At 67.3% G+C, this 57,671-nt stretch carries 43 protein-coding genes (2 of these 43 running past the window's edge); 8 read left to right on the plus strand and 35 right to left on the minus strand.

Going from position 1 to position 57,671, the window contains the following annotated elements; genetic code table 11:
* From ABZ824_RS31765 to ABZ824_RS31790, 6 genes are all read right to left on the minus strand, one after another.
* Nucleotides 1-316, minus strand: the 5' portion of a protein-coding gene (locus tag ABZ824_RS31765; protein ID WP_356967593.1) for an acyl-CoA dehydrogenase family protein. It extends 881 nt beyond the left edge of the window; the window shows 316 of its 1,197 coding nt (coding positions 1-316); it begins with the start codon at nucleotides 314-316; its stop codon lies beyond the left edge, outside the window.
* A 287-nt stretch (nucleotides 317-603) separates the two neighbouring features.
* Nucleotides 604-1,509, minus strand: coding sequence for a LysR substrate-binding domain-containing protein (locus ABZ824_RS31770; RefSeq protein WP_356967595.1), 906 nt, complete (start codon nucleotides 1,507-1,509; stop codon nucleotides 604-606).
* Nucleotides 1,510-1,603: 94 nt separating this feature from the next.
* Nucleotides 1,604-3,253, minus strand: coding sequence for an ABC transporter ATP-binding protein (locus ABZ824_RS31775; RefSeq protein WP_356967597.1), 1,650 nt, complete (start codon nucleotides 3,251-3,253; stop codon nucleotides 1,604-1,606).
* Nucleotides 3,253-4,104, minus strand: a complete 852-nt coding sequence (locus ABZ824_RS31780) for an ABC transporter permease (RefSeq protein ID WP_356967599.1) — start codon at nucleotides 4,102-4,104, stop codon at nucleotides 3,253-3,255. Before ABZ824_RS31780 ends, ABZ824_RS31775 begins: the two co-directional genes overlap by 1 nt.
* Entirely contained in the window at nucleotides 4,101-5,105 is a 1,005-nt protein-coding gene (locus tag ABZ824_RS31785; RefSeq protein ID WP_356967601.1) for an ABC transporter permease, read from the minus strand. The genes ABZ824_RS31780 and ABZ824_RS31785 overlap by 4 nt, the downstream gene beginning before the upstream one ends.
* Before the next feature lie 3 nt (nucleotides 5,106-5,108).
* A complete protein-coding gene (locus tag ABZ824_RS31790; protein WP_356967603.1) occupies nucleotides 5,109-6,761 on the minus strand; it encodes an ABC transporter substrate-binding protein in 1,653 nt (550 codons plus the stop codon).
* Between the two features lie 532 nt (nucleotides 6,762-7,293).
* Between ABZ824_RS31790 and ABZ824_RS31795 the strand changes: the two genes are divergently transcribed.
* Nucleotides 7,294-8,649 carry an MFS transporter gene (locus tag ABZ824_RS31795; RefSeq protein ID WP_356967606.1) on the plus strand — a complete coding sequence of 452 codons (1,356 nt, stop codon included), beginning with the start codon at nucleotides 7,294-7,296 and terminating at the stop codon, nucleotides 8,647-8,649.
* A 154-nt stretch (nucleotides 8,650-8,803) separates the two neighbouring features.
* Nucleotides 8,804-9,346, plus strand: a complete 543-nt coding sequence (locus ABZ824_RS31800) for a CSLREA domain-containing protein (RefSeq protein WP_356967681.1) — start codon at nucleotides 8,804-8,806, stop codon at nucleotides 9,344-9,346.
* Here ABZ824_RS31800 and ABZ824_RS31805 read toward each other — a convergent pair.
* The 11 genes from ABZ824_RS31805 to ABZ824_RS31855 all read right to left on the minus strand — a co-directional run bounded on the left by ABZ824_RS31805 (nucleotide 9,317) and on the right by ABZ824_RS31855 (nucleotide 19,624).
* Nucleotides 9,317-9,976, minus strand: coding sequence for a TetR/AcrR family transcriptional regulator (locus ABZ824_RS31805; RefSeq protein WP_356967607.1), 660 nt, complete (start codon nucleotides 9,974-9,976; stop codon nucleotides 9,317-9,319). The two genes, ABZ824_RS31800 and ABZ824_RS31805, sit on opposite strands and share 30 nt — an antisense overlap.
* Before the next feature lie 144 nt (nucleotides 9,977-10,120).
* Nucleotides 10,121-11,650 (minus strand): long-chain fatty acid--CoA ligase, encoded by a 1,530-nt coding sequence (locus ABZ824_RS31810; RefSeq protein ID WP_356967609.1) that lies wholly within the window; start codon nucleotides 11,648-11,650, stop codon nucleotides 10,121-10,123.
* A 64-nt stretch (nucleotides 11,651-11,714) separates the two neighbouring features.
* Nucleotides 11,715-12,050, minus strand: a complete 336-nt coding sequence (locus ABZ824_RS31815; RefSeq protein ID WP_356967611.1) for a hypothetical protein — start codon at nucleotides 12,048-12,050, stop codon at nucleotides 11,715-11,717.
* Between the two features lie 50 nt (nucleotides 12,051-12,100).
* Complete coding sequence (locus tag ABZ824_RS31820; RefSeq protein WP_356967613.1) at nucleotides 12,101-12,811, minus strand: hypothetical protein; 711 nt, start codon at nucleotides 12,809-12,811, stop codon at nucleotides 12,101-12,103.
* A gap of 133 nt (nucleotides 12,812-12,944) precedes the next feature.
* Nucleotides 12,945-13,868 (minus strand): alpha/beta hydrolase, encoded by a 924-nt coding sequence (locus ABZ824_RS31825; RefSeq protein WP_356967615.1) that lies wholly within the window; start codon nucleotides 13,866-13,868, stop codon nucleotides 12,945-12,947.
* A gap of 35 nt (nucleotides 13,869-13,903) precedes the next feature.
* A complete protein-coding gene (locus ABZ824_RS31830) occupies nucleotides 13,904-14,788 on the minus strand; it encodes a hypothetical protein (protein WP_356967617.1) in 885 nt (294 codons plus the stop codon).
* Between the two features lie 605 nt (nucleotides 14,789-15,393).
* Complete coding sequence (locus tag ABZ824_RS31835; protein WP_355074393.1) at nucleotides 15,394-16,083, minus strand: TetR/AcrR family transcriptional regulator; 690 nt, start codon at nucleotides 16,081-16,083, stop codon at nucleotides 15,394-15,396.
* 222 nt (nucleotides 16,084-16,305) lie between these two features.
* The gene (locus tag ABZ824_RS31840) at nucleotides 16,306-17,307 is read right to left on the minus strand and encodes a phosphotransferase family protein (RefSeq protein WP_356967682.1); all 1,002 of its coding nucleotides are present in this window, start codon (nucleotides 17,305-17,307) and stop codon (nucleotides 16,306-16,308) included.
* Between the two features lie 34 nt (nucleotides 17,308-17,341).
* Nucleotides 17,342-17,479 (minus strand): hypothetical protein, encoded by a 138-nt coding sequence (locus ABZ824_RS31845; RefSeq protein ID WP_356967619.1) that lies wholly within the window; start codon nucleotides 17,477-17,479, stop codon nucleotides 17,342-17,344.
* An 11-nt stretch (nucleotides 17,480-17,490) separates the two neighbouring features.
* A complete protein-coding gene (locus ABZ824_RS31850) occupies nucleotides 17,491-18,717 on the minus strand; it encodes an acyl-CoA dehydrogenase family protein (protein WP_356967620.1) in 1,227 nt (408 codons plus the stop codon).
* A 91-nt stretch (nucleotides 18,718-18,808) separates the two neighbouring features.
* Entirely contained in the window at nucleotides 18,809-19,624 is an 816-nt protein-coding gene (locus ABZ824_RS31855) for an SDR family oxidoreductase (protein WP_356967621.1), read from the minus strand.
* A gap of 362 nt (nucleotides 19,625-19,986) precedes the next feature.
* On the opposite strand from ABZ824_RS31855, the gene ABZ824_RS31860 reads away from it, so the two are divergent.
* On the plus strand, nucleotides 19,987-20,151 hold the full coding sequence (locus ABZ824_RS31860) for an IS3 family transposase (RefSeq protein WP_356967623.1): 165 nt from the start codon (nucleotides 19,987-19,989) through the stop codon (nucleotides 20,149-20,151).
* 76 nt (nucleotides 20,152-20,227) lie between these two features.
* Here ABZ824_RS31860 and eccA read toward each other — a convergent pair whose 3' ends face one another.
* On the minus strand, nucleotides 20,228-22,048 hold the full coding sequence (gene eccA / locus ABZ824_RS31865) for a type VII secretion AAA-ATPase EccA (RefSeq protein ID WP_356967624.1): 1,821 nt from the start codon (nucleotides 22,046-22,048) through the stop codon (nucleotides 20,228-20,230).
* 226 nt (nucleotides 22,049-22,274) lie between these two features.
* Here eccA and eccD point away from each other — a divergent pair, with 226 nt between their 5' ends.
* Genes eccD through ABZ824_RS31885 form a run of 4 tightly spaced genes read left to right on the plus strand, consistent with a single transcriptional unit; the run spans nucleotide 22,275 to nucleotide 29,487 of the window.
* A complete protein-coding gene (gene eccD / locus ABZ824_RS31870; RefSeq protein ID WP_356967626.1) occupies nucleotides 22,275-23,732 on the plus strand; it encodes a type VII secretion integral membrane protein EccD in 1,458 nt (485 codons plus the stop codon).
* A 58-nt stretch (nucleotides 23,733-23,790) separates the two neighbouring features.
* Complete coding sequence (gene mycP, locus ABZ824_RS31875; RefSeq protein WP_356967684.1) at nucleotides 23,791-25,122, plus strand: type VII secretion-associated serine protease mycosin; 1,332 nt, start codon at nucleotides 23,791-23,793, stop codon at nucleotides 25,120-25,122.
* 11 nt (nucleotides 25,123-25,133) lie between these two features.
* A complete protein-coding gene (gene eccCa / locus ABZ824_RS31880; RefSeq protein WP_356967628.1) occupies nucleotides 25,134-29,168 on the plus strand; it encodes a type VII secretion protein EccCa in 4,035 nt (1,344 codons plus the stop codon).
* Nucleotides 29,169-29,193: 25 nt separating this feature from the next.
* Nucleotides 29,194-29,487 (plus strand): hypothetical protein, encoded by a 294-nt coding sequence (locus ABZ824_RS31885; protein ID WP_356967630.1) that lies wholly within the window; start codon nucleotides 29,194-29,196, stop codon nucleotides 29,485-29,487.
* Nucleotides 29,488-29,532: 45 nt separating this feature from the next.
* On the opposite strand, the gene ABZ824_RS31890 is transcribed toward ABZ824_RS31885, so the two are convergent.
* The 11 genes from ABZ824_RS31890 to eccB all read right to left on the minus strand — a co-directional run bounded on the left by ABZ824_RS31890 (nucleotide 29,533) and on the right by eccB (nucleotide 52,294).
* Nucleotides 29,533-30,063: a type VII secretion system-associated protein gene (locus tag ABZ824_RS31890; RefSeq protein ID WP_356967632.1), complete on the minus strand. Its 531-nt coding sequence runs from the start codon at nucleotides 30,061-30,063 to the stop codon at nucleotides 29,533-29,535.
* Between the two features lie 17 nt (nucleotides 30,064-30,080).
* Nucleotides 30,081-42,812: a C2 family cysteine protease gene (locus tag ABZ824_RS31895; RefSeq protein WP_356967633.1), complete on the minus strand. Its 12,732-nt coding sequence runs from the start codon at nucleotides 42,810-42,812 to the stop codon at nucleotides 30,081-30,083.
* Complete coding sequence (locus tag ABZ824_RS31900; RefSeq protein ID WP_356967635.1) at nucleotides 42,812-44,350, minus strand: hypothetical protein; 1,539 nt, start codon at nucleotides 44,348-44,350, stop codon at nucleotides 42,812-42,814. The genes ABZ824_RS31895 and ABZ824_RS31900 overlap by 1 nt, the downstream gene beginning before the upstream one ends.
* Nucleotides 44,351-44,421: 71 nt before the next feature.
* Nucleotides 44,422-45,822 (minus strand): HAMP domain-containing sensor histidine kinase, encoded by a 1,401-nt coding sequence (locus ABZ824_RS31905; protein WP_356967637.1) that lies wholly within the window; start codon nucleotides 45,820-45,822, stop codon nucleotides 44,422-44,424.
* Between the two features lie 9 nt (nucleotides 45,823-45,831).
* Nucleotides 45,832-46,491 carry a response regulator transcription factor gene (locus ABZ824_RS31910; protein WP_356967639.1) on the minus strand — a complete coding sequence of 220 codons (660 nt, stop codon included), beginning with the start codon at nucleotides 46,489-46,491 and terminating at the stop codon, nucleotides 45,832-45,834.
* Nucleotides 46,492-46,638: 147 nt separating this feature from the next.
* Entirely contained in the window at nucleotides 46,639-46,929 is a 291-nt protein-coding gene (locus ABZ824_RS31915) for a hypothetical protein (protein ID WP_356967641.1), read from the minus strand.
* A 185-nt stretch (nucleotides 46,930-47,114) separates the two neighbouring features.
* Entirely contained in the window at nucleotides 47,115-48,731 is a 1,617-nt protein-coding gene (locus ABZ824_RS31920) for an MFS transporter (protein WP_356967643.1), read from the minus strand.
* Between the two features lie 102 nt (nucleotides 48,732-48,833).
* The gene (locus ABZ824_RS31925) at nucleotides 48,834-49,190 is read right to left on the minus strand and encodes a YbaB/EbfC family nucleoid-associated protein (protein WP_356967645.1); all 357 of its coding nucleotides are present in this window, start codon (nucleotides 49,188-49,190) and stop codon (nucleotides 48,834-48,836) included.
* Between the two features lie 43 nt (nucleotides 49,191-49,233).
* Complete coding sequence (locus ABZ824_RS31930; protein WP_356967647.1) at nucleotides 49,234-49,641, minus strand: YbaB/EbfC family DNA-binding protein; 408 nt, start codon at nucleotides 49,639-49,641, stop codon at nucleotides 49,234-49,236.
* 53 nt (nucleotides 49,642-49,694) lie between these two features.
* On the minus strand, nucleotides 49,695-50,735 hold the full coding sequence (locus ABZ824_RS31935) for a hypothetical protein (RefSeq protein WP_356967648.1): 1,041 nt from the start codon (nucleotides 50,733-50,735) through the stop codon (nucleotides 49,695-49,697).
* 152 nt (nucleotides 50,736-50,887) lie between these two features.
* Nucleotides 50,888-52,294, minus strand: a complete 1,407-nt coding sequence (gene eccB / locus ABZ824_RS31940) for a type VII secretion protein EccB (RefSeq protein WP_356967650.1) — start codon at nucleotides 52,292-52,294, stop codon at nucleotides 50,888-50,890.
* 137 nt (nucleotides 52,295-52,431) lie between these two features.
* Between eccB and eccE the strand changes: the two genes are divergently transcribed.
* Nucleotides 52,432-54,180, plus strand: a complete 1,749-nt coding sequence (gene eccE, locus ABZ824_RS31945; RefSeq protein WP_356967686.1) for a type VII secretion protein EccE — start codon at nucleotides 52,432-52,434, stop codon at nucleotides 54,178-54,180.
* 57 nt (nucleotides 54,181-54,237) lie between these two features.
* Here the strand turns inward: eccE and ABZ824_RS31950 are convergent, their stop codons facing one another.
* The 6 genes from ABZ824_RS31950 to ABZ824_RS31975 all read right to left on the minus strand — a co-directional run.
* Nucleotides 54,238-54,531 (minus strand): hypothetical protein, encoded by a 294-nt coding sequence (locus tag ABZ824_RS31950; RefSeq protein ID WP_356967652.1) that lies wholly within the window; start codon nucleotides 54,529-54,531, stop codon nucleotides 54,238-54,240.
* Between the two features lie 42 nt (nucleotides 54,532-54,573).
* Complete coding sequence (locus ABZ824_RS31955) at nucleotides 54,574-54,891, minus strand: WXG100 family type VII secretion target (protein WP_356967654.1); 318 nt, start codon at nucleotides 54,889-54,891, stop codon at nucleotides 54,574-54,576.
* Between the two features lie 78 nt (nucleotides 54,892-54,969).
* Nucleotides 54,970-55,752 (minus strand): ESX secretion-associated protein EspG, encoded by a 783-nt coding sequence (locus ABZ824_RS31960; protein WP_356967656.1) that lies wholly within the window; start codon nucleotides 55,750-55,752, stop codon nucleotides 54,970-54,972.
* Nucleotides 55,749-56,753 (minus strand): PPE domain-containing protein, encoded by a 1,005-nt coding sequence (locus ABZ824_RS31965; protein WP_356967658.1) that lies wholly within the window; start codon nucleotides 56,751-56,753, stop codon nucleotides 55,749-55,751. The genes ABZ824_RS31960 and ABZ824_RS31965 overlap by 4 nt, the downstream gene beginning before the upstream one ends.
* 36 nt (nucleotides 56,754-56,789) lie before the next feature.
* Nucleotides 56,790-57,095 carry a PE domain-containing protein gene (locus tag ABZ824_RS31970; RefSeq protein WP_356967660.1) on the minus strand — a complete coding sequence of 102 codons (306 nt, stop codon included), beginning with the start codon at nucleotides 57,093-57,095 and terminating at the stop codon, nucleotides 56,790-56,792.
* A 13-nt stretch (nucleotides 57,096-57,108) separates the two neighbouring features.
* Nucleotides 57,109-57,671, minus strand: partial view of a hypothetical protein gene (locus ABZ824_RS31975; protein ID WP_356967662.1) — the end only. The gene runs 778 nt beyond the window's last position; 563 of the gene's 1,341 nt are visible here — the last part of the coding sequence; the start codon falls outside the window, past its right edge; its stop codon occupies nucleotides 57,109-57,111.

Consider the following 57,671-nt stretch of genomic DNA (forward strand, 5'->3'; position numbering starts at 1 on the left):
TGTCCGGGTGGAGCATGCCGAGGTGGTTCGTGAAGTTCCACTGCAGGATCAGGCCGACGGAGGGGTCGGCGGCGCCCACCCGCTCGATGAGTTCCACCGCTTCGGCGATGCCCGCGCCGCGCCCGCCGTAGGCGACCGGGACGGTCAAGGCGGGCGCGCCGATGGCGTGCAGCGCCTCGAACGCCGCGAACGGGAAGGTCCCGGCCCGGTCGTGTTCCTCGGCGCGCGCGGCGATCGTGGCCAGCACGCCGGTCAGCGCGTGCTCGTCCAGGCCGGTCGGCGTGGTATCGGCGGTCGTTGACAATGTTTCGGTCATGACGCGCTCGCGGCGCGCGGTGGCACACAATTCATGATTTCTCGGCAAACTCGTTCGCAAGGCGTGGCCGCAAGGGCCAGGAATGGAATACGGTGACGGAATTCCGGCGTCACCGGCAACAGCGGAACGGCATTGAACGTTTTGTGCCCCAACGTGTTTCATACTTTGCCACGGGGACTCCTTTCGTTCGTGCCGCCTGCGATCCCAGTATCGGAAGCGCGAAACCGGCGAACAAGACAGTCGTCCTACGAGAATTGTTTAGTTTTTCTCGACGGTCCGGACGCGGTTCACGACGCCAATCGCTGCGGGCTGGCGAGGGTGCGCAGGGCGCGGATGGCGGCCGCGACCGCGGGACGTTCCAGCGACGCCTGCCGGTAGGTGACCCCGATCTGCCGTGTCCCGTTGGCCACCGTGCAGGCGATCAGGTGGCGGTGCTCGTCGTCGACCGACATCTCCGGCACGATCGTGACGCCCAGCCCGTACTCGACCATCTCGGCCATTCCGGCGAAGCTGCCGCTGCGGTGCTCTATGCGGGGTGCGAAACCGGCCTCGCGGCAGGCGTAGAGCACCGAGACGATCGACGGTGCGCCGTCGCGCGCGGCGATCCAGTCCGCGTCCCGGACCGCCGCGAGTCCGTGCTGGCGGACCCGCTCCCGCACTCCGTCCGGCGCCAGCAGCACCAGCGGGTCGCCGAACAGGAATTCCGAGCTCAGGCCGAGCGGCAGGTCGCGGGCGCGGAAGGAATAGGCGTAGGTGATGGCCAGATCCACCTCCTGCAGCCGCACCGCGGGCACCGAGTCCACCGGCATCAGGTCCACCACCCGCACCCGCAGATTCGGGTACTCCGCGCGCAACTGCGCCGCCGCGGGCAGCGCCAGCCGCGACTGCGCGGTGCGGAACGTCGCGAGGGTCAGTACCCCGGTGACCTTCTCGGCGGTGGCGGCCACCGCGCTCTCGGCCTCCTCCAGCGCGGCGATGATCCGCGAGGTGTGGTCGACCAGCACCCGGCCCGCCGGGGTCAGGCGCAGCACCCGGCCCTCCCTGCGGGTCAGCACGGTGCCCACTTCGTCCTCGAGGATGCGCAACTGCTGCGACACCGCCGAGGTCGTGATGCCGTGCAGCTCCGATACCGCGGTCATGGTCGTGCGTTCGGCCAGATCCCGCAACAGGATAAGACGCCGGATGTCGTACACGACTGCCTCGCTTTCGCTGCCTGTTCCGGATCATGATCATCGGCCTCGGCAACGGTGGAGGAAATGCTTACGATCAGAACGATTCTGTGCGGGATCAAGTCGGTGACAGCGCGCCCACGAGCAAAGGGGTTTCCGGCTTACGCGCGGGCGCCCCGGGGACCGCCGCCAGCAGCAGCCGCGTGTATTCCGCCGACGGCTCGGCGAAAACGGCCGCCACCGGACCCGTTTCCACGATTCGCCCGCCACGCATCACCGTGACGTCGTCGGCGATCAGCCGCACCACGCCGAGATCGTGGGTGATGAACAGGTAGGTGAGCCGTTGCTCGTGCTGTAGATCGACCAGCAATTGCAGGATCTGCGCCTGCACCGACACGTCCAGCGCCGAGACCGCCTCGTCCAGCACCAGCATCCGCGGTCCGGCGGCCAGGGCACGGGCGATCGCCACCCGTTGCCGCTGCCCGCCGGACAGTTCGGCGGGCCTGCGACGCAGGTGCGAGCGGTCCAGCGCCACCGCGTCCAGCAGTTCGGCCACGCGCTGTCGTCGCCGGGCACGGTCGGACAGCAGCCCGAGCGATACCAGCGGCTCCGCGATGATCGTCTCGACGTCGAACTTGGGATCCAGGGAGGAATACGGGTTCTGGTAGACGAACTGGATCTCGCGCCGGATCGGCCGCGACCGCCTGCGGGACAATCCGCTGATCCGCTCGCCGTGCAACAGGACCTCCCCGGTGTCCGGTGCGGTCAGTCCCACCGCGATCCGGGCCAGCGTGGACTTGCCCGCGCCGGACTCGCCGACCACCGCGTGGGTCGATCCAGCGACGACGTCCAGGGAGATGTCGTCCACCGCGCGGACCTGCCCGCCGAAGGTCTTGGCCACCGCGCGCACCTGGAGCACGACCGAGCCGCGGTCGGGTGTCCTGCGGGCCGTGGCGCCGGTCGGCGTGAGCGGTTCGCTGTGCCGGGAGGGCGCTGCGGCGACCAGCTCGCGGGTGTACGCGGTGCTTGGCGCGGCGAGGATGCCCGCGGTCGCGCCCTCCTCGACGATGCGCCCATCGCGCATCACGATCAACCGGTCCGAGCGCTCGGCGGCCACGCCCAGGTCGTGGGTGACCAGCAGCACCCCGAGCCCGAGTGTGGCGCGCAATCGCGCCAGATGGTCCAGGATGACCTGCTGCACCGTCACATCCAGTGCCGAGGTCGGTTCGTCGGCCACCAGCAGGGCGGGGTCGTTGGCGAGGGCGATCGCGATCAGCACCCGCTGCTTCATGCCGCCGGACAGCTCGTGCGGATACTGTCGGTACACCCGCTCGGGATCGGACAATCCCGCGAGTTCCAGCTTCGCGACGGCCAGCTCGCGGGCCGCGGCGCCGTCGACGCGCCGATGCAGCCGCAGCGCCTCGCCGACCTGGGTCCCCACCCGCTTGACCGGGTTCAGCGAGGTGCCCGGGTCCTGCGGGACGAATCCGACGAACGGGCCGCGCAGCCGCGCCAGCCTGCGTTCCCGCCACCGCGCGACGTCCTGGCCGTCGAGTTCCAGCGCCCGCGCTCGAACCAGGGCCGAGTCCGGCAGCAGCCGCAGCGCGGCGTGCACGGTAGTGCTCTTGCCCGAGCCGGATTCGCCCACGATGGAGACGAATTCGCCGGGGCGCACGGCCAAGGACACCCCGTCGACGGCGTAGCCGTGCGCGGACCGGTAGCGCACCCGCAGGTCGTCGACGCGCAGCAGCGGTTCGTTCGTGCCCATCACGATTCTCCCAACGATCGGCCGATCCTGTTGGCCGACAACACGACCACGGCGATGAGCACGCCGGGCAGGATCGAAATCCACGGATAGGTGGCCAGGTAGTCGCGGCCCTCGGCCACCGCGAGACCCCACTCCGGCTGCGGTGGCGGCGCGCCGTAGCCGAGGAAACCGAGCGCGGCCACGGCCAGCACGGCGGAGCCGCACTCCAGCGCGGCCAGCGCGAGCACCGCCGATACCGAGTTCGGCAGCACGTGCCGCAGCACCACCCGCCCGAAACCCGCACCGGACCCGTAGGCGGCCTCGACATAGTCGGAGGCGGCGACCTTCAGCACCTGCGCCCGCATCACCCTGGCGAACGCCGCGATCGCCGAAACACCCACGGCGACGGCGATGTTCACTGTGCCGTAGCCGAGCGCGGTGACCACCGTCATGGCCAGCAGCAGGCCGGGGATGGCCAGCAGCACGTCGACGCAGCGCATGATCACCGCGTCGATCCGGCCGCCGACGAAGCCGCTGAACAGGCCGATCGCGGCGCCGATGAGGAAACCGAGCGCGACGGCGAGCAGCGTCGCGCTCACCGTGGTGGAGGTGCCGTAGATCGCGCGGGCCAGCAGGTCGCGTCCGAGCCGGTCGGTGCCGAACGGATGGGCCGGGCCGGGTGGGGCGAAGCTGACCGACGAGTCGCCCTCGAGGGGGTCGTGCCCGGTGAACCAGGACGGCAGCACCGCCCAGGCCAGCACCACGCCGACGACCAGCCAGGCCAGCGTCAGCCCGGGGGCGGCCGCTGCGGCCGGCAGCAGCCGCCGCGGCCACCGGGTCACGGTGCGAGCCGTTGCGGTCGGCGCGCTCATGCGGTCACCTCCTGCCCGTTCGGCCGCGCGGTGGACGCCGGGGCCTGCGCCCTGCGCGCCGCCGGGCGCAACCGGCTGCGCAGGCGCGGGTCCAGCAGCGGATACAGCAGATCCACCACGAAGTTGACCGCGACGAACACCAGCGCCGCGAACACCACCACCGCCTGCACCAGCGGCACGTCCTGGGTGCGCACCGCGGTCTCGGTGAGCCTGCCGAGACCGGAGCGGGAGAACACCGTCTCGACGATCACCGCGCCCGCGAGCAGATTGCCGAAGGTCACGCCCGCGATGGTCAGCGCGGGCAGTGCCGCGTTCCGCAGCACATCGCGCACCAGCACCCACAGCCGCGTCGCGCCCTTGGCCACCGACACGGTCACGTAACCGGAGCGCAGGCCGCCGGTGACGTTCTCCAGCAGCAATTGGGCGATCGGCGCCGCGACGGGGATGGCGAGGGTCACCGCGGGTAGCACCAGCGCCGCGAAGCCGTCGTTGCCGATGGGCGGGAACCAGCCGAGCTGGAACGAGAACACCTGCAGGATCGCCGATCCCACCAGGAACACCGGCACCGACACACCGGCCGCGGGCAGCGCGGCGAACAGGCCGCTCAGCCACCGCACGCGCGTGTAGGCGGAGATCAACGTGACCGCGAGCGCCAGCAGCACCGCCAGGACCAGCGCGCAGGCGGCGAGCAGCGCGGTCTGCGGCAGCACCGACATGATCAGCGGCCACACCTGCTCGCCGGTGCGGGTGGATGCCCCGAAGTCACCGCGGGCGGCCGCGAACAGCCGGTTCAGGTATTGGCCGAGCAGATCGTGGTCGAGTCCGTAGTACTCCCTCGCGTTCTGCTTGTCCTGCTCGGTGACGAGGTCACCCTGGGTGGGGTCGAACAACAGATCCACCGCGTCGTAAGGCAGCACGTAAAGCAGCACGAACGTCACGGTGTACGCGCCCCACACCACGAACACCGCTTGGCCGAGTTTGGCCAGCACATAGCGGAACATCGGTTACCTCGGCTCGATCCAGGTGTCGTAGAAGACGTTGCGCGACTGCGCCTCGTAGCCCACGTTGTGCACCTTCGGATTCGCCGCGGTGACCTGGGCCGGGTTGTACACCGGCACGGTGAGCACCTGGTCCTCCAACAGGAACCGTTGCGCCGCCTGGGCCGCGGCCGCCCGCCGCTGCGGGTCGATGGTCTTGCTGACCGCGCCGAGCGTGTCGATCGCCTGCTGGTAGACCGGATCGCCCTGGGCCAGCTTGGCCATGTTGCCGAACTGCGGCGAGTACACCTGTTCGAGCACCGCGACGTCCGCGCGGCTCTGGTTGGCCACCTGGATGTTCCAGCGCTGCGGCTGGGTGATGGCGGCCTGGTAGTCCGGGATCGGCAGCACGTTCAGCTTCAGGTCGACGCCGATCTTGCGCAGGTCCTGCTGGATCAGCTCGTAGGCAGGCTTGTTGTTCACCAGGTTGTTGATGCCGATCAGCGCCAGTTCCAGCCTGCGGCCGTCGCGGTCGACGCGGATGCCGTCGGCGCCCCTGCGCCAGCCCGCGTCCTCCAGGATCTGCTCGGCCCTGCGCTGGTCCTGCTTCAGTGTGCCGGAGAAGTCGACGTAGCCCGGCACCCGTTCGGACAGCACCGAACTGGACACCTTGTAGCTCGGAGTGAGCACGGTCTTGCTCAGCGCGTCGCGATTCCAGGCCAGCTTGACCGCTTCGCGCACCGCGCGGTCGTTGGTGGGGAACAGGTCGGTCTTGAAGTCGAAGGCGATGTCGCGACCGGGAATGAGCTGCGGCACGATCCGGTAGCCCTCGCGGGTCAGCGGCGCCTCGTCGGTGTTGTTCACATCCAGGATCGCGTCCATCCGGCCCGCTCGTAGCGCTCCGGTGCGCACACCGGCCTCCGGGATCACCGAAATCTCCACCGCGTCCAGATACGCCTCGCCGTTGTGTTTACGGCTGGCAGGCGCCCAGTTGTACCCGGAACGCTTCTTCAGCACCGTCTTCTGCTGGTAGACGTGCTCGGTGACGGTGAAAGGCCCGGTGGTGACCAGATTCTGCGGCAAGCTGCGCTGCTCTTTGGGCAGCTGCAGGGTGGTGTGCCCGAGGATGCCGGAGAAGTAGAGCGAGAGCGCCTGCAGGAAGCCCGCATTCGGGCGGGTGAAGGCTACCTCGACGGTGCGCGGGTCGAGCACGCGGGTGCCGGAGTAGCCGACCCAGTACGCGGTCACCGGCACGATGCCGAGTTCCTTGTTGCCGAAACCGAGCAGGTCGAAGTTCTCCTTCACCGAATCCGCGGTGAATTTCGACCCGTCGCTGAAGGTGACGTCGTCGCGCAGATGGAAGGTGAATCGGGTGAGCTCGGGATCGATGTCCCATGAGGTGGCCAGCCACGGTTCGATGGCGCCGGTCTCGGGGTTCTGGTAGGTCAGCTTGTCGGTGATATTGCTGGTGATCAGCGATTCGGGGTAGGAACTGCCCGAATGCGGATCGAGGTTGGCCGGTGCGTCCAGCACCGCGAACCGCAATGTCCCGCCCGCGACCGGCGTGCCGCCGTCGCCGCCCGCGACCCGGTTGGCCGGCGCCGCGCATCCGGCCAGCACCGCGGCGGTGATGGTGACGGCGATGAGCGCCGCCGCCCTCGAGAACCTGCGTGATGACATCTGACAAACTCCTGACGAGTGGCCGTCCCCTGCGGCGAATGCCGTGGGTGGCGAAGTGGTGGCCGAGAACCCCGGGAACAAACCGTCCGGGGCGGCGCGCGAAGTGGTTTCGCGTCAGCGACAACAGTCGGCGAACGCCTGCCGCACCGCCGAGCGCGTGGACACCGCGAATCGCATGGTCACGCTCCTTCACCGCTCGACGGACAGCGGACCGCACCGGCGATCCACAGTGCAGTCTGCACAGCGCCGGTAGCCGGAACAACCAAGCTCGTCTTCGAGAATCGTTCAGTTTTCGTGAAACCAGGAATGCCCGGTCTCCGCACGGTGGAACGGGATCACCGTGTGGTCCAGCGCCCGGCCGGTTCCCCGCTCACACAGCCGCGTGAGCATCACACCCCGGACCGGCCCATGCCGGAGTGCATGCCGAGAATCTCGCGGAATCTATTGAATACGACGTCAACTTCAAGTAGCGTGCCGACCACTGACGGTGACCCGCGTCACATCAGGTTCGTTTCTCACCCTGGAGATAGGTATGACTCCGAATTCGGATTCCGGCAGCCCGGATCAGAAGAAATTACGGCGCCTCATGGCCGCTGCCCTGGTGGGCAGTTCGATCGAATGGTACGACTTCTTTATCTACGGAACAGCCGCTGCCTTGGTATTCGGCAAGCTGTTCTTTCCCCATGCGTCGCCGCTGATGGGCACCTTGCTGTCCTTCAGCACCTTCTGGGCGGGCTTCATCGCCCGGCCACTGGGCGGACTGATCTTCGGGCACATCGGCGACACCTTCGGCCGCAAGTCGGCACTGGTCTCGTGCCTGATCCTGGTCGCCGCATCCACCTGCACGATCGGCCTGCTGCCCACCTCCAAGACGATCGGCGTGGCCGCGCCGATTCTGCTGGTGGCATTGCGGTTCCTCCAGGGCATCGCCGTGGGAGGCCAGTGGGGCGGGGTCACCCTGCTGCTCACCGAAACCACCAAGCCGAACCGCAAGGGCCAAGCGGGCACCTTCGGCCAGATGGGCGTGCCCTTGGGCCTGCTACTGGGCACCGGCGCGTTCCTTCTGGTCAGCGCATACGTCAAGGGTGCCGACTTCCTGAGCTGGGGTTGGCGTATCCCGTTCCTGGCCAGCGCCGCGCTGTTCCCGGTGGTGCTGTTCATCCAGCTCCGCATCGAGGACTCCCCCGAGTTCCGCCGGCTGCAAACCAAAGCCGCCGTGGCCTCGACCGCGGTCGCGCAGGCCCCGATTCTCGAAGTACTGCGCACGCGCTCGAAGCGGGTTCTGCTCGGCGCCGGGCTGCTGTTCGGAACAAACGCCATCTTCTACATCAGCGTCGCCGGTGTGCTCGATTACGGTGTGCGCGAACTCGGCCTGGCCCGCAACAGCCTGCTGGCCGTCTCTCTGCTCTCCTCGGCCATCGGAGTGCCCATCATCTATCTCGCCGGCTCGCTGTCCGACCGCGTGGGTCGCCGCCCATTGATACTGATCGGGGCAGCGCTCATGGCGCTGTGGGCATTCCCCTTCTTCTGGCTGGTGGGTAGCGGCTCACTCACGGCGATCATGATCGCAACCACTGTCGGCAGCGGCATCGGCTCGGGGCTGGTGTACGGCCCGTTGGCGGCGTATCTCGCGGAACTGTTCGAGCCCCGAATCCGCTACTCCGGCATAACCCTGTCCTACCAGCTGGCCGCCATCCTGGTCAGTGGTGGCACGCCCTTCCTCATGACCGCGCTGCTGGCGGCAACCGGTTCGACAGCGTCGGTCTCCGCCTTCCTCATGGTCATGGCGCTGTGCACGCTCGGCTGCGCATGGGCACTGCCGGAAACCGTGTCGACCGGGCAGCCCGCGACGGCCGGCGGGAACGCCTCCGTCTCCGTTCCGTCCTGATCAGCATCGTCTGATCAATCTGGGTAACTGCCAACAGGATTCACGTAAACGCCACCACTAGGCGTTGGCCAGCCGCAAAGTTGTAAACGCTCGCGTACCCAACTTATACGCGAGCGTTTACAACTTCAGATTCATGATTGGATCAGAGACCCTCATGAGGACGAGAACATCTGCTGTTCCGGCCGGCGCTGCTGCCATCACAGCCCTGGCCGTTGGAACCGCAGGCGGATTCCCCGGAACGGCCCACGCCGACAGCGCGCCCGGTGGGGATACGCCGGTGGTGATCACGGTCGATACCACTGCGGACGAAACCGCGGCCGATCTCGGAAGCCGATTGTGCCGCATGGCTTCTGGTACCTGCACCCTGCGCGCCGCGGTGCAGGTGGCCAATGCCCGTCCGGGCAGCACGATCGTGGTGCCGGTCGGCCGCTATGTTTTGGCGATACCGCCCGACCTGCAGAAAGTGCAGGGCCGCAACGCCGATCCGACCACGGAAGACCTGAACCTCACCGCGCCGACCGTGCGGAACTCCACCATCAGGGCGAACATCTCCGGTATCGCATCGGCCAACTGCGCGACGGCGTTCGCGCGTATTGTCTCCGAGGGGGGTGACACCAGCGACGACGCTTCCTGGGAGCTCACCGGGGGCAGGCTACAGAGTCGTGTCCTAGTCGGCAGGCGTAACCGGCCCGAGTAATGCGCGGTGGATGTACATCACCGCGTCCTCGAGCGCGAGCAAATCCCCGCCGCCACGCAAGATCCGACGCACGGCCTCGTTGGTCGCCTCGGTCACCGCCACATATGCGAAGGCGGGGATCGGCGGATCGACGGGGCCTGCCGCTTCCCGCCATGACCGGATAAATCCGGCGAACCAGCGCTGGCATCGTTCGAAGGACTCGACCGCACGAGACCCGGCCACGGCGGCATCCAAATAGAACGAGCGGGCAAACGATGGCTCCTCACGCAACAGGGTGAGATACTCCCGGATCCCGCGCCGGAGGGCCTCGAGTGGCTCCACCGGTTCGGAGAGCAACCGCCTCATCACCTGCTCGAGATGATCGATCATCAGATCGCCACCCGTCTCCGCTGCGGCGAGAAAGCATGCCTCTTTGTCCGGGAAGTGCTGATAGAACGTCCGGCGCGGAACCTTCGCCGCGGCAGCGATATCCGCGACCGTCGCAGTCAGATAGCCGCGATCCGCGACAACGACGGTCACACCGAACAACAGCCGCTGACGCTGCGACCCCGTCACCAGATCACGAGCGAGGCTGTGCGGCCCGTGCGGCAAGGTCGTCAGAGTCGGTTCCAGCAACTTTCTGCGTCGCACCCACATCTTCCATATCAGAGTGCGCGCACGGCTCGGCACAGACTTCACGAGCCGGGTGACGCAGGGACGACAGGCCTGTCCTGCCGACACCTGCGTCACACCCATCAAGGCGCGGGGAGACCTCGACGGCGTAAGCCGCCCAGCTCACCGACGGGCAACCGCTCCCCTGTCCGCCGGATCGTTCAGGCCTGGCAGCGACTTCCAGTCGATCGCCCGCTTCAGGATCTTTCCGGTGGCGCCCTTCGGCAACTGGTCCACGAACGCGAACAGGTGTGGAACCTTGTATGCCGACAGCTGCTCCTTGGCCCAACTCCGCAGTTCATCCGGTGTCGGCTCCGCTCCGGGCGCCAGGGCGATCACCGCGGCGACCTCCTCGCCGTAGTGCTCGTCGGGCACACCGATCACCGCCGCTTCGACGATATCGGGGTGCCCGTACAACACTTCCTCGACTTCACGGGGATAGACGTTGTAGCCGCCCCGGATGATCATGTCCTTGGCCCGGTCGATGATGTAGACATAGCCGTCGTCATCGACCTTGCCGAGATCCCCGGTGGCGAGCCAGCCGTCGCGCAGGTCGGATGCGGTGGCCTCCGGCCGGTTCCAGTATCCCCGCATGATCGTCGGACCGGACAGGTACAACTCGCCTACCTCACCGGGAGCGAGTACCGAGCCCGAGGCGTCCCGGACTTCGATTCGCATGCCGGGCAACGGAAGACCCACAGAACCGACCCTCGGGTCCTTCCCGACGGGGTTGAACGTCGCTATTCCCGACGATTCGGTAAGCCCATAGCCTTCCATGATCTCGCAGCCGAACCGGGCGCGAAAAGCTCGGATGACCTCCCCCGGGAGTGAGGCACCGCCCGACGAAGCCATCCGCAGACTCCCGAACTGCTCGGGCCCGAAGTCCCCTCCGGCGTGCAGCATCGCGTTCCACATCGTCGGGACACCCGACATCAGGGTGATCTCGTCCGCGCGCACCATCTCGAGCATGCGGCCGGGATCGAACCGCGACAGCAGCGACAGCGACGCACCCAGGTGCAGAGCGGTATTCATGACGACCGACTGTCCGAATACGTGGAACAGCGGCAGCGCGGTGCCCATCCGCTCCTCGCTCGTCACCCCGAGGTAGTCGATCAAGATCGTCGACGCGGCGTGCAGGTTGGCGATCGTGAGCTCTACGCCCTTCGGCTTGCCGGTGGTGCCGGAGGTATACAGCAGAACCGCGACATCATCCGGGGCGAGATCGACGGGTTCGGACAACGGCTCCGTCCGATCACGCTGTGCGCCCGGCTCGAGCACCCAGAGCGGGAGTCCGCGCTCCCGCGTGGCCGTCTCGGCCGATGTCGTCGCCTCGTGCCACGCGATCACGAGGCGTGCCGTGGAATCGTCGAGGACATAACCGATTTCGGCTCCGGTCGCCATCGTGTTCATGGTGATGACGATGGCGCCGACGAGGTGCGCACCCAGGTAGGCAACAACGAATTCGGGGACGCTCGGGGCCACCAGCAGTACTCGGTCGCGACTGTCGATCCCGGCGGCACGCAGTGCACCGGCGAAGGCCGCCACCGAGTCCTTCAGCCGGCCATAGCTCCATTCCTCGCCCTGCGCCCTGATCGCGATCGCCTCGGGCCGATCGAGCGCGTTCTTCCACATCGGACCGGCGACGTTGACCATCCGATTCCTCCTTCTGGCCTAGCTGGTAATCCCCCTCGCACCGTAATTGAACTCGGCGTCAAGTTCAATAACTGTCAAAAGGGAAATCTGCGACAACCGCATCGGCAAGGAAACCGTGTGATGCGACCAGAACAGCCGCTAACGGTCGCACCGGGACTGCGCCGGTATTTCCGGTGACGACGCGGTCCCCGGCCAGTTCACTCAGCTCGCGGCCTCGTCGATTTTCAACGCGTTGGCCCGCAGGCGGGTAGCCGTTCGAACGAGGTCGTCCAGCGAGGTTTCCTCTTCGAGGGCACGCCTCGAAGTAGGCACGGTTGCTCGCCTCGATGACCGCTACCGGAGAGGCCTCGTCCGCACTCCAGCCGAGGTTCGGCAGCTTCGTGGCGGCGAAGTCTGTCATGAAAGCCCAGACCCTGCCCAGCCGGGGAAACCGGCTGGGCAGGGTTGGCGTCACTTCGCCGGGGCTGGGGCCGGGGCCGGCATCGGCTGGTTGATCGTCGTGAAGTACTGGACTGCCGCCATGATCGCGACCGGAGCGGTGACGAGAATCTGGCCTGCCAACGTCCCCAGCGCGCCGAGGGCCATGATTCCGCCCACACATCCGATGGCGGCTGCCGGAATGAAGCCTCCGAACAAGCCGATAATCGCCGCGGAAGCGACGGTCGCCCCAGCGATCCCGCCCAGCACGCAACCGACCGCCGCGCCGCCGATGCCGCCGACGGCGGTACCGATCGTCGCGCCCATGAGGATCGTGGAGGACAGTCGCGCCCAAGCGGCTTGTTCCCGGTCGTACTGGGTCTTCCAAGGAGCCTGGTCTTCGTAGGGCAGCGCCACCGGCTTGTAGGCGGCGTGCTCGAGGTCGAACTGCGGCGTCAAGGTAGCAGTGCGGTCGCGGATATCGGCGGCGATCGGGAAGACGAAATCATCGACCCGGAAGGACAATTCCGAACCCGCCACCACAGCACCGCCGGGGGCCTTGATCTTCAGCACCCCCTCTTCGACGGCAATCGAGCCGGCCGCGAGACCGATCACCGATGACCGCTCTCCGACCGATACCTTGTAACCGACCGCCGCGGTATCGGCCGGTGCCGCCGATACCGTTCCGGCGGTTATGCCGAGCGTCGAGACGAGCAGCGACGCTGCTGCAATCGTTTTCCTCATCTTTTTCCTTCTTCTTTGTGCCTCGAACCAGATGTTCGAGAGACTGCGAACACGCACGGGTGCGATTCGATTCGGTTCCGCCGACGAAACCGTCTCCGACCGCTCCCGCGCATCGCGCCCGACTCCATCCACATCAGATGGAATCGAGGAATTTCACCAGCGCCTCGTTGACTTCCGCTGGTCGCTCCTGCTGGATCCAATGGCCGGCGCCTGCGATCACAATGTTTTCGCGCAGATCCGCGAGGACCGATGTCATCGTTTCGGCCGGCATGAACATGCGAACCGCATCTTTGGAACCGGTCAGGAAAAACGAGGGCTGCGTGATGACGTGACCGTCGAGCGGGGCCGTGAGCTCCCAATTCCGGTCCATGTTCCGGTAGTAGTTCAGTCCTCCGCTGAACCCCGTGTGCTCGAACGCGTCCACGAATACCCGCAGCTCGTCCTCCGACAACCACGGGGGACGCGGTAGTTCTCCGCTCGGCCGCCGTGCCAGAGCCTGCGGCGAGGGAGTGTCGTTATTGAGGAGTGTCCATCGAACGTCTTGCGCGAGCATGGCATCCGCGACTCCCGGCTCCTGGAACCAGCACATGTAGAACGAATCTCCCAGCCGGGAACGCAGAATCCCCAGCGGTGGAACCGGCGCGCGCGGCGCCGGTGGAACGCTCAGTCCAGCCACCGCCCGCACCCGGCCGGGATAGGCCAGTGCCATCTGCCAGACCACCGCGGCACCCCAGTCGTGTCCGATGAACACGGCATCCTCCACGCCCAGGGCGTCCAACAGTCCCACCAGGTCGGCGCAGATCGTCAATACGTCGTAGTCCTCGATCTCGGACGGCCGCGAGCTACCTCCGTAGCCGCGCATATCCGGAGCGATCACGCGATACCCGGCCTCGGCGAGCGCGAAAACCTGATGACGCCACGAGAATGCGAGTTCGGGAAATCCGTGGCAGAGGACAACCACCGGTCCATCGCCATGATCGACGACCCGCAGTTCGATCCCGTTCGTGGCGATCCGCCGAGATCCGAGCGCCTGCCACGCCGCAACATCGACCGTCATCCACACCTCCTCCTGCTCGAGCCTCGGCGCCCCGGTCACCGGCCGTCCCGGTACCGGGCGATCAGCTCGGCGTGGAAACCCAGATCGGCCTGCGCAACCGCCTTCGTCAGCGGCATGCCCAGCTCGCCCAGACGCGAACACCCCTCCGATCCGATTGCTTCGTACGCGTACACGGCGAGCTGGTCAGTCCGGTCCTCGATCGATTGCCGGCGCCGCCGCCCTTCCTCGCTGAGGGCGAGTCCGGGCCCATCCAGAAGCCACCCGCGAGCACGCAACCGCTCGATGCCTGCGGCCCACTCCTCTTCGCTCCAGTACCGGCTGACGCGGAGGACTTCCGCGCTGATTGCCCCCGTCGCGGCATGCGTGATCAGCGCCTCCATACCATCGAGGCCTTCGGTGAACAGCAGCGCGACGTGTCCGTCGCCTCGGAATTCGCGCAGCAGAGTCTGCGCGTGCCACAGCACCAGGTGCGGAGCGTCCGGCCACGGCAGCTGCGCGTGTCCGGCGAACAGCGGACGTCCCTGAGGCCGATCGCAGGCGCGTTCCGCGGCACGGCGTGCGAGATCGGCCGCCTCCCGAACCGTTGGACCGTCGACGTCGTCGCCCCATGCTTGGCGCAGCGAGCGGTCGACGGCCTCGTACCGCGCCTCCAGGACGTGCCCAGGCGTGGCGGTGTGCCAGGCCGCGGGCAGCGCGGAGCGCACCGCCACCGGATTGAAGTTGAAGAATGTCGCGACGGCGACTTCCGCGGGTACCGGGCCCATCGCTGCCGAGCGGGGCGCGAAATATGTCGGGGCCCGCCCCTGCAAGCCGATTTCGGCATAGCACTCCTGCCCGTGCGGGCTGAAGTAGATCATGCCGTGAATCAGTTCGAGAGCACGGAAGGTGAGCCGGGCGGTCTCCGGCGAAACAGTGGACATCGTCATTCTTTCGAATTCGACTGGCAGAAAGGTCACGGAACTCATCGCCGCTCGCCGACCGCGCAGGCGCCCTCGCTTGCGGCGGGTGCGACGCCGACCTCGCGAAGCGGCCTGCCCGCGACCAGAAGCCTGCGAGGCAGATCGTTCACAGTCAGGAGTGGGGCCATGCGGTTCCCTCGATCGTCGTTGTTTCGGATCTGGGCTTCGACCCTCCCTCCGGGGGGCCGAACATTGAAGCTGAACTCAACATCAAGTTGTGACCTACGTCAAGTCTCGATCCGAAATCAACGTCATTTACGGTCCTGCCGGAACGGCGGAACTCCCGGAGGCGCCGGTGCCGGCTGTCGCTCTACCCGCAGGGCTCACGGGGGCTTCGACGACCTTGCCGGGGGCGACCCCGGCCGGTGGGCCGGGAGCTATATTGCCGAAGACGACGGTTCGCCGTTCGCCGAAAGTTCGAGTACCACCGTCTGGCACACCGGCCTGCGACCGGTCACACGACACACAAAATCACACAGAAATGACCGGAAAAGGCGGGAAATGATGAGCACCATCAGCGCGGAGGTCGCCTGAAAGGTGCTTTGCGCGGCTCGGACGGGCCTGGCTCACAGCGGGGAGATGCGCAGCGCGTTGACCCATAACCGGGTTCCGATGCGCGTCAGTTCGTCCAGGTCGACCCTCAGATCCTCCGGTGCGCCTTCACCGGTCACGAAGTAGTCGAACGCGAGCCGACTGATCATCCCGGACAGTGCGCGCGAGGCCAACAGCGGATCGACCTCCGTGTCCGCGAGTCCCCGCGCCTGCAGGGACTCGATGCTGCGGGCGTTTCGCCGAACGAACGCCTCCGCGCGCCGCCGACGCAGTTTGCGGAACTCCGGGTCGATGCTGGCTACCTGTTCGAGCAACGCCATCAGCTTGGCATTGCGCTTGTACGCCTCGAAGTACGCCCGGTTGCTCGCCTCGATGATCCCAGCAGGGTCGGCGTCGGGGTCCACATGCGGCATTCCTGGATGCATCATGTCTTCCTGCGCCAACTCGAGGACAGCCGCGAAGATTTCCTCCTTGCTGGAGAAGTACGTATAGAAGGTGCCGGACGAGCATTTGGCCTCTGTGGTGATGTCGACCAGCCGGGTGTCGAGGTAGCCCGAACGCTCGAACACCGTACGGGCAGCTGCGATCAAGGCCGAGCGCGTCCGCAATCCCCGACCGGTGGCCGGAAGCTCGCGCAGCAGCGCGGAGTTCGCCATGGACGGCGGCGGGCCCTCGTGTTCGTCCCCTGCGGTCGATCGTGACATGGGAACAGTTATAGCAACGCAACCATCGGAGCTCGCCAGATCATGCCGCGGCGAACCGCAGGCGACGTGCCGGAGCAGCCAACACCTTCACCCTGCCTGACCGTCACCGGCGGTCGGCTGGGCGACGTCCCCGAGCTTCAGGACGTCCCGCGGCTCGCCGAGTTCGTTGACGCGTCATGCCTTCATAGAAGCTTCTCCTGATAGGTGTCGATGGTCGGGGATTCAGATCCCCGCGGCGTCGGCGATGGCGATGGCCTTGTGGACCAGAGCATCGATGCGTTCGACGGTCGGGGTGCCGGCTGCCGCCTTGTTCGCGGGGGTGTCCATCGCCCGGCGCAGGACACCTTCGGCGATGATCGCCACCTTCCACAGACCGAGCGCGTGCCAGAACTTCAGCGCCTGCGGGTCCCGGCCGGTCTCGTCGAGGTACATCCGGGCGAGTTCGTCCCGGTTCGGGAATCCCGCGAGTGTGGAGACCGGGAAGTCTCCCCCCGTGTCCTCCCCCGGCTCGGGCCAGTAGGCGAGCATAGAACCCATGTCGGCCAACGGATCTCCGAGCGTGGACAGTTCCCAGTCCAGCACGCCGACGACCTCGCCGCTCGTGTGGGCGACGATCACATTGCGCAGGTGGAAGTCGCCGTGCACGAGCGCGAGTTCGGTCTGCTGGGGCACCGCGGCCATCAGCCTGCGGGTCAGATCGTCGAGTTCGGGCAATTCCCGGGTCTTGGACTTCTCCCACTGTCCGGACCACCGCGCGAGTTGGCGTCGCGCGTACGGCTTGTGGCTCGCCAAATCGGACAGTCCGGTCTGCTCCAGGTCGACGGCGTGGATTTGCGCGAGGGCGCGCGGCAGGGACTCCGCGATCTCGCGACGCCGCCGCTGAGGTAGTGACTCCGCGATCTCCATCGTGTCGACGACCTGGCCGTCGATGAAGTTCATCAGCACCAACGGCACGTCGGAGATCCCGGAATTCTCCGCGACACCGAGGATCCGCGGTGCAGGGACGGAAGTGCCCGCGAGCGCGGACATGATCCGCGCCTCCCGCGCGACGTCGTGTGCCGAGGCCAACAGGTGCCCCAGCGGGGGCCGGCGCAGCACCCAGCGCCGACCGGCGTCGTCCCGCACGAGGTAAGTGAGATTGGACTGACCGAGACCGATCCGGTGGAAGCCCAGCCGGCCGGCGAACTCGATCCCGAGGTCGCCGAACCAGCGGGTGACCGCCATCGGATCAATGCCGATCACATCTCGCGCCGAGGTCTCAGGCACCGAGCGTCGCTCCGTTCCGGTAGGGCACCGCGTCGCCGAGCCGCTGGCCGCCGATGCCGCGCGAAGCGCCGGTGACGATCGCGGTTCTGCCGCTCAGATCCAGAAAAGACGCGCTGGCACGCGACGGCATGGAAGTCATGCTCAGATACCGTCCGGTCGCAGGTCGCGGTACTGGCGCAGTTCGCGGCGGGCGATAGCGCGCTTGTGCACTTCGTCCGGGCCGTCGGCCAGGCGCAAGGTCCGCAGGTGCGCGTACGACATGGCGAGCGGGAAGTCGTCGGTGACGCCCGCGCCACCGTGCACTTGGATGGCCCGGTCCACGATCTTCAGCGCGATGGCCGGGGCGGCGACCTTGATCGCGGCGATCTCGGTCTGTGCTTCCTTGTTACCGACGGTGTCCATCAGATATGCGGCCTTGAGGGTGAGTAGCCGGATCATCTCGATGTCGATGCGCGCTTCGGCGATCCAGTCCTGGATGTTGGCATTGTCGGCGATCGGCTTGCCGAACGTGACGCGCGACTGGGCGCGCTTGCACATCAGTTCCAGCGCGCGCTCGGCCGCGCCGATGGCGCGCATGCAGTGGTGGATGCGACCGGGGCCCAGCCGGGCCTGGCTGATCGCGAAGCCCTCCCCCTCGCCTTTGAGGAGGTCCTCGACCGGAACCCGTACGTCCTTGAAGTCGATCTCGGCGTGACCTTCTCGGTCGGCGTAACCGAAGACCGGCAAGTTGCGCAGCACGGTCACACCGGGTGCGTCGATCGGTACCACCATCATCGACTGCTGCCGGTGCGTCGGGGCGGCCGGATCGGTCTTGCCCATGACGATCATGACCTTGCAGTTCTTGTGGAGGGCGTTGGAGGCGAACCACTTCCGGCCGTTGAGGACGTATTCGTCACCGTCCTTGACCATAGACAGTTCGACATTGGTGGCATCGGAGCTGGCCACACCTGGCTCCGTCATCGCGAACGCGGACGCCATAGTGCCGTCGAGCAGGGGTTTCAGATACTTCTCTTTGTGCTTCTCGGTGCCGAAGAGCTCGAGGACCTCCATGTTGCCGGTGTCGGGGGCGTTGCAGTTGCACGCCTCGGGCGCGATGTGGCTGCGGCCCATGATCTCCGCCAGCGGCGCGTACTCGAGGTTGGTCAGTCCGGCGCCGGTGGCAGGATGTGGATGGAAGAGGTTCCACAGGCCCCGCCTTCTCGCCTCGGCCTTGAGTTCCTCGAGTATCGGCGGATGGAAATGTGGATCACCGGCCGCGCGCATCTGCTCCTCGTACACGGTCTCGGCCGGGTATACGTGTGCATCCATGAAATCCAGCAGTTCGTTCTGCAACTGCTGGGCGCGTTCGGAGATGTCGAACAGGGACATGAGAACTCCTGACGGGTCCGGAGGGAATCGGGGGTGCGGTGCTCGATGTGGCCGACGACAGCCTCGACGAGGTCGATGCCGCGGGAGGACCTCAGTCCTGCGCCAGCACCTTCGTCTGGTAGCGCCGCATGCCGCGCAGCCATCGGTCGTAGTCGGCGGCCTTGTGCCGGTACATGTCCAGCACCTGCGGGTGCGGCAGGATCAGGAAACGCTCGTCGTCGATCGCGGCGATCACGTCGGCCGCGACCTGGGCCGGTTCGAGCACCTCACCGGCGCTGGTGACGGCGCGGGTTGCCGCGGTGCCGAGGACTTCCCCGGAGTCCCCACCGAACAGCAGCTTCGTATTGACGCCCTGTGGGCACAGGCAGCTGACCCGCACCCCTTGGTCTCCGTAGGTGACGCTGAGCCACTCGGCGAAACCGACCGCGGCGTGCTTGGTGACCGCGTAGGTGGCCGACCCGATCTGGGTGAGCAGCCCCGCCGCGGAGGCGGTGCTGACGAAGTAGCCCGCACCCCGCTCCACCCATGCCGGGACCAGCAACTGCGCGGCCCGGATGTGGGCGCGCAGGTTCACGTCGATCGCCAGGCTCCACGCGGCTTCGTCGGCCTCGAGCCCAGGCGCACCGACGATTCCGGCGTTGGCGAAGTACATGTCGACGGGACCGAAGTGCTTGTCGGCCAACGCGATGAGTTGGCGAATCGCCTCGGTGTCCGATACGTCCGCGCCGGCGGACACCGCGGTACCGGGATGGTCGGCGTTGATCCGGTCGGCGACGGCCTGAGCGGTAGATGCGTGCAGGTCTGCGACGACTACGCGGGTACCCGCACCGACGAGAGCCCGCGCGATAGCGCCGCCGATGCCTCCGCCGCCACCGGTGACAATGGCGACCTTGCCTGCAACCTGCACTACCGAACCTGCTTTCGTGTCGATGGGGGCGCGCCGCCACATCCGAACGGACGGCTCCTACTACCAGCTGGACCCAACGCGGCCCCTGACATCTGTATAGTTGAAGTCGACGTCAGTTTCAAGCACTGCCACGCGCCGAGAATCGGCTCCAGTGCCGCCTCGTCGCGAGCCGGACATGACCACACCTCCGTTGGTCACTCCACCCACCCCCGCTCCCTGCGAACGCGCAGGGTGGCGCGAAGCAACCAAGGTGCGTTTCGATAGAGCTGGCCTCGAGTTTTTTCGCGCGGGAGCTCGACCCGCGACATCACCGACGCCCGGGTCGAGAACGCCTGCGGGATCTGCAGAACACACCCGAAGCGATGTACGGCCGCCGCAAAATGACCCGCTACCTGCGACGCCAGAGCTATGAGGTGGCATTCTGCACGGTCGACCGGTTGATGCGGGCTCTGAGTCTCAACGGGGTGGTCAGAGGACGCAGGCATCGGACCGCGATTCCCGGCAAAGACGGGGATAGGCGCTGGTGACAAACTCAACCGCCGCGCCGAACCAGTGTGGGTCGCTGATTTCACCTATGTCTCGACCTGGACCGGGTGGGCGTACTCAGGGCATCAGGGTTGAGAGCACCACTTCCAGTGCCTTGCGCATATCGTCGGCCTCGATGCGCATCAAGGTTTCTTCGTCGAGGGCGCGGTGGTCGAGGCTGTCGTCCATGGCTAGGCGGTATTCGCGCTCTTCCTCTGCACTTTCGATGACATTTCGGATGAATCGACCGTTGCCGGCGAGGTCGACGCCGCGGCGGGGCAGGCCGCTCTGGTCGGTGCCTTCGGTGGCGTAGAGCGTCGCGCACGACTCGCGCAACAGTTCGACCGCATCGTCGGATACGGCAGAATCGCGTCTGGCGGCGATGAATTGGGCTATCTCGCAGAGTTCGCCTGGCGAGTAGGAGTCGAACTTCACGCGCTTGGCGAAGCGGGAGGACAGGCCGTCGTTGCTGGCCAGGAAGCGGTCGATCTCGCCGTCGTAGCCTGCGATGATGACGACCAGGCGGTCGCGATCGTTCTCCATCCGCGCCAGCAGGGTGTCGACGGCCTCGCGCCCGAAGGCGTCACCACCGGAAAGGCCCGCCTGGATCAGGGTGTAGGCCTCGTCGACGAACAGCACGCCGTCCATGGCCGAATCGATCAGCTGGTTGGATTTGATCGCGGTCGAACCCAGGTGCTGGCCGACGAAGTCGGATCGTTTGGCCTCCACGACCTTGTCGGTCTTCAGCAACCCGAGCCCGCAGTAGATCTTGGCCACCACCCTGGCGATGGTGGTCTTGCCGGTGCCAGGCGGGCCGGTGAAGGCGAGATGCTGGCCGCGGGGCATGCTGTTGAGGCCCTTCTCGGCCCTGATCTTGGCCATCATCGCCGAGGACTGCAGCTTGGCGACCTGCACCTTGACCGCACCCAGGCCGATCTGCGCCGCCAGTTCCGCGCGGGCGGCGGCCAGGATCAGCTCGGCCCTGTGATGCTGTTCCTCCTCGGCCGCCTCAGCCAGCGACGGCGCGGACGCCGGATCCCAACGGTCGGTGCGTGATTCGATCTGTTCCTTGGTGGTCACCATGATCCGGAACTTGGGATCGCGCATCGCGGTGGCGTTGGCGGCGAACCCGGGGACCTGCGTGTAGACGGTCTCGAACAACGCCCGCGCCTCGTCCTCGTGGCCTTGTTCGCGCAACGCCAGCCCACGGCAGTACATGGCCGCGGTCCGGGCCGCCGGAATCGGGCCGCGCTCGGCCAGTTCCAGCCTGCGGGTCGCCTCGCCGAAGAGGCCGAGGTGGGCGCAGGCGGTGCCGACCATGACGTGCGCGCCGGCCGCCATGTATTGGTCCTGCCAGTCGGCCGACCCGGCCAGCACGCCCATCACCTCTTGCCACAGTTGACCGGTGAAATAGAGCACGCCGCGCGCATAGGCGCAGACCTTGTCGTCGACGGCACGGTCGGGATCCTCGGTCAGCTGCCTGCGACGCTCGTCGAGTTCGTCGAGAACGCGTTCGGCCGCATCGAAATCCCGGTCCTCGACGAGATGCATCGCCTGGGCGAGCCAGATCTCGGTGAGGCTTGCGATCGGATAGTCGATGTACTGGCCGATCTGGAACCGACCGGCCAGTTGCCGCGGCGGTAGACCGAGACGGCGCTGCTCACGCAGATGCGAAGTCGTCGAGGTGCGGTGTAACTGGCGTAGCACTTCCTGGGTGGCGTCCCCGGCGGCGACGCGCCCGAGCCAGGCGTCGCACATGTCGGGATCGAGCTCGGTCGCCCGGCGGAAGGCGACCTTGGCGTACTCGAGATTCTTCGCGGCTTGCTGGCCGTCGACCATCAGACCGAGCGAGAGGACGCCCGCATCGAAGACCTGTTGCGCTTGCCGAATCGCTGACATGCCCGGAAATTAGCGCGGACTCGGCTGTTCAGCCCAGCGAACCCGGACGGCGAGCACCGGCCATTCACGGACAGTTCACCCCGCCGCGCGGGCTCGACGCGATAACCGCATGTCGTTGCCACACCGCGGGTTACGACAAAGCGAACTCCGCGTCGGGGCACCGCCGCGCGGCACCGTGATTGCTACCTTCCTGATCGTCGTAACCAGGGAATTCGGGAGTCATCACGTGATCGAGTCAACGGCGATCGAGCCGCAGCTGTGCAGAGTCTCGGTGATCGGCGGGAATACTCAGGTCGATGTCGCGCTGCCCGCCACGATCCCGATCGCCAATTTCATTCCAGATGTGGTGACACTCATCGCCTCTCGCAATCCGGACCTGTCCGAACACGAGGAGGACGGGCCGCTGGTCGCCCGGCACTGGACGCTGTCCCGGCTGGGCCACACCCCGATCGACCCGGTCCGGACGCTCACCGAGGCCGAGGTCTTCGACGGCGACCTGCTGGTGCTGGCCGCAGTGGATTCGGTCGACTCCCCCGCGCTCTTCGATGACGTGATCGACGCCGTGGCGCGGCTGACCGACAACTCGTTTCGCGGCTGGACCGCCGAGTCCGCGGGCCTGGCCGGGCTCGGCGGCGCGATCGCCGCGGTCGCGAGCGCCTGCCTCCTGTTGCTGTACGCGGCGGGACACGGGGCCGGCGGATGGGCTGGGGCGGCGGGCAGCGGGTTCGGGCTCCTCGTCCTGGTCGGAGCCGGGCTCGTCGCCCGGTGGTATGCCGCGACACTGCCCGCCACGGTCCTGGCGCTGTGCGGGTTGCTGCTGATGGGCACCGGGGCCGCGGCGCTCGTGCCCGGTCGGCCGGGCGCACCGCACCTGCTGCTGAGTTGTGCTGTCACGATACTGCTCGCGACGATCGCGATGCGGGTGATCGCGGTGCGCCCAACCATGTTCACCGCCGTCATCACGATCGCTGCGTTCGGCCTCGGCGCCGCGGGTGCGACCACGGTATGGCAGGTGGCACCGTCCAAAACCGCGGCCGGAGTCATCTTCATCGCACTGCTCGGCATCACGCTGACGCCGCGGATCGCGGTCGCGGCAGCGCGGCTGCCGGTGCCGCCGGTGCCGACCGCGGGCGGAGTGATCGATCCGCGTGACCATGAGCCCCGACCGACCATCGAGGGCATCGGCGCGATCGGCGCGACCTCGATCCCCTCGGCGGCCGGGCTGGGCGAACGGGCCCGCCGGGCCAACGACTATCAGTCCGGGATGATCGCCGGGATCGTGACGGTGACGGTGATCGCGACGATCATGGTGGTCGCGACGGCCCGGGACCACCTCTGGCAGACCGCGTTGCTGGCGGTGGCGGTCGGCATCGTGCTGGCCCGGCGGGGGCGTGCCTTCTCCGACCTCACCCAGGCCGCGCTGCTGGTAGTCGGCGGCTGCTCGGCGCTGATCCCGCCGATGGTGCTGCTCGGCACCCAACTCACCGATGCCGCGTTGCCCGCTGCGGGCGCGCTGCTCGTCGTCGCGGCACTCGCGCTGCTGATCGGGGTGGCCGGGCCGAAGCTCGAGATCTCGCCGGTCGTGCAGCGGGCCGGCGAACTGCTGGAGTACCTCATGATCTGCCTGATCGGGCCACTGGTCTTCTGGATCATCGACGTCTATGCCCTGGCCCGCAATGCGTGAGCACGCACGATCGGCACCGGCCGCGCTCGCCGTCGCGGCACTCGCGATCACGGCAACGTTGCTGCCCACCGGTCCAGCCAGGGCCGTCGCGCCGCCCGGGGTCGATCCGGGCCTGCTGATCACCGGCGCCCCGGTGGCCCCGCCGGAACCCTCGCAACAGCGACTGCTGTGCTCGGAACCCAGCTGGACGGGACCACCTCCGGCCGGGGTGCCCGCCGCCCAAAAGGCGCTCGGGCTCGCCGCTGCCTGGGAATTCGGTCGCGGCGCGGGACAGGTTGTCGCGGTGATCGACACCGGAGTCACTCGCCATCCGCGGTTGACGGTCGACGCGGGCGGGGACTACGTCTCCGATTCCGACGGCACGACCGACTGCGACGGGCACGGCACCCTGGTCGCCGGGATCATCGCCGCACACCCGCCCCCGGACGGTGGCGATGGTTTCGCCGGTGTCGCGCCGGGCGCCACGGTGCTCGCGATCCGGCAGACCAGCCTGGCCTATCAAGCCAAGAACAGCTACGGCAATGACCGGCCCGATGGCATGTCGGCCGGTGGGTACGGCACCGTCGCCACCCTGGCGCATGCCGTGGTCCGCGCGGTGGATCTGCACGCAACGGTCGTCAACATCTCCGAAGTGTCCTGCCGGCCCGCCGGTGCCGGCCCGGTCGACGGGATGCTCGGCGCCGCATTGAAATACGCTTACGACCGCGATGTCGTCGTGGTAGCGGCGGCGGGAAACCTGCAATCGCAGGGCGCGTGCAAGCAGCAGAACGGCGCCGGCTGGGATTCGGTCAGAACGATCGCGACGCCCGCGTGGTTCTCGCCCTATGTCCTTTCGGTGGCCTCGGTCGAGCCGGACGGCTCGCCGTCGCCGTTCACGCTGTACGGGCCGTGGGTCTCGGTGGCCGCCCCCGGCAGCAACCTGATTTCACTCGACAGCAAACCTGGTGGCACCGGCCTGGTCAACGGCACCCCACAAGCCGACGGTCAGGTATCGCCGGTGGCGGGAACCAGCTTTTCCAGCGCCTACGTCGCAGGCCTGGCGGCCCTTGTGCGCGCACGCTTTCCGCAGCTGTCCGCCAAAGAGGTGATGGATCGCATCATCGGCACGGCGCATGCACCCGGCGACGGCCACGACGCCCGGATCGGCGCGGGCATGGTCGATCCGGTAGCCGCGCTCACCGCCGTACTGCCGAATCCGCCGCTCCATGATCCGGCGGCCGGCGAACAGATCGCGGGCCCGGCCCCGATCGCACCGGTGAACCCGTGGCCACGGCGCGTCGGCGTGACGGGCGCCGCGATCTGCCTGACCCTGCTCGCCATCTTCTCGACGCTGTCGATCCCCTTCCGCCGCAAGCAGCGCATGCCGCTCGTTCTGCCCGGTGACGACTGAACGGAACAGCTATGAGTACACAAGGTTTCATTCGGCTGGCCAGGATCGCTCCGCCGCGGCCGCCCGGCGGCGACGTGGTGCTCAACGCACCGCCGGAGATCACCGCGCCGGTGCCCGGCCCGCTGTGGCAGCGCCTGCTTCCGCTGGTCATGGTGGTCGCCATGGTCGGCATGATGGCGCTGATGTTCACCATGAGCGGCCGGTCGATGCTGACCAACCCCATGGCCATGATGTTTCCGATGATGATGCTGATGTCGATGGTCGGCATGTTCGCCGGTCGCACCGGTGGCGGCGGCAAGAAGGCCGCCGAGCTCAATGAGGAACGCAAGGACTATTTCCGCTACCTCGATCAATTGCGCCGTGACGTCCGCGGCACCGGCACTGCGCAGCGGGCGGCGTTGATCTGGAGCCACCCCCACCCGGTCGACCTGCACGCCCTGATCGGCACACGGCGGATGTGGGAACGCCGGCCCGGCGATTCCGACTTCGGGCATGTCCGGATCGGCGTCGGCAGCCACCGCATCGCTACCAAGCTGGCCAGGCCCGAGACCGGCCCGCTCGAAGACCTGGAACCGGTGGCGACGGTGGCGCTGCGCCGGTTCGTGCGCACTCACTCGGTCGTGCACGGCCTGCCGACCGCCATCTCGCTGCGCGCGTTCCCCGCGGTCAACATCGAAGGCCCGCGGGAGCATGGGCGCGCGCTGCTCCGGTCGATGCTGATGGAGCTGGCGACTTTTCACGGTCCGGACTTCATGATCTTCGCCATCGTCACCGCCGACCCCGATGCGGACGCCTGGCGTTGGACGAAATGGCTTCCACACCTGCAACATCCGCGAGACCGCGACGGGATCGGCGCGGCGCGCATGGTTTACGAGTCGCTATCGGAGCTGGAGACCGCGTTGAGCGAGGACCTGCTCGAGCGCGGCCGGTTCCTGCGCAACGCACCGCCGACCGCGGGCCGGCTGCACGTGGTCGTCGTCATCGACGACGGCTATGTCAGCGGTTCCGAGCGCACGATCAGCGACGCGGGCCTCGACTCGGTCACCGTATTGGACCTGACCGCGCCACCAGCCGGGCTCGCGGTCCGGCGCGGCCTGCAATTGGTCGTCGACGAGGACGTGATCGGCGCGCGCACCGGCGGGTCGGTGGAGAATTTCGCGGGTCCCGATCGGCTGAGCCCCGAGGTGGTCGCCACCTTCGCGCGCGCCATGGCTCGGTTCCGGATCGCCACCACCGCCCAGATCGTCAATCTCGGCGACGACGTCTCCGGCGATCCCGGTCTGATGTCGCTGCTGTCGATTCCCGACGCCGCGACGATCGACGCCGAGTCCGTGTGGCGGCCTCGATCCGCGCGCGAACGCCTCCGTGTTCCGATCGGCGTCACTCCCGACGGCACGCCCGTCGAGATCGACATCAAGGAATCCGCGGAGAGCGGCATGGGCCCGCACGGACTGTGTATCGGTGCCACAGGTTCGGGCAAGTCGGAGTTCCTGCGCACGCTGGTGTTGTCGATGGTGACCACCCATTCACCGGATCTGCTCAACCTCGTCCTGGTCGACTTCAAGGGCGGTGCGACCTTCCTCGGCCTCGACCCTCTCCCCCATGTTTCCGCGGTGATCACCAATCTCGAGGAAGAACTCTCGATGGTCGACCGCATGCGTGACGCTCTCGCCGGTGAATTGACCCGCCGTCAGGAACTGCTCCGAGCGACCGGGAACTTCGCCAACGTCACCGAATACGAGAAGGCGCGCACCAACGGAGCCCAGCTCGATCCGCTGCCCGCGCTGTTCATCATCGTCGACGAGTTCTCCGAATTGCTGTCGCAGAAACCGGATTTCGCGGAACTGTTCGTAATGATCGGCCGGCTCGGGCGATCGCTGCGGGTGCATCTCCTGCTGGCATCGCAGCGCCTCGAGGAGAACCGGCTGCGCGGTCTGGACTCGCACCTGTCCTACCGAATCGGCCTGCGCACCTTCTCCGCAGGCGAGTCCCGCCAGGTGCTCGGCATCACCGACGCCTATCACCTGCCCGGTCAACCCGGCGCCGGATATCTCAAGAGCGATTCCTCGGACCCGCTGCGGTTCAACGCGACCTACGTGTCGGGCACCTATGTGCCGCCCACCGGTGATCGTGCCGTCGCCGAGGCGACCGGCACAGCGGGCGCGGTCGACCTCTTCACCGCCACGGCCGTCGCGGTCCGCGCGGCGCAGCCGGTCCCGGTGGAACTGCCGGACCTGAGCGAACTGCTCGGCGAGACCGCGACCGAGCCCCCCGCCCCCACGCACGAGCAGTCACTGCTGCAGGTGGTGGTCGAGCGGTTGAGCGGGCACGGCAGACCCGCGCACGAAGTCTGGCTGCCGCCGCTCGACATCTCGCCCACCGTGGATATGCTTCTGCCCGAACAGGATTGGCGTTCGGAGAGCAACCGCAACGGCAATCTGTGGTTGCCGATCGGCATCGTCGACAAGCCCTACGAGCAGCGGCGCGATGTCCTCACGATCGATCTGGCCGGCGCACAGGGCAATATCGCGGTGGTCGGTGGGCCGCAGTCGGGCAAGTCGACCACCCTGCGCACCATCATCACGGCCGCGGCGGCCACCCACACCCCCGAGCAGGTGCAGTTCTACTGCCTCGATTTCGGTGGCGGCACATTGTCCGCGCTCACCGGTCTCCCGCACGTCGGGTCGGCGGCAGGTCGCCTCGAAGGCGACCGCGTCCGGCGGACAGTGGCCGAACTCAGCATGCTGTTGCGGCAGCGTGAACGCCGCTTTCTCGACCTCGGCATCGAGAACATGCGCGACTTCCGGAAACTGAAGGCGCGGCTCGCCCAGCTGCCCGAGGACGAACGCGCGGCGCACCCGCTCTCGGCCGACCTGTTCGGCGATGTCTTCCTGGTCATCGACGGCTGGGCGGCGTTCCGGGAGGATTTCGACATCGTCGAAGGCCAGGTGCTCGGTTTGGCCGCGCGCGGTCTGTCCTACGGCATCCACCTCGTGCTCGGCGCCAACCGGTGGGCCGAGATCCGGCCGGTGGTGAAGGACCAGATCGGCACCAGGATCGAACTGCGCCTCGGCGACCCGTCGGACTCGGAGATGGATCGCCGCGCGGCAGTGGGCGTTCCGATCAATCGCCCAGGCCGCGGCATGACTCCCGACAAACTGCACATGTTGATCGCGCTGCCCCGCCTCGACACCGACGTCGACCCGAGGACCCTCGCCGAGGGCGTCGCCGCGGCCAAGGAAGCCTTGGTGCGGGTCTATGGTGACCGCCACGCACCCCCCGTGCGCCAACTCCCGCTGGAACTGGACCGGGCACAGGTACTGGAAACCGCACGAGCGCAGGGCCTGCGCCTGGACAACAAGCGGGTCCTGATCGGACTGAGCGAATCGGAACTGGCGCCGATGGTGCTCGACTTCCAGGAGCAACCGCACCTGCTGGTCTTCGCCGACGTCGGGTGCGGCAAGACCACACTGCTGCGCAATATCGCGCAGGGAATCGTGGAGAATTGCAGCCCGAACGATGCCAGGATCATTATGGTCGACTACCGCCGCACCATGCTCGGCGCCATCGATGGCCCGCACCTGGCCGGATATTCGACCTCGGCGCAAACGTCGGTCCCGACCCTCAAAGAGGTCGCGGGATTTGTGTCCCAGCGGATGCCGGGCGCCGACATCACCCCCACGCAACTTCGGGAACGCAGCTGGTGGACCGGCCCGGAGGTCTATGTGATCGTCGACGACTACGACATGGTGGCGTCGAACAATCCGCTGCTGCCGCTGATCGATCTGCTCCCGCAGGCCCGCGATATCGGCCTGCATGTGGTGATCGCGCGGCGAGCCGGTGGCGCGTCGCGTGCGCTCTACGACAATGTCCTCGGCCCGCTCAAGGACATGTCGGTCGACGGCATTCTGATGAGCACCCCCAAGGACGAGGGTGTGCTGCTCGGTGACGTCCGCCCGGCGCAGTATCCGCCGGGCCGGGGCATGCTGGTGTCACGCACGCGTGGGCGCGAGCTCGTCCAGATCTGTCAGCTGCCCGCCCTGTGATCCGGTCCGATCGGAAAGGCCTGTGATGAACGAGCCGAGCGTCCCCGCGCACCTGCCGAGGATCGTGGCCGAGCGCGGCGATCGAGCTCCGGTCGTCGCGGTCGGCAGCGTGTGCATCGTCGTCGACGCGCGCATGGTCGATGCCGCGGGTCGCTACACGGTGGCGCCGGCTGATCTCCAGGTACTCGCCCTGGCCGCACTGCTCGCCCGGCCCGGCTTCACGCGCCGCGACGAACCGGTACCCGACCGGCTGCTGACGCCCGAGCACATCACCGAAATGCGCCTCCGGTCCGACGCTTTCGAGGAATCCCGGTTCTGAACGACGGTCGCTGAGCCGGCGCACGCCCGCTCAGCGACCACACGGTCAGGTCGCGACGGCGACCGCCGCCTTCACCGCACCCGCGAGCAGCCGCATCGATGCGGGAGCGCCGGGATTGATCAGGACATCGATGCCCTCCTCCGGCAGCGCCGCGGCGAGTTCCGCCATCGAGACCTCGGTCCAGCCTTCGACCTGCGCGTGCCGGCGGTGCTCGGGCGCCGAGGTCACCAGCACGCAGGGGATCTGATCCGGGGACGCCGCGACGACCGGATTGCCGTTCTCGTCGACCGCGACACCGACCACCGCGCCGCGCAGGGTCGCGAGCAGTTGGCCCGGTTCGGCCCGCTGCTCCAGGACCAGCCGCAATGTCGCGTCGATCGGGTCGATGAACGACCTCTCGTCGGCGGGGCGATAGTCCGGGTTGGGCTGGAATTCGCCTGCTGTGCCGTCGGTATCGACGAACCAGCCACCCAGCACCGCGTGTGCGGGCGGGCGATCGTCCTCGTCGGCGGGCTGCCAGCCCGGATCGATCAGGAACAGCCATTCCGCGTCGTTGTCGTTGCTCTGCTCGGTCATTGATGAGCCCTTCTCGATCAGTCTTCTCGGCTGGATTCGGTCGAATCGGGGTGTGGTGATGGGTGCCGGGTATGGTCGTGCCGGGTCTGCCGGCCGTTGCGATAGGACATCCAGCCGGCATTGTGGCTCGCACCCAGCCAGCTGATCCGTATCGGCGGCCCCTCCTCCTTGTCGACCCGCAGGACATGAAAGTTGACGGTGCCAGTGCTCGCATGGACCGGGCGCCCCGGGAATACCCTGTCGAAGACCTCGGCGAAACCGGATCCCGCAACGCCCGCTGCCGCCTTGCATGCCATCAAGACGAACGATTTCGGCGTCCCCAGCGCGGCGGCGAGCCCGGAGGCAAGCGCGGCGCCGAAAGGGTGCGCGGACTGGACGATCGAGGCAAAGGTCCTCCCGTCGACGTCGATGGTCACCCCGGATCGCAGGTTGATTTCGAAGAGGTTCGCATCGGCGTGCGCACTGATATATACCGGTCCATTCTTCCGGTTCGCATAGTCGAGGGCCCACGGCGCAGGGACGTTTTCGGTGCGCGACGACTCTTCCTGCAGGATTCGTTGCACCACCACACTCAAATCGTTGTCGCCGTCGCGCATTCTGGTGACCACGTTGTGGAAATTCTCTGTCCGCGCCCACAACAGCTCGCCCGCGAGATGATCTGGCTGATGAAAACTGACGCCGATCGTGTCACCGTGGTGATCGAGCATCGGGTTGACGACTACGTCCGCGCCGAAGAAGCCGATTACCCGGTCGCCGTCGCTGGTCACCCCGAAGTACGGTTCCTCACCGAAAAATGCTTCCGTCGAGCGCAACTGCTCGACCCAGTCGACGATATCGGTGTCATTCGCCGTCTGTTCGACGAATGCCGCCCTGCCATCGGTGGCCGGAGCGTCGTACCTCGTCGCGGCGTGGTCGGTCGCGATGGCGTTCAGGTAGGACATCCACCCCGCGTTGTCGCCGGCGGCCAGCAGGCCCACCCCGCGACCACTCTCCGCATGGACATCGACATCGCCGCGAGACCCGTAGATCCGGCGGTCGGGGAAGGTCTGGTGCAGTGCGGCCGAGAACTCCTCGCCCGCCGAGCCGTTCGCTACCGCACAAGCGATCATGACGACCGACCGCGACGGACCCGATGTCATTGCCGCCTGAAAGGTCGGCGACGCCTGCACGATGGCAGCGAAGGTCGTACCGTCGACGGCGATCGATCGCCCGGCGCGCGAGCGGACTTCGAAACCGCGGCTGTCGGCGTGCACCGAGATGTAGAACGGTCCCGGCTTGCCCTCCTGGTACTCGGCCACCCACGGAGCCGGGACGAACCGGTCCAACCCGATCCGATTCCGGTCACCGGCGAGCGCGGCGGACCCGGCTTCGCCTGGCCGAGTGCGGAAAACCATCCCGTGGCCGTTCGGCGCGTTCCCCCAGGTACGCAGCACCTCCAACTCGTCGGGCCCGTAAAGGAAGGTGATGCCCACCGTGCGGCCCTGCTGATCGAGGATCGCCTCCTGGATCAGATTCTTCGCGCGGAACCGCACCACGGTGTGATCCGCGGTGCCGGACAACTTCTTTCCACCGCCCAGCTGTCCGAGTACACCGAGGTGCTTCTTCCAATCGATCGGATGCGAGACGTGCGCGACCGCGTGACCGTCGCCCTCGTCGGCGCCAGGCAACTCGACGCCGAGAAGTTCGGCTGCGTCGGCCGACTGTGCCGGTGCCGGTGCCTCCGAATGAGTTCCGACCAGATCGTCGACGCCAGGCGGGGCGAGCCGGTCGAGTCCGAACAGGCCGCGCGCACCCGGACCACAGATCGCGAGGGTGGCGAATTTGTTGAGATGCCGCAGCTCCACGTCCACCACACCGTCGGCCAGGAAGGTGATCCCCGACAGCGGAGGTTGTGCGGATCTGTTCGTGCCCCATGGGTTGCGCAGCCGCAACGCCACCGGGTTGCCGTCCTCATCTCGCTGCACGCCGACTGCCGTGTAGCCGTGATTGCCCGCCAGGCCTGGGAATCGAACGGTGTCGTCGCGACCCCAGTTGCGCGTACCCAGCATCACCAGATCGCCTCGGCCCAAGGCGAAGTAGACACGTTCGGCGATGTGCCTGCCGGTCTGCTGGTCCAGCTCACGGGTGCGCCAGGACGCCGCCCGGTCCACGGAATCGACGAGGCGCTCGATGTGCGCAGCCCAGCGCGTGCGCTGCTGCGGGCTCAACTCACGGTTCAGGAAGCGCCGGAACCCCTCGGTCGAGCCTGGGTTGTCCGGCCGGATCAGCCGGTAGAACTCACGCACGGCCGCCCACACGTCGTTCCCGTTGCCGGCCACCAGTGCCAGCACCTGCGCGCGATCCGCGTCCGCACCCATCGGATTCGCCTCGCGTGCGCGATGATCGCGCACCCGGTCTTCCCACTCGCCACGCAATGCGCAGACCGCGCGAGCGAACTCGTCATCGCTGCCGGTCAGGCTGCGGAGTTCGTCGATGTCCATGCGCATCGGATGATGGAAATAGGCATCGGTGACCGCCCGGGACGGCTGGAACCGCAATCCGCCGGGCAGCGTGGCGGGCAGCATCGTCGCGGCGGTGGCGCCGGGACTGCCGCCGTCGAGTCCGGCGTAGCCGAATTCACCGGCGAAGACCGCGTATGCCTTCTCGAGGACCGCGGGCCACAACACTCCCCGGTCGGCGGCGTAGCGAGTGCTGTTGTCGCCGTCGACATAGAGATCCTTGGAGACCCGCACCCAAGACGCGTCACCGCTCTTGTCGAAGAACCGGACGGCGACGGAGTCACCGAGATCGGTCATCATCTCGCGGAGCAAGGGCAGCGGGCTGCGGGCCAGCGCCATCATGTTGGCGGCCAGGAAGCAGTTGCCCAGCGCGCCCTGCCGCACGTCCGACACCCGGGGACCACTGATCTCATCCCAGAGGGGATTGTTCGACCGGCGCAGTTCGGGGACGAGTGGACCGAGGATGTCGCTGTCGAGGGTGTGCCAGGTAGCGGTCTTCGGGCGCCCGAGCATCGTCCGGCTCGGATCCGGTGTCCCATCGGAATTATGCGCGTGTTTCACCGCCACGACGGCACGGGGAGGTAGCCAGACCGGGGTGTCGCCGGACCCTTCGATTCCGATACCGGCACGGGCCAGGAAGTAGGTGGTACCCCAGAAGAATGTGGCGGCATTCTCCTCGAATGCCTCGGCGAGCAATGTCTTACGGATCCGGATCGGACTGGCGTCGTGCTTCTGATCCAGCGGAACCAGCCCGATGTATTCGGCGCCGGTGCCGGGATGGCTGAATGTTCCCTTCACGGCGCGCCAGCCGCTGCCGACGTCGAGCCGGTGCGCGGTACCGAGTCCGTCGATCAGGACGCATCGATCGCCGCGAACGAACGCCTCGGCGGCCGGGGCGACGTGCGACGGCAACGCCGCCAGGGTTTCCGTGGTCGGTGGGTGATGCTCCGCCGTCGCCGCGGGTGGACTCAGCGTCGTTGCCGTCGAGCCGGCGTCCGGGTCGGCGAACAGCGCGGCGAGTTCGTCATCGCCCCACTGGATCTCGGCGGTGTCGGCGAGCAAGCCCGCGCCCTGCGCCGGGTGCCGGGCATCCTCGGACATATCCTCGAGATCGGACAGTTCCTCGAGACCGGACCCGTCGCGCAGCGTACGTCCGCGCACCGCGCGGTCGAACGCGTCGTCGAACATGTTGCGGGTCAGCCACTTCCACAGGCGGACGTCGTTCGCGGCCGCTTCCTCGGGGGCTACCGCCGCAACCACCTCGGTGGCTTCCTGGTCCGAGGAAAAACGCAGCGGAGCGCTGAGCGTGCCATCGATGGTCGATCCGGAGCCGACCACGCCACTCGAAGCGGCGGCCGGGCCTGGGTAGCGAGTGGACACGTGCTCTGTTCGCGTGCCGTTGTTGTGCAATGTCACCCAACCGGCATTGCGGTCCGCCGCGAGCAGGCGATAGTCGACATCCGGCCGTGCCGGATAACGCATGACCGACTGCCAGACCGAGGTGGCGGCGGCATGAACCGGCACATGCGGGAAGTTCTGGTGCAGCGTGCGCGCGAACTTCGTTGCCGCCGATCCTTTTGCGGGTTTGCAGGCCAGCAAAACGATCGAGGTCGCCGCACCGGTGCTCAGCGGGCCTCGCAGTCCCGGTGACCACTCGACGATCTTCGCGAACGTCGTACCGTTCACCTCGAGCGTGGTTCCGGTCCGGAGCCGGATCTCGAACGTGTTCGGACCCGCGTGGGCGGTGACGAAGAGCGGTCGGTGTCCGGTCCGGGTGAACTCGGCGACCCACGGCGCGTCGACCACCTCCTGTCCGACCCTGAGCGGACCGTGGAAGGCCTGCTTCCCGGTCTGCCCCGGCTGGGTGCGCACCACCTTGTCGTGCCACTCCGTCGCGGCCGCCCAGCGTCGATTCGCGTCGAGTTCCAGATCGACGTGCTGGAAGCAGACGCCGGTCAATGCTCCGGTCGATCCGAACATCTCGTGCGCGACGACGTCGGCGTAGGTGAAATTGATCGGCAACTCGAAGGCGTTCTTGCCGTGCAGGACGTCCGGATCGTTGGATACCCGCCACGAGTTCAGATACGTGCGCCAGCCACTGCTCACCGCGGGGGCGACGAGTGCCCCGGACTCCGCGGTGGTGTCGACCACCGTCTCCTCAGCAACCTCAGCAACCTCGCCGGTCCGCGTCCCCGTAGACCCGGGTGTACCGCCCACTGCGGCGGACGCATGCTTGATCGTGCTCTCCTGCACCACCTTCGCGCCATCGGAACCGATGGTGACCCAGCCCCGGTTGTCGTTGACGCCGAGAGTGGCGAAGGTCTTCCCCGCCTTCTTGACGCCGACCACCACCACGCCCGCACCCGCGTGCACCGGGGCGGTGGGCAGCAGATCGCGCATCGCCAGCGCGAAATCGGTCGCCGCCGTCCGTTTGCCCGCCTTGCACGAGATCAGCACCAACGACCGGTCCGTCGCCTGACCACCCGTCCGCAGCGCCTCCTGGAAGTACTCGGCGGCCTTCACGATCTTGGCGTAGTTGGCACCGTCGACCCGCACCGATCGAGTCGACTCCTGCTTCGTCCCCTTCTTCCAGATGATCTCGACCATGAACCCCTTCGAGTCCGCGTGCGCGTCGAGATAGACCGGACCCGGACCGTCCTGGGCATAGTCGTTCTTCCATGGCGCGTCGACGACATCCGTGTCGAAGTCCAAGCGCCGTTTGGTGACCTGGTCCACGTCCTGACCGGTACCGGTCAGCACCACCCTGTCCTGCCCGAATGCCGCGCGCGCCCACTTGATCGCCTCACGCTGCCCCTCCGACTTGAGGACGAACGACACTCCGATCGTTGTGCCGTTCTTGTCGAGCAGAGGTCGGGTGAGTACGTCCGAGACTTCGAACTCGGTGCGCTGCTTGCTCGCGCCGCGCACGCCTTCCGCGGTGGTCGTCGTCAGGGGCGAGCTCACCCGTGGATCCAGAACTTCTTTCCATTGCCGCACGATCGGATTGCGGCTGGATACCAGTGAATTCGACCCTGCGAGCTCGGTGGCGGCGGTGGTGGACGATCCGGTCGCACCGGTGGGATAACGGGTGCCGGCGTGCTCGACCCGGGTGCCGTCGCTGTGCAAAGTCACCCAGCCGGCATTGTTGTCGGCGGCGAGGTAGCGGTAACGAACAGTGGGCGCGGCCGGGTTTCGCCAGTTGGAGATCCAGACCGCGCTGGTGGCGGCGTGCACCGGCGCGGCCGGAAACCTCTGGTGCAGCGTAGCCGCGAAGTCGGTCGCCGCCGAACCTTTCGCGGGCTCACACGCGACCAGCACCAGCGAGCTGGGGCCGCCAGCACCCATCGCTCGCAGCGCCGGGGACTGCTCGACGAGCTTGGCGAATGTCGCGCCGCTCACCTCGAGCGTCGTTCCGGTTCGCAGCCGGATCTCGAAGGTGTTCGGACCAGCGTGGGCGTTGACGAAAATCGGTTCCCGGCCGACCCCGCCGTATTCGGCCGCCCACGGCGCCGCGACGACCTCGTGCCCGACCCTGGTCTGACCAGCGAAGACATCCTTGCCGGTTTGACCGGGCCGGGTACGCACCACCTTGTCGTGCCACTGTTGCGCACCCGCCCAGCGCTCGGCCCCCTCGATCTCCGACTCGACGTGCTTGTAACTGACGCCGATCGGCGTCCCCGCCGGTCCGATCAAGTCCTGGGTTACCACGTCGGCATGGGTGAAATTGACTGTGACGCCCAGGAAGTTCTTGCCGTGCAGCGCATTCGGATCATCGGATGCGCGCGACGAGTTGAGATAGGTTTTCCATCCGCTGCTGATCGCGGGGTCCGCCTCCCCCGGCTTGTTCACTATCGGCGGGGCCGTGTGCGCGAGTACCTTCCAGGGAATTCCGGCTGCACGGAGCTGATCCCGCAGGGCTGTTTCCGGCTCCCACTTGAAGACCACGTGATCGATGTCGGCGCTGGTGACGCCACCGTGCACCTGCGCCTCCACATACCCCCACTTCCGGAAATCCGGATGCGTCAGGTCTCGCCGCAGACCGACATGGGCGCTCGGCAGGCCGGATCTGCGTGGCGGGTATGCGCCGAAGGACTCCGGTGCGGGGTCCTCGAGGCTCGAAGGATAGACATTTTGCTTGTGCTCGATGGAATCTCCCACGCACACCGTCGTGCGGGCCCGCACCGCGGACTTCAGGACGACCACGGCGTCGCCGTAGACATTCAATCGTTCGTCGTTCGGCTCGCCGACCGGCTGTTCACCGCCGACGCGAACGTACCCGTAGACAGCCCGCTTATCGATCGGATGGTCATTCACGTCATGGCCGAACCAGCGGGCTTCGAGCAGCGCTCGGTCATTCGTTCCGGTGTCGGTGTCGCCCAGATCGAATATCGTTTTGAACCGGCCATCCCGCAGTACTTCCAGCAGCGACTCCTCGAAGATCCGCACGGCGATATCTTTGCCCGCGAGCGCCGCGACCAGCTCGGCCTTCATCTCCGCGCGCGCCGTGTCGAGCGAAATCTGCTGCTGGTCAGCAAGTTTCGCCGTGTGCCGGTCGATGCTCCCCAGCTGTTTCGCGCGTGCCACAGCGATGGTGCGCTGCTCTTCCGGCAGTGTCGCGAAGTGATTCTCCAACTCGTCGTGCAATGCCTTCCGCTGCGCCGTCAACTCGTCACGCAGTGCGGAACCGTTGCGACTGGCTGTGATCTCGTCGGCCAGCTCCGCCAGCCGCTCGCCCAGCACACGACTCCGCGGGTCCGCGAACACTACCGTCGGCGCGGGTACGTGGCCGTTGACGATCGCCGCTTCGGAGACATCGTCACGCTGGAGCGGGCCGGTCGCCCGGCGTGGCGTCACGCCGATCCGATTCGTGTCCACGGACAACCAGCCGACAGTCGACCCGCCGTACAGCGTGAATTTGGTCGAGTCGAGCGGATCAGGACGTCCGTAGACGGACCCGGCGGGCAACATCGACGTTGTCCCAGCGGTGACGACATGCGCCCCCGTCGCCGTCGAACTCACTACCACCGTGCCGTCATCGCGCGTCTGGGTGGTGAAAAGCTCAGCCACCAGTGCGCTGTCGAGCACCACCGGACCGGACACCGGATGTACGATCTCGTGCACGAGGTTCTGCTCGTGCGAGTATGTCCGCAGCACTGGCATTTCCTCGGTCCCGAACGCGACCAGATGTCCAGTGATATCGGCTACGAACAGGCCCGGGAAGTCGACGACGGCGAGCGGCGCCGGCGGACCGAACTGATCGTCGCCGAACAGCTGCGGCAGTTCGGCACCGGTCAGCTCGTCCGAGAACGAACCGGTAGCCGACTGAGAGACATCGGTATCCTGCTGCCCGAGGTCCGCCTGCTCGGTTATCGGCGAGGGGATATCCAGGTCCCGTGCGGATGTGTGTGCTGCCACGCTCGCGACGACGGCGGTCGGCGGCAGCACGGTGCGGCCCATCCGCCGTGCGGCGTTTTCCGCTTGCAGGTGCGACGCCGCGGCCCGCACCGCGGCCTCGGCGGCTTCGCGTTCGGCCGTCGCCGCCTGGTGCGCGTCCCACGCGAGGGTGTAGTCGCGTAGGGCCGCGGCCCGGACCGTGCGGGTTAGCTCGGTGCGACTCACGTCATCGGCATGCTCCGCGACGTCCTTTGTGTCCCGCGCCTCATCGAGCCGGACGATCGCGTTCTCATGGCTGGTGACGGCGTCGGTGTAGCGGATGATCGTCTGGGCGTGGTGCGGAGCGGTGGCGAACAGCGCGTCGTCGGCGGCCAGGAAGTATTCGACACTGCCCTGCTGGCCGTTGCGCGCGGCGCGGTTCTCGGCCTGGATATCGATGTCACGCACATCCGACTTGCCCGAAATGCTGACATGCAGGCCACCGGCCGCGTTGACGGCGTCGCTGATCTCGATATCGACGCCACGGCCGCCTTGACGGTTGATGATCAGGATCTTGCCGAGCTGCCCCGCCTTGTCGAAGATCGCTTTCAGGTCGGCTTCCGCGGTGGGGCCCCGGTCGGCGAACCACCGTGCATCGACGACCTCGTGCGGAATATTCGCGAGCTTCAACCGGGCCGAGATCTCGGCGACCTCACTGTTGCGGTTGGTGATCACCAGTTCGGGACGCGCCTGGGCACCGTGCCGACCGATGAGTTTGTCGGCGATCGCATCATGCTTGGCCGACTGGTTCGGAGCCAGATTCGCCTCGAGAGTGTCCAGTTTCGATTCCGTGAAGCGCGGAACCGTGACTACCGGCTTCATCCCGTAGTTGTCGACCAGGTGGCCGGACACCCCCTCGGCCGTGCCCGAAGCGCCCGAGAGCCATTCGTACCGCTCCGCGAGCATGGTCTTGGCGGTGAGGCTTTGTGAAGACACCGAGTCGCCCCGGATCGTGATCCCGTGCTTGGCCTCGATCGCCTGCGCCAAACCGCCGTTCCACCGGCTCTCGGTCGAGGTCGCCGGATCGAACATCACCTTGTGGGTGGTTTGGTCGATGATGTAGACCTTGTCGACGCCGTCGCCACCTCGGTGCACGATGTAGTGGTCGTTCTCGACGAACTCCCAGTGCGCCGATGCGGCGGAATTCACCCGGTCGATCTGCACGGCGAGGTCGTCGGGGCTCGCGCCGGGATCCTCCTCGGCGAGCAGTCTTCTGACCTTCTCGGCGCCTTCGGCGTTGAGCTTCGCCGGGCCGCCGATCTGCCCGTCCGTCCGATCGAAGTCCGCGGGGCTCAGATCCCCGGAAGCAAGCCGATTGTCGAGGAAGTGCCGAGCCGCCATGATGCAGGAGGCGATATGCGGATCCGCGGCCAGGCTGGGGCCGTCGGAGATGATCCAGGTGGTGTCGGCGTAGTACAGCGCCTCGTCGAGCTCGTCGATGACGGCGATATCCCCGCGCATGAACTTGCCGCGGAGTTGCCCGAATGCCGCGTCGTCGAGGGTGCCGATATAGATGGTCGGCTTCGCCGGATCGAGGCCGGTCTCGTCGGCGCCGTTCGGATTCATCCTGACCACGTTGAACACGTCCGGACCGAGCACCCCGAGAACCTGTTTGTACAGGTTGACCGCATCGTTGGCCAGAGTGTCGCGAGTGGTGAAAACGTGCACCGAGTCACCGGCGGCGGCCTTCAGAATCGAATCGGCGAGGAAGACGAACGTCTTACCCTCGCCCGCGTCCATATTGATGGGGCCCTCGCGCATTCCTATCGTGCCCATGACCTGGGTCCAGCGCAGGACCTTGCCCGGCGCCACCTCCGCACCGTCGTCGTCGAACTTCGTTGTCCCCCGCCGGATGGTTTCGACGGCGGCGGTCACCGCGCGGTGATATTTCGCAACGCTTTCCGCGTCGCGCGCATCGTGGTGGACGCTGCCTCGCAGCGCCTCCCGCAGGTCCTCGGGTGTGGCGTTCTCCCAATCTTCACGCTTGTACATCCGGGTGATGTCTTCGGCTTCCCGGAGGAAGTCCCGCTGCGGCTCATCGGAGACGGCACGGGTGACCGGCTCGGGGGGCTCAGTCGAATCAATCTCTGTCGCAGACGTCTTTCTCGAAGTCGGCGTCGGTTCGGCGGCCTGCGTCCACCCCTCGCGATCGGAATCGGTGTACTTGCGTCCCTGCTGGTCGTAATGGTCCAGGTCGCCGTAGATCCCGAGCTTTTCCAGCGCGGCTTTCACCCGAGTCGGCGAGGGCTGGTACGCACCTGCCCAGTCGTGCACCGCGACCATTTTCCCGTTGACGAATTGCGCTTGGAAAGCCACGTAGACGCCCGCGTTGTGGAATTGCTCATGGTGCATGTTCTTGCCGACGTACCAGTTGCCGTCATGGTCACCGACCACGGTCCGCATTGCGGGCGCGGATATTTCGGCCCAGCGCTGCAGAATCGGGCCCTGGCGCGGCACCTCGATCGTCGTGGCGCCCTTGCGCGGGATCACGTCCGATTCGGGCTCCGGCTTACCGTTGGATTCCGGATCGGAAGCTTTGGACCAGAGGCCGTCCTTGTCGATCGTGTACCGGTGATCGGGCAGCTCGTCGGTGTTGAATCGGAACACACCCCGGGAGTTTCGTTCGTCGTAACCGCGGACGCCGCCGCCCGCGCCCTCGCCGAGATCGTCGGCGCCGGCCGTCTTCTTCTGGCCGAAGCCAGGGCGCATCGGCAAGTCGCCGTCCTGGAATGGCCGGAACAGCACCCGGCCTTCGTGTGGGGACTTGTTGCCACGGAGCATCTGCATTGTCTGCTCGAAGCCCAGGACTTCCCGGATGAAGGCCTTGCCGCCCGGCCAGGCCGGATCGAGCAGCGATGTCTCGACCAGCCGCCAGCGCAGGCCGGTGGCCTCGTCGATCCTTCCGACGAGAGCCAGGTCGTCGCTGACGCCCTTTATGCCTTTGGCGCCCGCGCGGGCCCGCGGTTCGGCCACGGGCGCGGCCGAGGTTTCGCGCGCCGGAGCCTTCTCCCCTTTGTCGCCCTGGGGATTCGGAGCACCGGCTGCTTCCTTGACCGGCCTTGTCTTGTCGGTTGCCGCGGCCGAATTCTCAGAGGTCGGCCGGGTTCCCTGCGTAGCGTCCGGCCGGTTCGGGGACACCGGATCGATCTCGGGTTGCGCGAATTCCGCACGCCGCTGGACCGGGTTCGACGGCACCTCGTCCGGCTTGGTCGCGACGGTCGAGTCGGCTTGTTTCGCTTGAATGGACTCCGGAGCATCGAGTGCGCCACCCGCCCGCGGTTGCGCACGCGCCAAGTGGTCACCGGATACGTCGTGCTTCGGTGCGGTCGGCACGTTGTCCCGGCCTGCAACAACTTTGGTGTCCCCGCCACGTTGGGCGGATGGCGACGAACTCGTGGGCTTGTCCCCGCCGGTGGCGTTCGACGCCGGCTGCTGGGATGCGGTTGCCGCGTTGTGTGGCTGCGGTACGAGCTGACCGCCGTCGTGCTGCTGCGACGCGGGCCCGGCCGTCTCGGAAGACTGCCGTTGTGCAGTCGATTCCGACTGTTCATGGTTCGCGGGCGCGTGACCGGTGTTCGATGCGGAAGAGTCACCACCCGACTTCGCGGACGACGACTGCTGCGGCAGGTCGTCCTCGGCGGTGTTCCGGTGCGTTGAGCTCACGATCGAGTCATCGGTCTGATCACCGCCCTGGTTGGATGCCGAGGACCCACTGCGGTGTTCGGACAGCGATTCGTTCGGCTGCGCGCCACTCCCTCTCCCCGCGTTGCCATTCGGCGAGTCCGAAGCGCTCTTGGGTGCAGCCGCGGGCCCGGTATCCGAGGCCGAGGGCGGCACTTCGGTCGGTGGTGTCGATCCGGCCGGACTGCGCGGGCCGCCGACGGGATCGACGTGCACTTTGCCGGCGCCGGCGCCACGCCAACGTCCCGCGCCGGAGCTGAACGCGCCGGCGGCACCGGCGCCGAGCATCCTCGGGTCCAGTTCGAATTCGCCACCGTTGATGACCTGGTTGGCGATGCCACCGCCGATCATTCCGCCGACACCACCGGCGCCGCCCTCGACGGCGCCGCGCATGAGCTGCTGGAACCTGCTGTCGAATTGCGAACGGGTGATCTTTCCGCCCAGGAGCTTGAACAGATCACCACCGAGCTTGCCGAACATCGCGCCTAACGCACCACCCAGCGCGCCGCCCAGCGCCGCGAACCACAAATCCTTACCGTTGACACCGTCGCGATGTCCGGCCGCCATCTGTCCCAGCTGGATCAGGAGCGTCAGAATCACCTGCTGCCCCATGGCTTTCAGCGCGGCGACGAGCATCTGCCGCAACAGCTGCTTCAGGTATTGGAAGACAATGCGGTACCACCCGATCAACGCCGCCTGCGTCGGGCCTGCGGTCGGCGGGAACAGCCACGCGAGCGCGATCTCGTAGACCAGCTGTACGAGGCCGACGATGATCATGATCTTGTTCTGTTGAATCGCGCAACCGACCTGATCGCACGAATCAGCGAGCTGACCGAGAGATTTGGCGATAGCTTGCAACGAGGCCTGATCCGACTCATCGGTGAGGTTCCGCAGGGTGCGCGACATGGCCGAACCCGAACCGGCCGACGGATACGCCGAGAGGATATCGTCCACCGCGTCTTCGATAGTCGAGACCAGCCCGGTCAACCCCGCCGAGGCTTCCGACCAGGCGTCGGCGAGGGCGAACATGCCGTTCTCGCTGCCCTCCGGCCAAGCGCTACCGGCGACCCAGCTCAACCACCGCAGGTCCTCGGGCAGGTTGATATCGGATTGCCGTACCGCATCGGGAATCGACATCACCGGCCGCCGTCTCGCAGACCGGGCCCATGCCACGGGTCGGCAGCGTCGGGCTCGAACTGTTCCTCGACCGGCGGCTCACGACGCTCTTGCCGCTTCTCCTTGCCGGAGACCGACTGACCACTACTCCCCATCGCGGGCGTCCCCGGCATCCCCGGCATCGCGGCCTGGGGCAGTACGCCCGCACGCGACTGGGCGCCGATGCCACCGGCTTTCGGCACCAGCTTCTCCCCGTCATAGGCCGCCCCGAGTATCGCCGACGGAATGCCGCCGCCCTTGCCGCCGGTCATCGGACCACCGGTCTTGTCAACTGGCACAACCGTTCCCGGATCGGTCGCGCGGTATACGTTCGGACCGAGAGCACCGGGGAACGCGGGCGCGCCGGGGGGTGCCGGGATGCCGCCGAGCGTCGGTCCCGGCGTCGCGAGTGCGTCGATCGGGTTCGAGGAGGAAGCCTCTACGCTCAGTGGCGTGGCAGGATCGGGAGTACCGGTAGCCGCGAGATTCGGCGTGGAAGGCCCGTTCGGCCGGTCGGCATTCGGGTTACCGGCCGAGGATCCAGCGGGATCAGAACCACCGCCGGTGGACCCACCCGAATTCTGTCCGCCGCCATTGCCGGACTGCTGGTCCTGATCACCCGGCGGCGGGCTGGACGGGTTGTTGTTTCCGTTGTTCTTACCGAAGTTCGGATCGGAGCTGAGCGGGCCCTTGTACGGACCGGGGTCGCCACTGGCGTTCTCGTCTACGTAATTCTTCAGAATCCACTGGGCGTAGAGGTCCTCGCCCGCGGCGAATGCTCTGCCCGCCTGCTCGATTGTGGTGCCATAGTTGACCAGTAGCTGTCCGAAGATCGGAATCGCCCCGGTGGCGTCCGATTCCCGACTAGCGTTGCCCACCAGCGCTTCGGCCGATGCCGAATAGCCTGTCGCGCCCTCGGCGAACTGTTTACCGAACTCGTCCGCCCCCCAGGGACTTCCCAGCCGCTGCAAGGAGTCGCTCAGTGTGCTGAGAATGTCGAACAGACCCTTCGGCGCGCTCGGCAGTTCGGCGAGCCGCTTACCCTTGTCGATCAGATCCTGCGGGTCGACCTTGATCGGGTCGCCACCGGAGTTGTAATTGGCCCGGCTGCCGTAGGGGTTCGAACCGCTGTTGGGCTTGCCGCCAGTGTTCGGGTTCCCACCGCTCGGGCGGTTGTTGACCGGTGGGCCGCCGCTCGGCCCCGCACCGCCGCCTTTCGGCGCGGGCTTCCCCGAGCCGCCCTTGCCGGACCCGCCTCCTGGCGCCGGGGCGCGATCGTCCCTGTCGCCCTTCGGATTCTTCTCGTCTTCATCTTTCTTATCTTTGTCGTCCTTATCGGCGTCCTTGACGCGCTTTCCGTCTTCGGGCTTGCCTTCGCCATCGAGATCCCAGGGCAACCCCGACGATTGCCAGACCTCACCCAGATCCAAGAACGACAACCCCGCCGGCAACCCGAACCGCCCCGACTCACCGAACAGCGAAAGGAACGGGTTGCTACCGGCGTCAGGGTTAGGTGCCACAAGGCGATCGTGCCGTCGCCCTCGTGTCGCTCGCGCGGCGCGCCGACGGAGTTCACCAAACCTTCAGGCGTTCACCCGGATGTAAGGTTCGGCGCGACCGCAGCCGGAAAGCTGGCCGTGACGACCAGACCGCACGGTTCGGCTACGTCGACGAAGAACAATCCCCCGTACTGGGCCGCCATGGTCGCCGCGATCGGCAGGCCGAGACCGGAACCGCCGGCCGTCGCCTGGGCTCCGCGAAAGAATCGAGTGGTCAGCTGATCGAGCTCATCGGGTGACACCCCGACACCGTCGTCGCGGACCGACACGACCACCGACTCGCATTCTTGGCTGACGGTGATCGCGGTATGGGCATCTCGGCCCGCGTAGCGTACGGAGTTACTCAGCGCGACATCGAGAATCTGGGCGAGCACACTCGCCGGAACACCGGCTTCGGCAACCTCGGTAGTCGCGTCGAGGGTGAGGGTCATGTCGGCGCGCTGGAACGCGGCATGCCACGCGTCCACTCGATCCCGTGCCACCGCTACCGCGTCACAGTCCGACGTGTTCGAGCGCGCGGCGGCGTGTCCGGGCGCGGCATCGGCCACCGCCGAGGCCAGCAAGCCGTCCAGCAACTCCGTGAGCCGGTCCACTTCGCTCACCACACCGGCGAAGGTGGCCGACGCGTGATCCTGGGCGATCATCGGCTGTAAGGCCTGCAACCGAACCGCGAGCGCGGCCAGTGGATTTCGCAGCGAATGCGCCGTATCGACCACCAGTTTTCGCTCGGCCGCGGCCAGGTCGGCGACGGCTCGGGTAATCGACGCGACACCGACCGCGAGTTCGACGATCTCCCGCGGCCCCCGGCCTCTGGACCGGGGACCCCCCGGCTCCGCGCGCCGCACCGGCAAGGTCGAGGTCAGCGCGTCGACATCGCGGCGCAGTTTGGACACCGGTCGCAGGATCCACCCTGATACCCCGAGCGCCACGCCGCCGAACGCCAGCAGGGCGGTGGCGGTCACGCAGGCGAGTTGAATCCAACTGTCGGTGATACCACGGCGAGTCGCCGAGGTCGAGATCGCGATGACCACCACACCGCCGGCTTGCTGCGAGGTTCCGATGGGCTGGCCGACCACCATCGGGTGCGTACTCCACGGATACAGCGTCTCCGGCGGGATGAACCGGTGTGCGTTGTGCGATACCTCGATGACCCGTGGGTCGGCGCGGTTCACCCCGACATCGACCATCACCGTGCCGCTGCCCGCGATCACCAGGACACCGTTGCCGGTCTGCTCGAAATAGCTCTGCGCCTCCCCCTCGAGGCGTGCCGGATCAACCGACGCCGTCGCCGCGAACTGGTTGGCGACCTGGATCCGATCGATCACCATCGCCTGGGTCCGGCTCGACGCCAACTCCATCCCGATCCCGATCGCGAAGCAGATCATGCAGATCGCCGCCAGCAACGTGAATACACTGACCAACCGAACGCGCATCCGGCGAGGTCACCGAGTCCAGCGGTAGCCGAAGCCGTGAATGGTGGCGATCAGTCCTGGGCGGTTCAGTTTGGCCCGCAGCGCGCCCATGTGAACGTCGAGCGAACGAGACGTGGACGGGGTTTTCTCGCCCCAGATCTCGTCCATGATCGTGTCCCGGGCCACCGCGACGCCCGCGCGCTCGACCAGCACGCGTGCTATGGCGAATTCCTTCTGGGTCAGCTGTACCGGCAGACCGGCCACCTCGACGGAACGAGCTCCCAGATCCACCGCGACATCACCGGTAACCACCACGGCCGGAGCGGACTCGGTTGTCTGCCTGCGTCGCACGACCGCTTCCAGGCGGGCGGCGAGTTCACCGAGCCGCGGCGGTTTGACCATGTAGTCGTCGGCTCCGGCACGCAGGCACGACACCACCGCCAACTCGTCGCCCTCCGCGGTCAGCATGATCACCGGAACCGTGCTGACCTTGCGGAGCTGGCGCAACACCAGGTAACCGTTGACGTCGGGCAGCCCGATATCGAGCACGACCGCGTCGTAGCCTGCGTGCGAAGTCAGCAGGTCGAGCCCGTGTGACAAATGGTCCACGGCCGGGAAGCCATGCGCTCGGAGGCCGTCGACAACAGCGCCGGCTACGCCCGCGTCGTCCTCCACCACCACCACACGCACGAACCCGGTCCCTTCCACACGTCCAGACCCGCACCTGAACACGAGGTGAGACTACCGCAGACGATCACGCCTGCCGTCGCGGAGTGGAGCGCCGCCGATCGGTCAACATTGTTGTCCGGCAACGGTCCTCATCGAGGCGATCCGAAGTCAGGCAGTCGCTCTACCGGCACCGGCGCGCGGCTCGGCCTGCGCGGCCGGTGCGACCGCGATCGGCGGATAGCCGGTCGGCCGGGGGACGGGCGGCAGGCTGGTGAATCGTCGACGCAGGTTGTTCAGCTGCCGATAGACCTCGCGCTGCTCCTCGTGCAGCCTACGGATCTCGTGGTGTAGCTGTTCTGCCTGATCGACAAGCTGGGCATAGAAGTGGCGACCCTGCTCGAGTTGGGCCCGTTCGGCTCGCGCGCGGGTCAGGATCTCTTCGGCCGAGGTTCGCGACACAGCCGATCGGGCCGTGGCAGCACTCGGCCGGATCCGGCGCGGAACGGGAGTGCCATCGTCAACCTCTTTCACGACAACCCCAGCCTCTCGATAGAATAGTCAATGCGCCCCGAAATTGAATTATGCGCACCGCATCGAAAGCGATCAACCTCGCTGCGAATTCTTGATATCGACTTTGCGATTATTTACATATCTCGAATATTCTTTGGAATCTCTTGACAACCCCTCGAGTTCGCAGCACTCCGCCGGCGGGCGCGCGCGGTCAGGGCGACGGTGACGAGCATCATCACGACGACCACGACGATGGTGGCCAGCAATGCGTGCCGGTAGCCGACCAAGAACGCGTTCTGCACCGCTTGGGCGAGCGGCCCACCGAGTGTGTCGCCAACCGAGGCCGCCGTTGCCACGTTCTTGCCGAGCGGTTGCCCGACCGCGACGATGCCTTCGTGCGCGGCGACTTTGGCTGGAATGACGAGCTCCGCTCGATATCCCTGGTCCACGAGACCACCGGCTACTGCCAAACCGAGCAGGCTACCGAGTTGGACGACGGCCGACTGTGCCCCGAACAGGACGCCGTTGCGAGTCGGGGGCAGCGCGGTAGCGATCGCATCGAGCGCGACCGCCATGACAATGCCCATACCCACGCTCATCACCGCGACCATCCCCACGATCCGCTCCAGGCTGCCCGCCGCGTCCGCGGTCAAACCGACAGCCAGGCCATCCAGCACCATCGTCAAGCCGATGATCAGCGGAGTTGTCGCGCCGGTACGGCGTTGCAGCATCGCACCGGCCTTGGCACCCAGCGCGGAGGCCACGCAGGCGGGCAGGAAGATGAGCGCGCCCGCCACGACCGGGTCGGTGCCACGCACCGCCTGCAGGTATTGGATCGTCACGAAGACAATGCCGAATTCCGCCACGACCGCCGCGGACAGCGCGAACATCGCGGGCTGCGCCCGCGGATCGGCTCGCAACAGAATGTCGTGCGGCAACTCGCCGCCACGGCGGGTAGCCGCAGCCACAACCAAGAGCACGGCGCCTGCCCCCAGCAGCGCCACGACGGGAGCCGCGGTCCAACCCCAGTCGGGCGCCTTGAACAGACCGAGCGCGACCAGCCCTGAACCTATCGTCGCCGCAACGACACCCGGCCAATCCACCGGGGCCTGCGGATCGCCGGGGCAGCGCGGGACGAACTTGACGATGCCGACCAGCAGCGCCACCGCGGCCACGGCATCGGCGAGGGCGACCCGGGGCCACCACAGATTGTTCAACAGCAGGCCGCTGACCAGCGGAACGACTGTCACGCCCGCGGCCAGACAGCCTGCCCACAACAGCAGCGCCTGGGCGCGTTGCCGACCGGCATTGCTGACCAGCACGAGGATCGACAACGACGCGGGGACGATTGCGGCGACACCCGCACCCATGACGATTCTGGCCACCAGCAACGGAATCGAGGTCGCGGCCAGCAGCATGTGGGCCAGCAGACCAGCGAGAAAGGTGACATACCCGGCAATCAGCACTCGCTTGGCGCCGCAACGGTCGGTGAGCACACCACCGACGAGCAGAAACACGATGAGCGACAACACATAAGACTTCGGGATCCACAGCGAGAACTCGAGCACGTCCCGGTCACCCAGCTGCTGCAGCAAGGTCGACACGGCGATGCTGTGCAGCGAAACGTCCTGGCTGATCAGGAATCCGGTGCCGCCGACGAGCGACAGGACGAGTGCGCGCCGCCCGCGGCTCGACGGCAGCGCCGGTTGCGTCCGGGTCACTCGGCCTGGACGGCTGATCTCGACTGCCATGGTGCGCCCTCGACTCGATAGCTCGGCCACCCCCGATCGGAAGTCTCGACTATCGGTGGCGATCTCGCCAATCGGCGCGGTGCCGGTCCACTGCGGTCGGCGTCAGCCCAGGTGATCGCGCAGTGAGTTGATTGTGGCGAACAGATCGTCCGGTTTGGGCGCCTCGGCCTGATCGATGTCGAGCGGTGCCATCAGTTCCCTGGCTTTGCGCGCGACCTCGAGCACCGCCGCCCGCGACGCCGCGGTGACCGCGTCCGCGAGCTCCGCCGGGGTCAATTCGCCGATCGCGCCGGAAAACTTGATGTCGGTGGCGATCCCGTCGGCATTCACGGTGACGCGCACCCGCCGTCGCGCAGTGGCGGCGACGCCGACAAGTAACGCACGTTCGGCTTGCAGATCGGCGATTTCGGCCATCTTGGCCTGAAATTCCTCGACGGCAGCGTTGAAATCATCATCCATCGTGTCGGGTCCTTCTGTCGCGCTCACAATTCGGCGGGCGGCGTCATCGGTCGAGAATCCGATGACTATCGCTTCGACAGTCATTCAGTGTGTTTTGCGACGGCGAAGTAAGCGGTGCGGGGGTGTGCTTCGGCAGTTGCGCCCGCAGCGCTGCCAGGCCTTCGAACAGATCCTCTGGCTTGGGCATTCGCGACCGCAACTCGGCTGCCGGGGCCAGGAGCGTTTCCTGCTCGGCGGCCACCTTCGCGGCCGCCGCCTGCGCCGCCTGCACTGTCGCGCGGGCGATTTGGCCATAGCTGAGCGTGTTGATGTCGTCGGCGTAGTACGTCTCGATGATCGAACCGGAAGCATTGACCACGACGGTGATTCGGCCGTGTTCCACGGTGGCGGACGCGGTCAGCGCGTCGCGCGCACCGCGCAGACTGCGCATCTGGCTCAGGGCCCGGCCCACCGCATCGATCAGTTCAGCGGCATCGGCCGCCGTGCTCGCGTTCTCCGGTCGTATCACTGTGCCGCCACCTCTGCCATCGCTGCCGCCCGTTCATCGAATTCGACCCGTAGTCCGGCGTATCGCGATAGATACGCGATCACCGCCACGGGGTCTTGCTGGCCGTCGAGATCGGGCAGCAGCACCATGAACCTCGCCGGGTCCGGGTCCTGCTCCCCCACCAGCGCGATCAGCTGGCCGCTCCGTAAACGCAAGACCAGCACCGCCTGATCGTCGTCGGGAACCTCCGCAAAGCCCGCCTTCACCGCCCACTCCAGGGCGGAGATGCCGATATCCAGCCAGCCGATGAGCCTGCTCGACCCCGGCGTCGGCCAGGTGCGCGGGTCGACCGCGACCGTGACCGGGTCGGGCCAGGGCCGCCGCCGATCCAGCTCCGCCAGCAGGCGGGCGAAGAAGCCCAGGATCTCGTCGCGGTCGACGCCGTCGGCCGCCTCGACGGCGGGATCGGGCACCGTCTGCGTCGAAACAGCCTGCGCCAGCGCCGGATAGAACTCCTCGACCGTCTGGGCATAGCTGACGCGGTCGATCAGGTCTTCGGCTGCCGCGCCGACGACCTCGGCAGCGGACAGATCGTCGACATGGGCCATCGATGCGCAGAGCTGAACCAGCGCCGCGGAATCATAGTCGGCGAACTCGGGCGCATCGGTCGGCCCGAGCGGTGCGGGCACGATGACGGGTTCGAGCGAGAAGAACGGGCGGTCGACCTCCGCCACGGCCGGCCTGTTCGGATAGTCGTCCCCGGTATCAGGTCGATAGCGTAGGTAGAGCTCGGTTTCGGCACTGCTCAGTCCGGGCCGCTCACTGTCGCCTGGTTCGCCCTCGACGAACCCGACCTCCCAGGCCAGGATCGTCGCGAGCTGCGCCGCCGACAGCAGACCGGCGGGCATCGGCTCGTCGGTAACGGTGCAATCGCCGTCGTCGGCCGTGGCGCTGACCAACATCACCCGCAGTTGTTCCGGCGGTGTCGCACAGTGCCCGGCGGCGTCGAGGGCGTCGGATCCGACGATGACACACACCCCGCCGGCAGCGACAACCACGCCGCCATCGCTTCGCCTGCCCACAATCCGCGGCATCAGCAAGTTCCCTTCGCGCTCGACTGCCAGGAAAGTACCCAGCCCACGCACGGGCGGCGACCGGGCATGATCCGGTCGCCACAGCCGTTCACCTTCTCGTCACCCGCGGACACCGGCTACGCCCCGCCGGTGCGGACGACATCCCTGGCGATGAGGGCGGATTGGCGATCCAGCATCGGCCCGGCGGGCAGTTGGCTGATGATCTGCCACGGGACCAGCTTCGGCTCGGCGGTCTGTCCGAGCACGACTGCCGTCGCGGCGTCCGGAATACCGAATCGAACGCCGGTGTCGGTGACATAGAACAGGCCATCGCGCCGGGTGCTGTCCAGCTCGATACCGGTGGCCTGCACGAATTCGCCGCTGGCAGCGGGTATATAGGCCGTGTGGGCAGCCTCGCCCCCGACGAGACGCACCGGTGTCCGGCCGGACGCCAGCGGCAGTTGCCTGCCGACGAGCAAGCGCAGGGTGGCGGCTTGATCGCTCGCGCTACGCGCCCAGCTCGCGCAGGCCACCGGATCGGTATCCATGGCGACGATGGACGGGACGCCTGCCGGGAACTGCCCGATCGGCAGGGTGTTCAGCACCGGCAGACCGCCGATCGCGTCCGGGGACAGCAGCGGAATGACGGTATGCCCCATCGAGTTCGACGTGCGCAGTACCTGCGCGGTGAACTCCGAAATCTTCTGCAGCCCGTCGGCGAGCACCACATACGGCTGCGCGCCGTTGACGCCTTGCACCCGGATCACCGACCCCACAACGACATTGCCGACGCGCACGGCGCTGGGCGCACCCGCGTCGGGTATCGCCGGAGCGAGGAGTTCGGGGGCGGCGGCGGTCGCGTTGAGCAGTCCGGCACCGATCGGCCGCGGCCGCATGTCGCGAATCTGCAAGGTAGCCACGACCGCTTCACTGCTCATATCGATGCGTGCGTGCTTGCCGTCGTAGATCAGGTAGGTGGCGCCGTCATAGGTCGCGAGCACCGCCTCATCCGGTGAGGCGGGCCGGATCTGCGGGCCGAGCTGTGGCACGCCGTCGAGAACCGTACTGCGCAAACCGTCGGTCGCGTCTTCGCACAGCGTCCACTCGGAGCGATCGCGATCGACCGCCCCCGGCAGCGACGCTGGTGCGCCGGGGATGCCGAGCATCGGTCCGCGCGGTACCGAGGCCAGCTTCGAATCCTGCACCGACGTCGGTGATTCACTGGTGCCGGTGATCAGCCTGGCCGAAGCCAGATTCAGCACCGGGTGCATGGTCTTGTCCACCATGACGTAGAGGGCACCGCTGTCGCCGGCCATGATGATCTTGGCATCGCCGAGTTGCCCCTGCGGCCGCAGGAACGCCAGGACGCCGCAGCCTGCCGTCACCAGCACTGCCAGCACCAAACCCGTCAGCAACGAACGGAATTGGATGCGCATGGGATCGTGCAGCATTCGCACATCGCGGCGAACCAGCGCGTGCTCGAAACGCTGCAACAGAAATCTGTATCCATTGACCTGCGCCCGGGTCGTCAACTGTGCCGGCATTTCAACTCCTCCGTGCGCACGAACACGTGCGCATGAACACCGTGTGCCTGAATGTGCACACTCGTACGACATATGAGAGGCTACCGCACCACACAGGCGAGCGCCGAATGGAGATGTTCTGAATGAATAGCGAGATAATGCCGCCGGAAGATACCCGAGAATCACCTGTTGTGCCATTGCCGACTTCGGGTCCGAGCGAACTGTTCACACGGATTCCATTGTCCATCGTGCTGCCATCGGCGGCCGCGGGAACAACGGCCGCCACCACAGCCATCGCCCTCTGCGCAGATATTCGAGTGGCTCTCGGCATCGGGATCACAATTGCGTTGCTCGGTGGCGTCCGAGTTTGGAAAACCAATGTTTGGCGAATTCTGGGAATGCGCGGCTCGCTCTGGTGGCGCAACCGGCGCGGTAGTGGTAATGAACCACGCCCGGAGTCGTTCGATGTCGATATCCCGGACTCCGGTGGCGCCCGCTGTGGCATGCGCTGGGACGGCAGCCACCTGATCACCATGGTCGGGCTCGGCGACACCGTGGTGCGGCCGACCGTGCTCGGATCGGCTCGGATCGAGGCGGGCGCGGCCATCTCACTCGCCGATGTGGCGCGGTGCCTGTCCCAGTTCGATATTCGGCTGGCCGCCGTCGACGTCGTCACGCTCGGTGTCCGCACCCAGGGCCCGCACAACGTCGTCCGGATCTACGAAAAGCTGCTCGGGCCACTGCCTGCCGCCGCTACCCAGAACGTCTGGCTGGTTCTGCGTTTCGACCCGCTCGACAACGTCGGCGCGATCGACAACCGGGGCAACGCACAGGAAGGCATGATCCGCACCGCCCTGGTCGCGACGCGCCGGGTCGCGGGTCGCATCGCCGCCAGCGGCGTCGGGGTCTCGATCCTCACCGCCGACGAACTGGCGGCCGCGGAGGCCGCTGTCCTGCACGACAACGACCCACAGCAGTGGGCTGAGGATTGGCGCGTCTTGCGCAGCGGCGGCATCGAATTGGCCGGTTACGCGGTCCGGCCGCACCTGCTCGAACCGGGGGTGCTGGCGGCGGTGTGGACACTGCCCGGCAAGTCGGTGCTGACCCGCTTGCGCATGACACCGGCCGTCGATTCGGACTCGCCGGGCCGGCGTGGCGCCATGGTCGCGCTGAGCGCGGTCGTGCGGCGCGACCTTGCCGGCGTCGGTCATCACGACGCCGAGGAACCGCCCGCCGAACTCGGGTTGCGTCCGTTGCGCGGACTGCAGCGCCAGGTCCTGCTCGACGGCGGGAACCTCGAGCCGTCCGCCGCGCTACGCGGGGTACCAGCGGCGATGTCGCGATTCACGGTGCAGGCCGCAGGGTGTGGTCAGGTGATCGGCGCTACCGATGACGGGCTCGGTGTCGCGGTGCCGCTGTTCGGGCCCGCGGTCCGGCGGGTGGAGATCGTCGGGTCGCTGCGGCTGGCCCAACTGATGGTGCTGCGCGCCATCGCGGTGGGTGCGCAGGTGATCGTGCACAGCGTTCGCCCCCGTGAATGGGAATGCCTGGTCGCGGCGGTCGGCGCGCCTGCCGCGCTGTCGTTGCCCGCGTCCGGTAGCGCGCGATACACGGCCGCGGCGACGATGATCGTTTTCGACGGTGTCGCCTCGGCCGGACAGGTGTCGGAAGCGACGGCTGTGCATGTCCGTTCGCCGCGGGAGTCAGCGGCGGTCCTGCTCGGCGCCGATGTCGCGCTGATCGAATCGGCGGACGTGCCCGGGCGGGTGCACATTCGCAGTGCGGGCCGGGAACTGACCGTCCAGGTGGTCTCGATCCGGGAGGAAGTCGAGTATCTCGAGGGCGCCGGAACCGACGCCGCAACCGAGGTCGGGCCGCAACCAGAGCCGGCACTGCGATCCGCATGAGAACGGGGGCCCGCGGCCAGTTGGCGGCGGGCCCCCGGGGACTCCTCGGTGCCGGATCTACCAGACGAAGTCGTCCGCGACGTGCTGATCGGTCGCCCGGGCCTTGTCCAGCGCGGCCTGCACGTTGTCACGTCCCTTCTTCAGCAGTACGAGCAGCTCGTCCAGGTCGGCGATCAGGGTCTTGTGCTTGGCCAGGAACGAGCCGGCGGCGCCGCCTTCGCCGCTATGCCAGCCCTCCCGCACCAGCGAGGTCGCCGCGTTCTGCGCGTTTTCCCGCTCCGTGGTAATGGCCGCGTGGTAGTTGTCCATATCGGTGATCAGCTGGATGACGCCCGCCGGGTTGTACAACATTGTGTTGGTTCCGTTCTCAGAAGTGGTTTCGGTCGGTTCCGGTCAGAGGTAATTCGTGTTCAGCGTGGTGAACCCGCCCATGCTCTCGTTTTCGGTTGCCGCGACCTTCGTTTCACCGGTACGCAACGCCTCCGAGACCTGGCCCAGATCGACATTCACTTTGCGGATCCTCGCCTGCAGTTCGTCGGCGAATTTGGTGAACGCGACGTTGGCTTCACCTTCCCAATCCTTCTTCGCGGCGATCACTGTGGCCTCGAGGTTGTCGACGCTCTTGTCGATGGGCGGAATCACGTCGGCGTACGCGTTCGCGTACTTCTGAAATATGGCGAAATCAAGGTGGAGAGCATCTGCGCCGGCCATTGACATTTCCTTTCGGATGATGATGTGTTGAGAATTCCGGAGAAGTGACTCCGGACGATGGGTGGATGCGCGTACCGATTACGGCATCCAGCGGCCCTCGGGCAGCGCTTCGATCTGCGCACCGACGACATGGGCCAACCGGCGATCACTGCCGGGGGCCAAGGTCGTCCACGGTTGCCCGTCAGGGGCCATGCTGCCGCCGCCGATGATCCGGCCGGCCGCGGTGTCGTACACGGCGACGGCGGCGGGCGATCGCTCCGCGCTGCCGTCACGGTGGGAGTAGCACACCAACTCGGCGACCGAAATACACTGGCGCAGTGCCAGCCCAAGGGCCAGCGCGTCCGATTCGGACATGCCGAGCTGGTAGGCGGCGCTGGCCTCGGTGGTTCCCGCGTCGTCGAGCCGTCGACGCAGTTCGGCGGTGGGGGCGGTGAGCACCGGGATGTCCGCGGCTGGACGGGCGCCGAGCGCGGCCAGCAGCGGCCGGGCCAGTGCGACCGGATCCTCGTCACCCCACACGGTGCCGATCTGGATTTCGTCGCCCACTCGCACCGCCACCGCGTGGTCCAGGCCGCGCCGGGCCAGGCAGACTCGATGCACGTCGGCGCGCCGGATCCGCAGGGCCAGTTGCCTTTCCGGGCGGGCCAGGGCGAATATCGCCGTGGTCAGCTCGTCGTCGAGGACGTTCCCGTCCTCGTCGAGCACGCCGCGCGCATAAAGCTCCGCGACAGCGGCGACGCGGGCGGCAAGGAAGTCGGCGTGCTCGCTGTGTTGTGGGCGCAGGGCGAGAACCACCGGAAGGGTTTGCGCGCCGAGCGTTTCGGCGACGACGAGGGCGGCATCCACGGTCAGGTTCGTCATTGCGACGCCCCGGCGGTACGAGACTGCGCAACGCCGCCCAGAACTGGTGGTGCGGTGGCGAGCCCGGCCTGGACGACGATCTGCTCGCCGAGAGCTCCGGCCTCGGCTGCCACCGCCCGCTGACCGGCTTGCGGCGACGCCGGAACCGGCGAAGTCGTGGGCGGCGCGAGCATCGACGGTGGCGGTACCTGCGAGGCCGTTGCCACGACGGGAGCGCCGGCCGTTGCCGCCACGATCGGCGAGACGGGTTGCGGCATCGGCGTGATCACCAGCGACTCACCGCCGACTGTCAGGGTCGGAGCCGGAGCGACAGTCGATGCCGACAGGTCGACGACTGGCGAACCCCGCAGTGCGGGAGAAGAAACGGCCTGCGCGTCGGGCGGCGGCCCCGATGACCCGTCGCCGACCGGCTTCGGCGCCTGCTCGGCCAGTAGGGCGGCTCCCGCGGAGACGACGGGAGCCGTCTCCTGCTCCCACGCTGCGGACAGCTTCGCACTGCCCGCCTCGTAGGTGCGCATCACCTGGGCGGCGTGGTCGCGCAAGGCGTCGACCTGATGCTCGGCAGTGTCGAACAGTCCGGCAAGCGGTGCGCCGAGCAGCGTGCCGCTGACCATCTCCTCGGCCATCCGCACCGCCGCCGCCACCTCGTCCACGTGCGGCATCGTGAGCTGAGCGATCTCGTAGGCCGCGGCCTGCTCGGCGGCCGTGGCAGCATTGTGCTCGGCGGCGGTGGTGAGGTCGTCGAACCAGTCGGCCAGCTGCGCCAACCGGGCAATGCCCTCCGCGCTGGAATCCGATCCCCACGCGTTCCCGACAATGGCGAGAATGGCGCGATACTCGGCGCCGGCCTCGCCCAGGTGCAGTGCGAGCGCTGCGTAGGCAAGCCCCGCCTCGGCCATCGGCACGACGCCGGGACCGGTCGTCAGCTCGCGTGCCAGCTGCTCGGCCGGTACGGCGTCCCACATCGTGCCGGTGAAACCGGCGTGCGGAAGTTCGACCATCGCGTCACTCCTCGTCTCGGTGTTCGGCGCGCGGTGCTACGCCAGGCGCTGGAACGACTGCACGGCGTCGTCATCGGAATCCCCGACGAGGTCGGCGTGGGAACGCAGGTTCGCGGCGATCTTGCGCAGTTCGCCGACGCCCCCCAGGCAGGACTGCTCGAACGAAGCGCTGACTTGTCGCAGCACCTGCGCGGTGTGCCGCGACACCGGGTCGGCGGCGGCCGGCACCGGACGCAGCGCGTCACTGCGTTGAAGTAGCCCGCCCTCCAGGTCATCGGCCAGCATGTCCAGCCGACCGGCCGCCATCCTGGCGAGTTGGTGATCTATCGCGATGCTGCTCATCAACGTTCTCCTCTTAAAGGCTGAATGGCGTATCCGGGTCGGCGGTCGTTTCCACGCCGATGATGGGTGCTGCGGTCTCGGGCAGGCGGCCTCCGACCAGTTCGTCGCCATAGCGGGCATCGACAGGCGACTCAGGGCGGCCGCCCGCCGGGCGGGCCCGGTCGTCGCCGATCGAGCTGGCACCGGGTGCGAAAGGCGGTAGTACTTCATGCGAGTACGTGGAGGCCGACGCCGAAATCAGCGGCGTGCCGATCGGGCTCGCGGTCACCGTGATGACGCCTTCGGTTTGCCACACGCCCAGCGGAGCCGCCGCCGGGGCGACCGCCGCTCCCCCACTCGTCGACCCGACCGGCACGGCTGCCGCAGCGGAGCGCGTCGGAGCCGGTGCCGCGGGGTCGGCGGCAGGCTTGACCGGGAACTGCGCGGTCACCTCTTTACCGACGGTCTGCGCGACCGAGATCAACGGCGTCACCACCTGCTGCAACTGCGACAGCAACTGCGTCACGGTGGGCTGGTTCGGCGAGGAGGGCTCGACTCCGGCAGTGGCAGAGACCGATCCGTGGGAGCCCAGCGACC

The organism is Nocardia sp. NPDC047038 (assembly GCF_040644075.1).
GTDB lineage: Bacteria > Actinomycetota > Actinomycetes > Mycobacteriales > Mycobacteriaceae > Nocardia > Nocardia sichangensis.

What these genes read in the sequence shown, in the direction of transcription:
- ABZ824_RS31775 (WP_356967597.1), bottom strand. Translation starts at nt 3,253, where the DNA reads ATGGGCACGAACGAACCGCTGCTGCGCGTCGACGACCTGCGGGTGCGC.
- ABZ824_RS31780 (WP_356967599.1), bottom strand. Translation starts at nt 4,104, where the DNA reads ATGAGCGCGCCGACCGCAACGGCTCGCACCGTGACCCGGTGGCCGCGG.
- ABZ824_RS31785 (WP_356967601.1), bottom strand. Translation starts at nt 5,105, where the DNA reads ATGTTCCGCTATGTGCTGGCCAAACTCGGCCAAGCGGTGTTCGTGGTG.
- ABZ824_RS31790 (WP_356967603.1), bottom strand. Translation starts at nt 6,761, where the DNA reads ATGTCATCACGCAGGTTCTCGAGGGCGGCGGCGCTCATCGCCGTCACC.
- ABZ824_RS31795 (WP_356967606.1), top strand. Translation starts at nt 7,294, where the DNA reads ATGACTCCGAATTCGGATTCCGGCAGCCCGGATCAGAAGAAATTACGG.
- ABZ824_RS31800 (WP_356967681.1), top strand. Translation starts at nt 8,804, where the DNA reads ATGAGGACGAGAACATCTGCTGTTCCGGCCGGCGCTGCTGCCATCACA.
- ABZ824_RS31810 (WP_356967609.1), bottom strand. Translation starts at nt 11,650, where the DNA reads ATGGTCAACGTCGCCGGTCCGATGTGGAAGAACGCGCTCGATCGGCCC.
- ABZ824_RS31815 (WP_356967611.1), bottom strand. Translation starts at nt 12,050, where the DNA reads ATGACAGACTTCGCCGCCACGAAGCTGCCGAACCTCGGCTGGAGTGCG.
- ABZ824_RS31820 (WP_356967613.1), bottom strand. Translation starts at nt 12,811, where the DNA reads ATGAGGAAAACGATTGCAGCAGCGTCGCTGCTCGTCTCGACGCTCGGC.
- ABZ824_RS31825 (WP_356967615.1), bottom strand. Translation starts at nt 13,868, where the DNA reads ATGACGGTCGATGTTGCGGCGTGGCAGGCGCTCGGATCTCGGCGGATC.
- ABZ824_RS31830 (WP_356967617.1), bottom strand. Translation starts at nt 14,788, where the DNA reads ATGTCCACTGTTTCGCCGGAGACCGCCCGGCTCACCTTCCGTGCTCTC.
- ABZ824_RS31835 (WP_355074393.1), bottom strand. Translation starts at nt 16,083, where the DNA reads ATGTCACGATCGACCGCAGGGGACGAACACGAGGGCCCGCCGCCGTCC.
- ABZ824_RS31840 (WP_356967682.1), bottom strand. Translation starts at nt 17,307, where the DNA reads ATGGCGGTCACCCGCTGGTTCGGCGACCTCGGGATCGAGTTCGCCGGC.
- ABZ824_RS31845 (WP_356967619.1), bottom strand. Translation starts at nt 17,479, where the DNA reads ATGCCGTCGCGTGCCAGCGCGTCTTTTCTGGATCTGAGCGGCAGAACC.
- ABZ824_RS31850 (WP_356967620.1), bottom strand. Translation starts at nt 18,717, where the DNA reads ATGTCCCTGTTCGACATCTCCGAACGCGCCCAGCAGTTGCAGAACGAA.
- ABZ824_RS31860 (WP_356967623.1), top strand. Translation starts at nt 19,987, where the DNA reads ATGTACGGCCGCCGCAAAATGACCCGCTACCTGCGACGCCAGAGCTAT.
- eccA (WP_356967624.1), bottom strand. Translation starts at nt 22,048, where the DNA reads ATGTCAGCGATTCGGCAAGCGCAACAGGTCTTCGATGCGGGCGTCCTC.
- eccCa (WP_356967628.1), top strand. Translation starts at nt 25,134, where the DNA reads ATGAGTACACAAGGTTTCATTCGGCTGGCCAGGATCGCTCCGCCGCGG.
- ABZ824_RS31885 (WP_356967630.1), top strand. Translation starts at nt 29,194, where the DNA reads ATGAACGAGCCGAGCGTCCCCGCGCACCTGCCGAGGATCGTGGCCGAG.
- ABZ824_RS31890 (WP_356967632.1), bottom strand. Translation starts at nt 30,063, where the DNA reads ATGACCGAGCAGAGCAACGACAACGACGCGGAATGGCTGTTCCTGATC.
- ABZ824_RS31895 (WP_356967633.1), bottom strand. Translation starts at nt 42,812, where the DNA reads ATGTCGATTCCCGATGCGGTACGGCAATCCGATATCAACCTGCCCGAG.
- ABZ824_RS31905 (WP_356967637.1), bottom strand. Translation starts at nt 45,822, where the DNA reads ATGCGCGTTCGGTTGGTCAGTGTATTCACGTTGCTGGCGGCGATCTGC.
- ABZ824_RS31920 (WP_356967643.1), bottom strand. Translation starts at nt 48,731, where the DNA reads ATGGCAGTCGAGATCAGCCGTCCAGGCCGAGTGACCCGGACGCAACCG.
- ABZ824_RS31925 (WP_356967645.1), bottom strand. Translation starts at nt 49,190, where the DNA reads ATGGATGATGATTTCAACGCTGCCGTCGAGGAATTTCAGGCCAAGATG.
- eccB (WP_356967650.1), bottom strand. Translation starts at nt 52,294, where the DNA reads ATGCCGGCACAGTTGACGACCCGGGCGCAGGTCAATGGATACAGATTT.
- eccE (WP_356967686.1), top strand. Translation starts at nt 52,432, where the DNA reads ATGCCGCCGGAAGATACCCGAGAATCACCTGTTGTGCCATTGCCGACT.
- ABZ824_RS31950 (WP_356967652.1), bottom strand. Translation starts at nt 54,531, where the DNA reads ATGTTGTACAACCCGGCGGGCGTCATCCAGCTGATCACCGATATGGAC.
- ABZ824_RS31955 (WP_356967654.1), bottom strand. Translation starts at nt 54,891, where the DNA reads ATGGCCGGCGCAGATGCTCTCCACCTTGATTTCGCCATATTTCAGAAG.
- ABZ824_RS31960 (WP_356967656.1), bottom strand. Translation starts at nt 55,752, where the DNA reads ATGACGAACCTGACCGTGGATGCCGCCCTCGTCGTCGCCGAAACGCTC.
- ABZ824_RS31965 (WP_356967658.1), bottom strand. Translation starts at nt 56,753, where the DNA reads ATGGTCGAACTTCCGCACGCCGGTTTCACCGGCACGATGTGGGACGCC.
- ABZ824_RS31970 (WP_356967660.1), bottom strand. Translation starts at nt 57,095, where the DNA reads ATGAGCAGCATCGCGATAGATCACCAACTCGCCAGGATGGCGGCCGGT.